The organism is Pinisolibacter sp. (assembly GCF_036782435.1).
In the GTDB taxonomy this organism is placed as follows: domain Bacteria; phylum Pseudomonadota; class Alphaproteobacteria; order Rhizobiales; family Ancalomicrobiaceae; genus CALBKH01.
This window is the reverse complement of sequence record NZ_DAIPZB010000033.1, coordinates 1-56,274: the sequence shown is the minus strand read 5'-3', so window position 1 is coordinate 56,274 and position 56,274 is coordinate 1. Positions and strand designations below refer to the sequence as shown.

Sequence of the window (56,274 nt, the reverse complement as noted above, 5' to 3'; positions counted from 1 at the left end):
GTGAATCACGTCAGTAGACGGTCGTCGAGGGCTATCCGCGCACAGGTCTCATCACCCCGCCCTGCGGCGCTCCAGGCCCGGTCGGCGTCCCGTCGTCACGACGAGCGCATGAACCTGCGGCGGCGCGCGCGCCCCGAGAACGACGAAAGGCCCGGGGATCGCTCCCCGGGCCTTCACGAACCGCTCGTGGTTCGATGCCGATCAGCCGCGCGAACGGGCGCGGATCATGTAGGCGTCGAAGCCGAACTCGGCGATCTGCCACCACAGGTATTCGTCGCCGCGGAAGGCCATCATGTGATCATGGACCTTCTTGAACTCGGCATTCTCCTTCGAGATCTCGGCGTAGAGTTCGACCGAGGCCTTGTAGGCGGCGTCCATGACTTCCGCCGGGAAGGGATGGAGCTGGGCGCCGGCCTGGACCAGACGCTTCAACGCGGCCGGGTTGCGGGCGTCGTACTTGGCCTGCATGTCGCCGTTGGCCATGGCCGCGGCCGACGACAGGATCGCCTGATAGTTCTTCGGCAGCTCGGCCCACTTGGCCTTGTTGATGAAGAAGTGCAGAGAGGCGCCGCCTTCCCACCAGCCCGGATAGTAGTAGTGCGGCGCGACCTTGTAGAAGCCGAGCTTCTCGTCGTCGTAGGGACCGACCCACTCGGCGGCGTCGATGGTGCCCTTTTCGAGCGACGGATAGATGTCACCGCCGGCGATCTGCTGCGGCACCGAACCGAGCTTGGTGAGGACGCGACCGGCGAGACCACCGATACGCATCTTGAGGCCGGCCATGTCGGCGACGGTCTTGATCTCCTTGCGGTACCAGCCACCCATCTGGGTGCCGGTGTTGCCGCCCGGGAGCGAGTAGATGTTGTGCTTGGCGAAGAACTCGTTGAGGAGGTCCAAGCCGCCGCCATGGTAGAACCAGGCGTTCTGCTGGCGGGAGTTCAGGCCGAACGGCACCGCCGTGGCGAAGGCGAAGGTCGGATCCTTGCCGACGTAGTAGTACGGCGCGGTGTGGCACATCTCGAGGGTGCCGTTGGTGACCGCGTCGGCCGCCTGCAGGCCGGGGACCAGTTCGCCGGCGGCGAAGACCTGGATCTGGAAGTTGCCGTCGGTGGCTTCCGACACGGCCTTGGCCATGACGTCCGAAGCACCGAAGATGGTGTCGAGCGACTTGGGGAAGCTCGAGGTGAGGCGCCAGCTGACCTTCGGGGAGCCCTGGGCGATCGCCGGGGCGGCGAGCGCGGTGGTCGCGGCGGCGGCTACGGTACCCGCCGTGGCGGTCTTCAGAAACTTACGACGTTCCATCTTCTCGTTCTCCTCCCAGAGATATGCGGCTCGGCGCGAGCGCCGGATCTTGTCCCTCGCCGGGCGCATCTCCCGAGCGCCCCGAGGTCCGAATCCGCCGGGTTCTTTCGGAAGGCGCGAACCGTTCCGAAGCCGGGGAATGCCGCATCTAAACCGATTTCGCAGCTGCACGCCAGCACCTCGTGCGACGAAAAATCGTTCTCGCACAAGGAGGTCGCGCTCTCGGAGAGGTTCGCGGCGGGGCCGTCGGGTCCCGCCGCGCATCCGCTGTCGAAGTCGTGCCGTCCCGCGTCAACCGCGCGAACGGGCACGAATCATGTAGGCGTCGAAGCCGAATTCGGCGATCTGCCACCACAGATACTCGTCGGAGCGGAAGCTCATGACCGAGTCGTGGATCTTCCTGAACCACTCGTTCTCCTTGGAGATCTCGGCATAGAGTTCGTTCGCCGCCTTGTAGGCCGCATCCATGACTTCGGCCGGGAAGGGATGGAGTTGAGCGCCGTTCTGCACGAGGCGCTTCACGGCGGCCGGGTTGCGGGCGTCGTACTTGGCCTGCATGTCGACGTTCACCATGGCGGCCGCCGAGCTCAGGATCGCCCGATAGTTCTTCGGCAATTCGGCCCACTTGGCCTTGTTGATGAAGAAGTGCAGCGCCGCGCCGCCTTCCCACCAACCCGGATAGTAGTAGTGCGGCGCGACCTTGTAGAAGCCGAGCTTCTCGTCGTCGTAGGGGCCGACCCATTCGGCGGCGTCGATGGTGCCCTTCTCCAGCGACGGGTAGATGTCGCCGCCGGCGACCACCTGCGGCACGACGCCGAGTTTGCTCATCACGCGGCCGGCGAGGCCGGCGATGCGCATCTTGAGGCCGACGAGGTCGGCGACGGTCTTGATCTCCTTGCGGAACCAGCCCCCCATCTGGGTGCCGGTGTTGCCGGCCGGCAAGCCGATGAAATTGTACTTGTCGTAGAACTGGTCGAGCAGCTCGTTACCACCGCCGTGGTAGAACCAAGCGTTGATCTGACGAGCATTGAGGCCGAAGGGCGCGGCGGTGCCGAAGGCGAAGGCGGGATCCTTGCCGACGTAGTAGTACGAGCAGCTGTGGCACATCTCGAGAGTGCCGTTGGTCACCGCGTCGGCCGCCTGAAGGCCGGGAACCAGTTCGCCCGCGGCGAAGACCTGAATCTGGAAATTGCCGTCGGTCGCTTCGGCGACGGCCTTGGACAGCGTATCGGCGCCACCGAAGATCGTGTCGAGCGATTTCGGGAAGCTCGACGTCAGACGCCACGCGAACTTCGGCTGGCTCTGGGCGATCGCGGGGGCGGGAAAGGCGGACGCGGACGCGGCCGCGGCGGTCACCGCGCCCACGGTCGAGGTCTTCAGGAACTGACGACGCTTCATGCGAATTCTCCCTGTCTGGTCGCGCTGGCCGATTCCGGATCTCGGGACTGAAATCTGCGACCGAACGAGGTGTCGCAGCCATACCGAGCGAGGGACAAGCTCACCGATCGCAGAGGAGGCATGCATCGGTCGCGCGGCGGGCTCGCGCGACCGATGCATGCCTCCGATGGCTGGTGGATGCGCCGGCCGATGCCCGGCGCATCGCGAAGGGGTTCAGCGTTCGAGCCGCGCGACGAGGCTCGAGGTGTCCCAGCGGGCGCCGCCCATCTTCTGCACTTCGGAATAGAACTGGTCGACGAGGGCGGTCACCGGCAGGTGGGCGCCGTTGCGGCGGGCCTCGCCGAGGACGATGCCGAGGTCCTTGCGCATCCAGTCGACGGCGAAGCCGAAGTCGAATTTGCCCTCGTCCATGGTCTTCCAGCGATTCTCCATCTGCCAGGACTGGGCGGCGCCTTTGGAGATGGTGGCGATCAGCTTCTCGACGTCGAGGCCGGCCTTGTGGGCGAAATGGATGCCCTCGGAGAGACCCTGGACGAGGCCGGCGATGCAGATCTGGTTGACCATCTTGGCGAGTTGGCCGGAGCCGGCCGGGCCCATCAGATTGCAGGCGCGGGCGAAGCTCGCGATCACCGGCTCGGCGCGGGCGAAAGCCGCCTCGTCGCCGCCGACCATGACGGTGAGGACACCGTTCTCGGCGCCGGCCTGACCGCCGGAGACCGGCGCGTCGAGGAAGGCGAAGCCGCCGGCGGCGGCCGCGGCGGCGAGATCGCGGGCGATGTCGGCGGAAGCCGTGGTGTGGTCGACGAAGATCGAGCCCTGCGCCATCGCGGTGAAGGCGCCTTCGGGACCGATGGTCACCTGACGCAGGTCGTCGTCGTTGCCGACGCAGGCGAAGACGATGTCCTGCCCCTTCGCCGCTTCGGCCGGCGTCGCGGCGGCGCGGCCGCCGTGGGCGGCGACCCAGGCTTCGGCCTTCGCGGCGGTGCGGTTGTAGACGGTCACCTCGTGGCCGCCCCTGACCGCGAGATGGCGGGCCATGGGATAGCCCATCACGCCCAGTCCGATGAATGCGACCTTGGCCATCTGCGTCTCCTGTCGATGTTCGTTTCGTGTCGAGGGGTGCGATCAGCGGATCGCGAAGGGGAACCAGCGTCCGGCGATCCGGCTCAGCGTGCCGTCGCGGTCGAGGTCGGAGAGCGCCTTGTCGACCGCCCGACCGAGGTCGGCGTCTTCGCGGCGAAAGGCGATGCCGGCACCGGCGCCGAAGTGCCGGGGACTGTCGACCGGTCGGCCGACGAAACGCAGACCCTTGTGATCGAACTCCCCATCGAGAAGGTCGTAGAGGGCGAGCGCATCGCCGAAGACGAGATCGAGACGGTCGCCGACGAGTGCGGCGAGCGCCTCCGCCTCGGTCGGATAGGCGACGATCTTCGCCCCGGCGGGAGCGTAGACGGCGCCGAGATGGACCGCGTGGGCGGTGCCGGCGCGGACGCCGATGCGCAGGCCGGCGGCGACGGACGGGCGCGGGTCGACCGGCTTCGGCCGATCGCGTCCGACGAAGCGCGGGGCGATGTGGTGGTAGGCGGCGGTGAACTCGACGATGCGCCGCGCCTCTTCGGTGATCGGCTGGGAGGCGACGAGGAGATCGACGCGGCCGCCGATCAGAGCCGGCACCAGGGCGTCCCATCCGGGCGCGGCGATCTCACACTCGGCGCCGAGCCGGGCGCAGACGGCGCGAGCGACGTCGACGTCGAAGCCGATCGGCCTGCCGGTCTCGTCGAGGCGGCTGAAGGGCGGGTAGTGGCCGTCGGTGGCGATGCGGATGCGCTTCCAATCACGCGCCTCGGCGGGCGCGAGCGCCGCCACGACGAGGGCGAGAAGAGCGAGGGAGACGAAGCGCATGGGACTCCGACCGAGAAGGGTCGAACCGGACCGATCGGCCGGATCGCGAAGGCGTCCTATAGCATGCGACGGCGCGAGCGTCGCCGGTCTCGGCGCCGGCGATCTCATACCGGGTTCACGAAATTCGGACACATCCGAATTTCGTGAGTTTCGGCCCGACCGGCCGACGCCCGTTCGGGCTCGCCTTCGCGGATGAAGTACCGAACAGGTCGGAACTTCATCCGCTCGGTATCACTCGCCGACGAGCGGCCTCACGGTGCCCGAGACGCCGCGGCCGATGGCGCCGGCGCGGTCGCCGAGGCTGTCGCGGGCATCGGAGTCGAAGACGGCGATCGGCGTGGTGACGGCCAGGCTGGCAGCGGAGCCGACGGTGCCGGCGGCCCCCGTGGCCATGGCGCCGAGCCGATCGGCGAGGCCGACGCGGTGGTCCTCCGACACCTTCTGACCGGCGATCAGGCGGCTGCCGAGCAGGCGCACCACCTCGGGGCTGCGGGCGAACTTGCCGTGATTGAGTTCGTCACCGGTCTTCAACGCGGTGAGATCGAGCACGGTGACGCCGGATTTCTCCAGACGGGCGCGGTAGGGCTCCTGCGACGGATCGATGGCGCCGAGCCGATCGACCCCGCCGGCGAGGCGTCGCGACAGGTCGAGCGCGCGGTCGTCGCGGGAGACGAACAGCGTCATGTGCGGATGGGCGCCGATACGTCGGATCTGGTTCTCGAAGACGTCGACGTCGAGATCGGGCGAAGCGAGGATGACGTTGCCGATCTTCTTCGGCACCCCGCCGCGGAGTGCGAGGCCGCGCAACGCTTCCACCGCCAGCCAAGACCCCATCGAATGGGCCATGACCGTCACCTCCTCGACCCCCGGCTCCTCGGCGGCGGAACGCAGCAACTTCTCCAACGTGTCGCGCGACCAGTTGGTGCTCTCGCGATCGTAGACGTAGTCGAAGACCGAGCCGCGCGACGGCCATGTGAACAGGACCGGCGCGAAGTCGGTGCCGCTGTCGTGGACGATCTGGGCGAAGCGGAAGACCGCCTCTTCGTAGCGGGTGTTGAAGCCGTGGACGAAGAGCAGGACGCGGCGCTTGCCGGTGGCGCGGAACCAGGGACGACCGTCGCGGTCGCGGAACTCCTGATCACGAACGACGGCGAAGCTCTTGGCCGGATCGGCCGGCACCGACGTCGGCCATTGGATCTCGCCGACCTGGCGGACGTTCTCCGGCGGGATCGACACCACCACACGGTTCATCGAGGCGTGGTGGCCGCGCTCGCCGTCGAAGGGGCGAGCCGGATCGCCGGTGGGATTGCGGGTGGTGACCACCAGCAGGTCGACCTCGGACGTGCCCTCGGCCGAAAGCGTCGTCGGCGCCATGACGCCGTCGGGACGGCCGCCACAGGCGGCGAGCATCAGCGTCGCGACGAGCGCGACCACTTTCGCCAGCCCCGAGCCACTTCGCGGCGAGGTCGCCATCCTGCCTCTCCTCCGGTGCTCCGCCGGAGGTCTCGCGGCGGATGCTCCGCCGGTGATAGCGCGAGGTCGGCGCGCGCTCAACCGGCGAGGTGGCAGGCGGCGCGCAATTCCGCCGACTGTGCCCGGCCACACACGGCCGGGACCGAGAGAGCGCCCGCCTCAACCGGCGTCCTTGGCCGTCGACTTCTCGACGACGACGTACTGGAGCGGCAGGGCGGTGGTGTACTTGATCTGCTCCATGGCGAAGGAAGTCGACACGTCGGCGATGTCGATCTTGGCGATGAGGCGCTTGTAGAAGCCGTCGTAGGCCTCGATGTCGGGCACGACGACGCGCAGCAGATAGTCCACCTGACCGGCCATGCGGTAGAACTCGACCACCTCCGGCATCGCCGCGACGACCTCGGCGAAGCGCTTCAGCCAGTCGTCGGAATGGGTGTTGGTGGTGATGGCGACGAAAGCGGTGACCTTGGCGTTCACCTTCTTGGGATCGAGCACCGCGACCCGGCGGGTGACGACCCCGTCCTCCTCGAGCTTCTGGATGCGGCGCCAGCACGGCGTCGTCGACAGGCCGACCCGGCGGCCGATCTCGGCGACGGGGACGGTGCTGTCCTCCTGGAGGATCTGGAGGATCTTGCGGTCGATGCGGTCGATCACGGTGTACCCCCGTGGTGCATGAGTAATATATTCTCGATATTTCACCCTAGAGGTGACTTCTTTTCTTATAAACGTCAATTGCTCGACGAAAATAAAAACTCATTCCCAAAATTGCCGCCGATCGCAGCACCTCACAGGCGTTCGGCGACGCGTCGGCGCAATTCGGGCACCACTTCGGCCACGAACCAGGGATGGCGTTTCAGCCAGCCGGTGTTGCGCCAGGAGGGATGCGGCAGCGGCAGGACCTGCGGGAGGCCCGGGCGGTCGAGGATCTCGCGCCAGGCGGCGACGGTTTCGCCGAGGTTCGGGCGGGCGTCGCGTCCGAGATGCCAGAGCTGCGCCGGCCGGCCGACGGCGAGGACGAGGTCGATCGCCGGCATCACCGCCATCACCCGATCGCGCCACGCGGGGGCGCATTCACGGCGCGGCGGCAGATCGCCACCGTGGGCGTCGTGGCCGGGAAAGCAGAAGCCCATGGGAACGATGGCGATGCGGGCGCGATCGTAGAAGATCTCCGTCGTCACCCCCATCCAATCGCGCAGGCGATCGCCGGAGGGATCGCTGAACGGCACGCCGGAGGCGTGGACGCGGGTGCCGGGCGCCTGACCGGCGACGAGGATGCGCGCGGTGGCGGAGAGGCGGGTGACCGGCCGCGGCTCGTGCGGCAGCGCGGTGCCGCGCGGGGTGTCGCGACAGATGCGGCAGCGGGCGATCTCGGTCTCCAGCGCGGCCACGGCGTCTGCGGATGCGTCATGCGACATGTCTCACCTCCCGGCGCCGAACCACTCCTCGAACCAGCCGCGGTCGCGCCGCTCGCGCTTGTCGCGGCGGAAGTCCTGCGGCCAGACGAAATCGCCCGACCACAGACCGCGGCCGTGGGCGCGGGCGTCGGCCTCCTCGCGGGCATAGGCACCATAGGCGACGGCCCAGCCGCTGCGCACCATCTCCGAATTGAGCTCGGTGTCGCCGGCGGTGCAGCGCCCGAGGTGGCGACCGTAACGGTCGAGTTCGGTGGAGAGACAGGTCACCGGCCGACCGGCGATCAGATGCAGGAGATGTTCGCGTGCCTCCCGCCCACAGGGATGCGGGACGCCGGCGAGGGTGCAGGTCTGATCGAGTTCCGGTGCGTCGACGCCGAGAAGTCGGATACGGACACCACCGAGTTCGAGACTGTCGCCGTCGGCGACGCGCAGCCGGCCGAAGTGGCGATCGGCCGGCACGACGAAGGGTCGCAGCACCGGCCACGCCTTCCACGCCGCGGCGGCGGCCACGAGCACCAGAAACAAGCCGAGACGGCCGCGAAACGGCGCGATCGGGCGGCGGGGAAGAAAACGCGATCGATACACGTCCAATGAATTCCCGGATGTCGTGTGAACCGACTCTCGAAGCGGTTCATTAAGCATTCGCCCTTAGCCTTCGTCGCATCGCAACACCCGATTTTGCAGCGGACGAGGAACGGGCGTGAGCACGGCGGGTCCCGCCAGCGACAGCGTCGTCAAGACGGCGATCAATTCCGAGCGCGCCGAGCGTCGTCGGCAGGTGACGCGCGCCGTCAGAGACGTGCGCGAGCGGCTGGATTCGGACACCGACGTCAAGCCCGCCTTCGACTGGGAGCTGATGGTCGAGCACGCGCGGCTGCGCCTCGCCTCGACCGTCTGGGTTTCCGGGCTCGTCGCCTTCATCGCTCTCGTCGGTCACTTCTGGACCGACAAGGTGCTGATCGGCGCCTGGGCCTTCTTCGTCATCGCGGCGCATCTGACGACGCTCTATTTCGCCCGCGATTTCCTCAAGCTCGACCGCAAGGACGTGTCGCTGGCGAGTTGGCGGCGGCGCTTCGCGGCGCTCGACGGCCTGTTCGGGCTCACCTGGGCGATCCTCTTCATTCTGCCGGCGGACGCGACGATCGTCGCCGACGTCTTCCGCTTCTCGGCGATGCTGATCGTCGTCGCGGTCTGCGCCATGCTGGCGTCGAACCTCCAAGCGGCGATGTTCGCGGCGACCTTCCCGATCACCGTCACCACCGCGCTCGGCTTCATGGCCCGTCCCGAGGTGGTGTTCCTGCCGACGCCGTCCTATCAGGTCGTCTTCGCCACCATGGCGCTGACCACCCAGGCCTTCTTCATCGTCCTCGGCTACCGCCTGTTCCGCGCCTCTCTCACCGAGATCGAAGCGCGCGCCGAGAAGGACAGTCTGATCGCCGAACTCGAGCAGGCCAATTCGATCTCCGACGAGAGCCGGCGCAAGGCCGAAGAGGCGAACTACGCCAAGAGCCGGTTCCTGGCGACCATGAGCCACGAGCTCAGGACACCGCTCAACGCCATCCTCGGCTTCTCCGAGGTGATGCAGAACGAGTTGATGGGGCCGCTCGGCAACGACATCTACAAAGGCTACGTCGCCGACATCCACGACAGTGGCCGGCATCTCCTCGAGCTGATCAACGAGATCCTCGACATCAGCCGCATCGAGGCGGGGCGCTACACGCTCAACGAGGAATCGGTGACGCTGCCCTACATCGTCGAGGACTGCGCCCACATGATGGGGCTGCGCGCCCGCAACAAGGGGCTGACCATCGTCGAGCAGTACGAGGACAATCTGCCGAAGATCTGGGCCGACGAGCGCGCCGTGCGGCAAGTGACGCTCAATCTCCTCTCCAACGCGGTGAAGTTCACCCCGACCGGCGGCACCATCACGGTGAAGGTCGGCTGGACCGCCGGCGGCGGCCAGTACGTCTCGGTGCGCGACACCGGCCCCGGCATTCCGGAGGACGAGATCCCGATCGTGCTCTCCCGCTTCGGCCAGGGCTCGATCGCCATCAAGTCGGCCGAACAGGGCACCGGCCTCGGCCTCTCCATCGTCCAGGCGCTGGTGCAGATGCACGGCGGCACCTTCGCTCTCACCTCGAAATTGCGCGAGGGCACCGAGGTGATGTTCACCGTGCCGCAGTCGCGGGTGCTCGAGGTGATGCCGCGGATCGACGAGCGGCCGCGGCGGCGCGGCATCACCGACATCTCCGCCGCCGGCGCCACCGGCTCGGTGCTCGGCACCATGCGGCGGCAGATGGGGAGGGGCTGAAGCTCCGGCCCCATCGCGACTTCGGCGTATTCGACCAATTTCCAGAAATATCTGTATCGTAACCGTTGGCGCCAACGACGCCGATGCTCTATGATGGCGAATAGTTTCAATCGGGAATCGCGTTTCTTCTTGTTCGATCGCATCACATTCGACCGCGATGAAGGCTCGTCACCGCGTCATCATTGCGGTGACACCGCGTCGCTCTCGGCCATGAAAGCGAACAACTCCCGTACACAGCTGTGGCGGAGTGGCCGATGATTCGTCATACGCGACACGAAATGCTCGACCTCCTGTGCCTGATTTTTTCGATCAAGCTCGAGGACGTGCCACACTTCGCCTCACCGGAGGCGCTGGCGGCCAGTTGCCGTGTCGATCTCGATCTGGTGCATCGGATCGAAGACATCGGTCTCCTGCGGTCGGAGCCGAGCCGCCCCGGCCGGAGCTACGATGCCGACGATGCGCGGGTCACGGCGGTGGTCGCCGAGTTGATCGACCTCGGCGCCTCGGACGAGGCCATCGACGCCTATGCTCGCCATCTGCTCCAGCGCTGCGGCAAGTGCGGGCCGACGCCCTGCCCGACCCGCTGCGACGCGATCGACGTGTTGCGGACGCTGCTCCGATCGATCGCCGCGACGCACCGCGACCACGCCGGCCGACCTCCGCTCATCGTCCGCATCGAACGGGCGATCACCTCGATCGACGCGCTCTCCGACCTGATCTGAGACCGAAGGCCGGGGGTACCGACGCGCCCGCCTCCGCCGACATGCGAGCTTTTCCTTCGCCTCGGAGGCACGAGGCATTCGCCTCGAGACCACCATCGGGCATTTTCGATATCCGACGGAATTGGCTCGCTCAGCCGTCCTTGTCGCTCACCCCGGCTTCGGCGAAGGTCGCCATGCCGGCATGGGTGGCGGCGGCGGCGCGGATGATCGAGGCGGCGACCGCGGCCCCCGTGCCCTCGCCGAGACGCATGCCGAGATCGAGGAGCGGCGTCTTGCCCATCGCGGCGAGGGCGCGGCGGTGCGCCGGCTCGGCCGAGACGTGGGCGAAGATGCAGTGGTCGATCGCCGCCGGGTTGAGTGCATGGACCACCGCCGCGGCGGCGGAGGTGACGAAGCCGTCGACCACCACCGGCACCTTCTGATGGCGCGCGCCGAGGATGGCGCCGACCATCGCGGCGATCTCGCGACCGCCGATGCGGCGCAGGATCTGGAAGGGATCGGTCTCACCGGCGATGCGGGCGACCGCCTCGGCCACCACTTTCGCCTTGTTGGCGAGCGCTGCGCCGGCGACGCCGGTGCCGGGGCCGACCCAGTCTTCCGCCGTGCCGCCGAAGAGGGCGAGGTAGAGCGCCGAGGCGACCGCCGTGTTGCCGATGCCCATCTCGCCGAGGCAGAGCAGATCGGTGCCGCCGGCGAGCGCCTCCATGCCGAAGGCCATGGTGGCGGCGCAGCCGGCCTCGTCGAACGCGTCGGTCTCGGAGATGTCCGGGGTGGGGAAGTCGAGGGCGAGTTCGAAGACCTTGAGGCCGATGTCGCTCACCATGCAGATCTGATTGATCGCCGCGCCGCCGACGGCATAGTTGGCCACCATCTGCTTGGTCACCTCGGACGGATAGGCCGAGACGCCCTTGGCGGTGATGCCGTGGTTGGCGGCGAAGACGGCGACCAGCGGCTTCTCGACCTTCGGCGGCGCCTTGCCGGTCACGGCGGCGAGCAGTTCGACGATCTCCTCGAGGCGGCCGAGCGAGCCGGGGATCTTGGTCAGCTGGGCGTCGCGGGCGCGGAAGGCGGCGACCGCCGCTTCGTCCGGACCGGGGACGAGATTGACGAGATCGCGGAAGTCGTCGAAGGGAGTGGCGGACATGTCGAGCCTCGGAGACGTTCGGATCGCCGCCCTCTATACCCCTCGCCGCGGCGCGGCAAGGGAGACGGACGGACGACGCGGTCTCCGCGGATCGCGAGCGAGCCGACGGAGCGGCGGCGCGGTGCACGAGGTGCGGCGCGATCGCCTGAGGAACGGGGCGAGGCGGTGAACGACGACGCGCAGCCGACGGGAGACGCCGCATCGCGGAACGAGCCGCAGAGCCCGGCCCCGCCTTCGCCAGCCGACCCGGCTGCGGGGCTCGCCGGACTCCTCGCCGATTTCGCCGCCATGGTGCGGTTCTATTCGCGTCTGCCGCTGCCGCGCCTCGGCGCCGCCGACGATCCGGCCGCGCCACCGCCGTTCGGACGCGCCATCCGCATGCTGCCCTTCGCCGGCCTCGCCATCGCCGCCGGTCCGGCGGCGTTGCTGGCGGCGTCGGCGCCGAGCGCCCTGCCCTCGCTCGCCGTCGCCGCGCTGACCCTCGCCATCCTCGCCTATCTCACCGGGGCCTTCCACGAAGACGGGTTCGGCGACGTCGCCGACGGCTTCGGCGGGGGTTTCACCGCCGAACGGCGGCTGGAGATCATGAAGGACAGCCGCATCGGCGCCTTCGCCGGCGTGGCGCTCGCCATCCAGTTCGTCCTGCGGGCGAGCCTTCTCGCCGAAGCGATCGACCGGTACGACGGCCTCGGCGCCGGGCTCGTCGTCCTCGGCGTCGCCGTGCTGGCGCGGGTCGCGCCGCTCGGGCTGATGGTGGCGCTCGATCCGGCGCGCACCGACGGGCTCGGCCGCGCCGCCGGCCGACCGGAGCCGACGGCCTTCGGTATCGCGGTGGCCGGTGCCGTGGCGATCGTCGTCCTGACGATGGCACCGGTCGCCGGCGCGAGCATCGTTCCGGCGATCGTGGTCGCGATCGCGGCCGTCGCCGGGCTCGGCCTCTCGGCGCGCGCGCGGATCGGCGGCTTCACCGGCGACGTCGTCGGCGCAGGAACCATCGTCGCCGAGATCGCAGCGATGATCGGGCTCCTGGCATGAGGCGCGACGCCGCTGCGATGTGGCGATCGGCGACCTGGACGGTCGCGCCGGCGCGCACCACTCGTCATACCAAAGGCCGGAGGTGCTGACGCACCCGGCCTTTGGAGGAACGCGAATTTCGCATTCGCATCCGGGGCAGGAGAAATTCGCGTCAGGAATTCCATCGGTCATTTTCAATGGTCGATGGTATCACTCGTTCCCGTCCCGTCCCGAACCCGACGATCCCCGATGACCGATCCCGACGATGCACCGATCCGATCGCCGTGTCTGAAGAAGTGCCAGCTGCACCCGATCGACAAGATCTGCCTCGGCTGCTTCCGCCGCATCGAGGAGATCGCCGACTGGGCGCGTTTCGACAACGCGACGCGAGCGCGGATCATCGACGAATTGCCGGCGCGCAAACGCGCCTGGGAGGCGGGGCACGGCCGGCGGCGGCGGTTCTGAGACGTCGCTGCTCCACGAGCCGACGGCGTCTCAGGCGGCCGGGTGCTGCGCCGTCTCGCGCGGCGGCCGGCTGACGGCGGCCAGCGCTTCGCGCAGCACTTCGAGGCCGGCGCCGGGCTGGACCGAGCGCACCGTCAGGATACGCCGCCAGGCGCGGGCGCCGGGGCGGCCGGCGAAGAGGCCGAGCATGTGGCGGGTGACGTGGGACAGTTTGCCGCCGCCGGCCAGCACCTCGGCGATGTAGGGCTCCATCGCCGCGACCACGGCGAAGGGATCGGCGTCGGGGGCCGTGTCGCCGAAAATGCGGCGATCGACGGCGGCGAGAAGGTCCGGCGTCTCGTAGGCGGCACGGCCGAGCATGACGCCGTCGAGGGTCACGCCGTCGGGTTGCGGCGCGAGCAGGGCCTCGGCCTCGTCGAGGCTGCGGATACCGCCGTTGATCGCCACGTGCAGGTGCGGGTGGGCGCGCTTCACATCGTAGACGAGACCGTAGTCGAGCGGCGGGACGGAGCGGTTCTCCTTCGGCGACAGCCCCTGCAGCCACGCCTTGCGGGCGTGCACCGTCAGGCTGTCGACGTTCGCCCCGACGATCTTCTCGACGAAGGTCGGCAGCATGACGCGCGGATCGGCCTCGTCGATGCCGATGCGGCACTTCACCGAGATCGGGATCGCCACCGCCCGCTTCATCGCCGCAACGCATTCGGCGACGAGGTCCGGCTCGGCCATCAGGCAGGCGCCGAAGCTCCCGGACTGGACGCGGTCGGAGGGACAGCCGCAGTTGAGATCGATGCGGTCGTAGCCGTAACCCTCGACGATGCGGGCGCTTTCGGCGAGCTGCGCCGGATCGGAGCCGCCGAGCTGGCAGACGACCGGGTGTTCGACGTCCGAGAAGCCGAGCAGGCGGTCCCGGTCGCCGTGGATCACCGCCGGGGCGGTGACCATCTCGGTGAACAGCGCGGCGCGCTTGGTCAGATGACGATGGAAGACCCGGCAGTGCCGATCGGTCCAATCCATCATCGGCGCGACGGAGAAGCGGAGGGCGTCGGTCACGGAACAGGACCATTCACGAGATGTCGATGACACGACATTGCGGGTATCGAATCTCGCTTTCGGATTTCATGCCGGCGCCATGTCTCGGCCCAAACCGATTTCTCGGAGAAGTTCGATCGCCTTCTCGAGGCGACCACCTTCGGTCTTGACGCCCTTCCGACGGACGATTTCGGTTCGCCAGTCCGCCTGCCCCTCGTCGTACTTCAACCAGTAAGCCGTAGCAGCCAGTTCGAGAACCGTCGAGCCGGCCTTTTCGATCGCCGAAAGAGCAGACACCGCTGAGGGCGTCTTCAGAAAACCGTCCACACCAATTCGCGGCTTCGAAACCAGTTCGTATCGACTGTACCTCGCACCGTCCGAATCGCGGTGTTCCACAGATTCGGAAACCATGCCGAAAATCGTCGCTACGTCGACCGCTTCTGCCAATTCGGCCGAATAAGGCCCATAATGATGATAGGCATACGGAAAGTAAGGCGTCCCGCGAAGCTTGCCGAGGAGGAATACGGTCTTCTGTAGGCGAACGCGGCCCGACAGAGAGCCCCCGGCTACTTCCAAAATATTACAAACGTTGTACTCGCCCGCCAGATCGTCGTCGCGAAGCTCATAGATGGAGGGGTCGAACAGGTCGGTCATAATTTCCTCTCCCCGAGCTTTCTCGCAGCATCGCGATCACCGGACTCAGCAAAGTAGAATCTGGTTAACGTTCGGTTATGCGTTTCCCTGCCTGGCTCGGTTCCGACGCGGCTGAGATAGCTCGACATGTCGGTTATCTCATGTGCTCTCTTCCCGTCCGCGGCGAGGATGCGGAGCTTCTTGTGTGCGCTCTCCTCTTTCCCGCCGACTTCGTTGTAGATAGTGACGCTCACGTCCGGATCGTGGAAGGCATCGATTCCATTTTCCTTGATCCAATGTTCCACCTTCTTGGCACCCGACCTCTGCCAAGCCGAATCGGAGGCGAAGTCGCGGCTGTCTAGCGCCTTATACAGATTGCGCCGGCGCAGGCGAACGGCGAGTTTCGCGATCCTCTCGCTTCCCGCCCGCTCCATCCGCTCAAGTGCCCCGAAGACGACCATATCGTCCAGTCTGATATATTCCTCGACGGACGGTACCGCCGCGCGGAAGAAGACGATCAACGGATGATCTTCCTCAAGGCCGGTCACGCTTCGAGCGTCGCCCCCGTCAACGGCAGCCTCCGAGACGAGACGCAGCACTTCGGCGATCATCGTCTCCATGCTTCGCGTTGCTTTGTGGAAATAGACCTGTTGGTGCAGCGTGTAACGAGCCATCAGAAACTGCTCGGCGGCCGGCAACGCTTTCAAGGCGATACAGAACGTCGGAACCTTTACCGAATCGGGGTCGCCGATCCCATCGGGCGCTTCGAGATCGATCCTGCGGACTCTCACATGCTCGAGCAACCAGTCGAAATCGATCGCGCCATCGCCCGTCCCGGTCATCTGACGATCCCGGCGCAAATAGTCCAACCGATCCGCATCGAAGGAACTAGAGACGATCGCGTGGTAGATGTCCTTCGGGTTTTCGAGAACCAGAAGGTCGGCGACATCGCCCGCCAACCCCGGATCGTGTGCTTCCAATTCCCGAAAGATGCTCCCTTTCGGATTTCGAATGATCGCTGCGCTCCACTGTTCATGATGCCGATCGGCCCCGCGCCTTCTTTGAACTCTTTCGAACGTATGGCTGAAAGGTCCGTGGCCGATGTCGTGAAGAAGAGCGGCGATCATCGCGACTTTTGCACGTTTTTCGTCAAACTCATCATCGATTTCCTTGATCTCCCGGCGGATGATCTCCGTCAGCCGGCGAGCGACCTCAAAAACTCCGATCGAATGCGAAAATCTAGTATGGGTCGCCCCAGGATAGACGAATTCAGAAACGCCCAATTGCTTGATCCGGCGGAGCCGCTGGAACTCCGGAGTGTCGATCAATCGCCAAGCCAACTGATCCAGCGGTTCGTTGCCTCGAAAGGTGATCAGGCCGTGGACGGGATCTCTTAGGCGTTGAGTCTTCATGCCGAATCAATTCGTAAAGGATCGAATCTTCGCGTGCTGCGCCATTTTGACTCTACCTCCGATCGAATGAAATGCCCTCCCCGACTGCGACGATTGCGTTTTCGAAATGCGCTCGCCCGGGGCCTTTGATCGCGAGTCGCGGAGTCGTCTCCTCAAGATCCACTTTGTTCGTCGTTCCGCTCTTCCCGCTCATCCTCGATCAGGCCTTCTTGAGGAACTCGGTGCGCAGCACCAGGCCCTTCACCTTTTCGGCGTTGCACTCGATCAGGTCGGGGTCGTCGGTGAGGCGGATGTTCTTGAGGGTGGTGCCGCGCTTCAGCGTCACCGAGGTGCCCTTGACCTTGAGGTCCTTGATCACGGTGACGCTGTCGCCGTCGGCGAGGCGGTTGCCGTTGGAGTCCTTGACGACGACGTCGCTCATCGATCGATCCTTCCCGTCCTGTCGTGAAGCGCTCCCGTTCTCCGGCGGAGCAGTTCTTTTCGATCGGCTCGGCGCGACCCGATCGGCACATGCTCTAACGACATCGGCGCAGAAATGGAAATCCCGCGACGCGGAACGGCGACGGCCCGGCGGGATCGCTCCCACCGGGCCGTCGCGTGTCGTACCGGATCGGACGGATCACTTGGTGAGGTCGATCGGGGCGTATTTGCCTTCGTGCCACTTGTTGATGTCGAAGCGCGGCTCGAGGATGTCGCCCTTCTTGTCGAGGGCGATGGCGCCGACGACGGTCTCGAAGGGCTTGCCGTCCTTCAGCGCCGCGGCGACCTTGGCCGGGCTCTCGGAGCCGGCGCGCTCGATGCCGGCGGCGACCGCCTGCACCACGGCATAGGAGAACAGGGTGAAGCCTTCCGGCTCGAACTTCTGCTTCTTGAACTCCTCGACCGCGGCGGCGGCGGTGGGCGAGCGGCGCGGATCGGCCGGGAAGGTGAACCAGGTGTTCTCACCGGCCGGGCCGGCGATGGTCCAGTACTCCGGCGTCGCCAGGCTGTCGCCCATGACGAGATCGAACTTGTAGCCGAGATCGGCGGCCTGACGGCGGATGAGACCGGCCTCGGTGTGGTAGCCGCCGAAATAGACGACGTCGGCGCCGGCGGCCTTCAGCTTGCCGACCACCGCCATGTAGTCCTTCTCGCCCGGGTTCAGGCCCTCGGTGAGAACGGCTTTCAGGCCGTCTTCCGCCGCGGTCTTCTCGGCGATGGTGGCGAGCCCCTTGCCGTAGGCGGACTTGTCGTGGATCACCGCCAGCTTCTTGCCGGCATAGGTCTTGGCGATCCAGTGACCGATGTAGGACCCCTGCGCGTCGTCGCGGACGTAGAGGCGCAGGATGGTCGGATAGCCCTTCTCGGTCAGCGCCGGATTGGACGAGGCCGGGGTCGCCATCAGGATGCCGTTCTCGTTGTAGACGTCCGAGGCGGCGATCGAGGCGCCGGAGCAGGCGTGGCCGGCGACGAAACCGATCTGATTGCCGACGATGCGGTTGGCCACCGTCACCGCCTGTTTCGGGTCGCACTGGTCGTCCTCGACGACGATGCGCACCTTCTTGCCCTTGATGCCGCCGGCGGCGTTGATGACCGCCGCGGCGGCTTCGGCGCCGCGCTTCTGCTGTTCGCCGATCGTGGCGAGCGAGCCGGTCATCGGGCCGACCACGGCGATCTTGACCTCGTCGGCGGCGCGGGCGACGGGAACGGACGGGCCGGCGAAGACGGCGGCGACGGCGAAGGCGGTGCCGGCGAGAGCCAGCGAGCGGAAAGCATGCATCGGTCTACTCCTCGGATCCGTCGCACCATTCGGCCGGCGGACCGGCAGGATGGCGGGACGGCGAACGTCGTGCGGGGCGCCGGGGGTCGCGACGACCGGCTCGGCTGCCCGAAGCGGCGCCAGATGGCCACTTCTCGAGCAATCGAACAAGATGTTCGCCATGCGGAGAGCGCAGATCTCCTCGGCACGATATCGCCGGCTGCGCATGACACTGAAATCTCTGAATGATCCGGATCGACGACGGTTCTCCACGCGTCGACGTCTGGAATCGTACGGAGGCGCGGATCGAAGGAGATATTTCCCGTCGGTGCGGTTTTCGCTGGTGAGGAGGAGAGATTTTCCCGGCGGAGGGGGGATCGCAGCCGCTACGGTGCGGCACCCCTGCGTCCGACGCAGAGCTCTCCGAATCGTCGGGTCGAGAGGCGACGGCGACGTGATCGATGACGGGATGGCGTCAGGCGATACGCGGTCCCGCTCCGCTCTCGCCCACGGCGAACTTCGGCGCCGCCTCCTTCAAACCCACCCCGGTCGACTTCAGCCGCAGCGCCTCGCGGATCAGCCAGGCGAGTTTGTGGCCGGCCTCGTCCGGGCTCATGCCGTGGGCGTGGATGTTGGAGAGGCAATTGCGCTCCGCGTCCTTGCGGCCGGGGACCGGGTGGAAGGTCAGGTAGACGCCGAGACTGTCGGCGGCGGTGAGGCCGGGACGCTCGCCGATCAGCACCGCCACGACCGCCGCGTTCATCGCAGCGCCGACGACGTCACCGAGGGCGACGCGGGCTTCCCGCGCCAGCACCACCGGGCCGATCGAAAGCCCTTCGAGGCGGCGGGCGGTGGCTTCCAGCGTCGCCACCGCGTTGGCGTCGACCGCCGCTGCCGAGAGGCCGTCGGCGATGACGAAGACGACGTCGCACGGGCCGGCGGGGAGTTTCTCCGCTTCGCCGTCGGCGAGACGCCGGCCGAGGTCGGGGCGGCGCAGATAGGTCGGCCGATCGGGGACGGCGGAGGCGAGGCGGATCACCTCGCGGGGGGCGAGATCGACGGCGATCCGATCGAAGTCGGCGGCGCCGTGAACCGCGTCACGCGCCTTCGCATGGGCCATCTGGAAGTCGAGCAACGCCTTGGTCGGCAGCCCGTCGCCGGCGCGGCCGAGGCCGATGCGGGCGCGGGTGAGGCGGCGGAGCTTTTCCCAGGTGTCGGCATCGTGGCTCATGCCGCACCTCCGATCGCCAACAGCCGGCGGGCGGTGGAGGGATCGGGCGCAAGCGCCGGCAGTCGGCCGGCGGCGTCGAGCAGGCCCATGCGCGCCAGCCATGCCTCGAATTCGGGCGCCGGCCTCAGGCCGAGCAGGTGGCGCAGGCGGACGACGTCGTGGTGCGACAGGCTCTGGTAGTTGAGCATGATGTCGTCGGCGCCGGGCACGGCGATGAGGAAGTTCACGCCGGCATTGGCGAGCGTGAGCGCCAGCACGTCCATGTCGTCCTGATCGGCTTCGGCGTGGTTGGTGTAGCAGACGTCGACGCCCATCGGCACGCCGAGGAGCTTGCCGCAGAAGTGGTCTTCCAGGCCGGCGCGGGTGATCTCCTTGGCGTCGTAGAGATATTCGGGACCGATGAAGCCGACCACGGTGTTGACCAGCAGCGGCGAGAAGGCGCGGGCGACCGCATGGGCGCGGGCCTCGATGGTCTGCTGATCGACGCCGTGATGGGCATCGGCGGAGAGCGCCGCGCCCTGCCCCGTCTCGAAATACATGACGTTCGATCCGACCGTGCCGCGCTTCAGCGACAGCGCCGCGTCCTGAGCCTCCTTCAGGATCGACAACGTCACGCCGAAGCCGGCATTCGCGGCCTCCGTCCCGGCGATCGACTGGAAGACCAGATCGAGCGGCGCGCGCTTCTCGATCGCGGCGATCGAGGTGGTGACGTGGGCGAGCACGCAAGACTGGGTCGGGATGTCGAAGCGGGTGCGGATGTCGTCGAGCATCGTGAGCAGCGAGACGCAACTCTCGACATTGTCGGTCGCCGGGTTGATGCCGATGACGGCGTCGCCCATGCCGTAGACGAGGCCGTCGAGGGTGGCGGCGGCGATCGCCGCCGGGTCGTCGGTCGGGTGGTTGGGCTGCAGGCGGGCGGCGAGGCGGCCGGGGAGCCCGATGGTCGAGCGGAAGGCGGTCGTCACCCGCACTTTGGCGGCGATGGCGACGAGATCGCCGTTGCGGCAGAGTTTCGAGACGGCGGCGACCATCTCGGGGGTGAGGCCGGGGGCGAGCTTCGCCAGCGTCGCGCCGTCGGCGGCGTCGGAGAGCAGCCACTCGCGGAACTCGCCGACGGTCATCGTGGCGACGGGTGTGAAGGCCGCTTCGTCGTGGGTGTCGACGATGAGGCGGGTGACCTCGTCGGCGTCGTAGGGGACGACGACGTCTTCCAGGAAGCACTTCAGCGGCAGGTCGGCGAGCGCCATGCGGGCGGCGACGCGGCGGGTGTCGCTGTCTGCGGCGAGGCCGGCGAGTTCGTCGCCGGAACGGCGCGGCGAGGCTTGCGCCAGCAGCGTCGCGAGGCCGGTGAAGACATGGGTCTCGCCGGCGTGGATCGCCTTGAAACGTCGGGATCGCATGCGCCAGTCGCCCTCTCGATCGGTCGTCCGGGGGAGGATGCAACGGGATGGAGGGCGGGGGAAGGGGGGATGCGGGATCGGCGCGAGGTCGCGGGGATCGGCGGATCGACGACGACGGCGCTCGACGTGTCCCTCGCGGTTCCCCTCCCCCGTCATCGCCGGGCTCGACCCGGCGACCCATGGGGCATTCCCGGCCGGCGACGCCGCTGGGTTGCCGGGTCGAGCCCGGCAATGACGAGGAGGAGAGGTCTTCGACGATCTCGGACCTCAACGATCAGGGGCGCCAGATCGGGCCGATGTCGGCCCCTGCACGTCGGGTCGTCTCTCACTCGCCTTCGTAGATGGCCTGGGTCTCGGCGAAGACCTCGCCGAGGGAACGGCCCGGGCGGTAGGCGGCGAGGTCGGCGGGGCGGTCGACGCCGGCGGGGACGTGGGGCGAGACCTCCGCCTCGCCGATCACCGTGTGGAGCGGGATCACCCCGGCCCAGATCGGCAGATCGAGGTCCTCCGGCTCGTCGCCGACGCCCTTGGCTCGGACCTTGGCGGAGGCCTCCTCGATCACCATCGAGATCACCGTCGTCGCCTTGATCTCCTGGGCCGTCGCGGTGCGCAGGGAGGCGGCGCGGCCGGGATAGTAGCGATCGATCATGCGGTCGAGGGCGGTGCGCTTCTCCTCGATATCGTCGACGATCCGCGCCGTACCGAAGCACATGGCGGAGCGATAGTCGACCGAATGGTTGAAACCGCAGCGGGCGAGGATGAGACGGTCGAGATGCGACACCGTCAGGCAGGCGGGCGCGCCCTTCGCCAGATGGCGCAGCATGCGGCTCGCCGAGGAGCCGTGCCAGAACAGCGTGTCGCCGTCGCGCCAGTGGATGGTCGGCGTCGCATAGGGCTGGCCGTCGATCGCATAGGCGACGTGGCAGAGCATCGAAGCGTCGAGCACCGCCCAGACCGAAGCGCGGTCGTAGGTGCCGCGCTCGTGCAGGCGCTTGACCCGGTTGCGCGGGGTGACGGGATAGGCGGCGGTGGGATCGATGTCGGTCATGGCGGATCCATCGGTTGATCTCACCCACCGATAGGCGGCGGAGCGGTCGCAGGAAAGAGCGGATCCGACACGGCAGGAGGTGCGGCGACGCGCGGCACGCCCGCGAGGCGGCCTATGCAACGTCATTGGAGAGGAGGATGATGGCAGCCGAGGAGACACGCCCCATGACCCTGCCCGTCCTCGGGATCGATGCCGACGACACGCTCTGGCACAACGAGACGATCTTCCAACTGACGATCGAGCGCTTCATCGAGCTGCTCGGCAATCACGCGGCGTCGGATCATCTCACCGAGCGGCTGATCGCCACCGAGCGCAAGAACCTCCGGCTCTACGGCTACGGCATCAAGGGCTTCACCCTGTCGATGATCGAGACGGCGGTGGCGGTCACCGACGAGGGCCTGCCGGCGAAGGTGATCCAGGAGATCCTGAGCCTCGGCCACGAGATGCTCGAACATCCGGTCGAGCCGCTGCCCGGCGTCGCCGAGACGCTCGAGGCGCTCCGGGCACGCGGCCATCGGCTGGTGGTGATCACCAAGGGCGACCTGCTCGATCAGGAACAGAAGCTCGCCCGCTCCGGCCTCGGCGACATGTTCCACAGCGTCGAGATCGTCTCGGAGAAGACGCCGGAGACCTACGCCCGCATCTTCGGCCGGCTCGGCGCCGGCGAGGGCGAAGCGGTGATGATCGGCAATTCGGCGAAGTCGGACATCCTGCCGGCACTCGCCGCCGGCTACTGGGGCTTCCACGTGCCCTATCACCTCACCTGGGCGGCGGAGGTGGCGGAAGTGCCGGAGGACGCGCCGCGCTATCGCCGGTTGAACGCGTTCGGCGAGGCGCCGGAGCACCTCGCCGTGATCGGTCGGAGGGGATGAGAGCGTCGACCGGCGCCCCTGGGGCGCCGGTCGGGGATCAGGCGGCGACGGCGCCGAGGAAGCGCTCGACTTCGGCGCCGAGGCCCTTCGACCGGTTGGTCAGATCGGCGGCGAGCGCCGCGACGCGTTCGGCGGCGCGATCGGTGCGCTCGGCGACGGTGTTGACGCCGCTGACGTCCTCGGCGGCGCGCGATGCGCCTTCGGCCGCCGAGCGGGCGGCGTGCGAGATGTCGCCGGTCGCGGTGGTCTGGAGATTGACCGCGGCGGCGATCGCCTCGGTGTAGGACGACGCCTCGCCGATGCGGCCGACGATCGCGGAGATCGCCGAGACGGCGCCTTCGACCTCGGTGCGGATCGAGCCGATCTGTTCGGCGATCTCGTCGGTCGCCTTGGCGGTCTGGCCGGCGAGCGTCTTGACTTCGGAGGCGACGACGGCGAAGCCGCGACCGGCTTCGCCGGCACGCGCCGCCTCGATGGTGGCGTTGAGGGCGAGGAGATTGGTCTGTTCGGCGATGTCGCGGATGAGATCGAGCACCGCGCCGATGCGGCCGGAGGCCTCCGCCAGACTGGCGATGCGGGCGTTCGACTCTTCCGCGGCCCGGCGCGCCGTTTCGACCGCGCCGGTGGCGGCGGTGGCGCGGCGGTCGATCTCGGTGACCGAACCGGCGAGTTCGTCGACGGCGGCTGCGACGGAGGCGGCGCCGGAGGACGCCTCGCCGGTGGCGCGGGCGGCGCTCTCGGCGCGGCCGGTCGCCTCGTCGGCGAGACGGGTCAAGTCGGTGGCGGTCGCCGACATGGTGCCGACATCGGCGTCGAGAGCCTTCAGCGTACCGGCGATGGACGAGCGGAAGGCGGCGATGGCGGCGGCGATGCGACGCTGCTCGGCGGCGCGCTCCCCGTGCTCGCGGTTCTGGGTGGCCGCGAGAGCCTCGCGCTCGCCGGCCGCCCGGCGCAGCGTCTCGGCGGCGCGCGCCACGGCGCCGACCTCGTCGCCACGATCGCGATGGGGCATCTCGGTCCCGAGATCGCCGCGCGACACGCGGTCGAGCGCGCCAGCGAGATCGACCAGCGGACGGGTGATGCGACGTCCGAAGAAGAAGAGCGCGGAGCTCGCCAAGAAGAGGACCAGACCGCCGGTGATGGCGATGGACCGCGTCCACGAGCCGATCACCGCGTCGACCACCGACTTCTTGACGCCGGAATAGACGATGCCGATCACCTTGCCGGCCGGCGAGAACACCGGCGTGTAGGTGGTCACGTAGGGAATGCCGAGGATGTCGACGGTGCCGGTGAAGGTCTCGCCGCGCGACACGATCGGATGGACCTTGCCGTTCTTGCCGAGGACGGTCCCGACGGCACGCGACCCGTCGGCCTTCTTGACGTTGGTGGTGCGGCGAACGAACTCGCCGGTCGCCTCGTCGAAGCCGAAGAGCGTCGTGGTGTCGCCGGTGACGCGGCTCACCGCGTCGATGGTCGAATGATCGGAGATGGCGGCGGGGATATCGCCCATGACGATGCGCGGCCGGCCGTCGGCGTTCCACTCGATCCTGGTGCCGGGATGGTCACGCTCGAGGATGGTGGCGGCGGCGCGGATGTTGGCGTCCTGGCGACGCGCCGCGCCGTCGGCGACATAGTCGACGAGCACCATCCACGAGGCCCCGGCGAGCGCGAGCGTGACGAAGAGCACCGCGACGAAGCCGCTGATGGTCACCGTCGCGGTCATCGAAGAGCCGAAGCGCGGCACGAATTTCGAAAGCATGAGGACTTCCCCCGCATCGCCGGATCGCGAAAGGCGCGGTCACGGCAGGAATCTCGTCGGTTTTACCGATGTTCTGGACCCAGAATCGTATCCAAAGGGTTTCCAAACCGTTTAGGAGGCGATCATGACTTTCATCGCGGTCGATGCGCGCGGCGACGGAACCGCATTAGAGTGCGTCGGCCGCGGAGACCGCCGGGCCGGAGATTTCGGATGATCGACAAGCTCGAATACCTGTTGGCGTTGGCGCGCGAAAAGCATTTCGGCCGGGCGGCACAGGCCTGCGGCATTTCGCAGCCGGCCTTCTCCGCGGCGATCCGCCAGCTCGAGGACATCGTCGGCGCACCGCTGGTCGACCGCGGTTCGCGCTTCATCGGCTTCACCGCCGAAGGCGAGCGCACCCTCGACTGGGCGCGACGGATCGTCGGCGATGCGCGGGCCATGCGGGCGGATCTCGACACGATGAAGAAGGGGCTCACCGGCCATCTCAGGATCGCGGTCATCCCGACGGCGCTACCGATGGTGTCGAGGCTCACCACCGCCTTCTCCGAACGCTGGCCGCAGGTGCAGCTCTCGGTGTTCTCGCGCAACTCGGTCGAGGCACTGCGAGACCTCGAGAACCTCGAGACCGACGCCTGCCTCACCTATCTCGACAACGAACGGCTCGGCCGCGTCACCGCGACGCCGCTCTACCGCGAACGCTATCACCTCGTCACCTCGGCCGACCGGCCGTTCGGGACGCGACGGACGGTGACCTGGAAGGAGCTCGCCTCGATCCCGCTCTGCCTGTTGACGCCCGACATGCAGAATCGGCGGATCATCGATCACGCCTTCGCCGATGCCGGCGTCACGCCGGAAGCCAAACTCGAATCCAACTCGATCATGGTGCTCGCGGCGCACGTGCGGACCGGGCGCTGGTGTTCGGTGATGCCGCGCATCCTCGCCGAGGCGCTCGGCCTCGCCTCGGCCGGTATCGTCGCGATCCCGATCGTCGAGCCGCAGATCACCCACACCATCGGGCTCGTCACCACCGCACGCGACCTCGAGCCGCCGCTGATCCGCGCCCTGATCGCCGAAGCGCGGCGGCTGGCGCCGACACTCACCGACATCGCCTGAGCGGCGGGTAGGCGGGGCGGCGGGAAAGCGGGCTGGCAGATGCCGCGGCGGAAGCACGGAACACGCATGAGATGATTTGAATTTGCGATCGCAACACCGTTTTTCGATATTGATCACCGATCGAACACCGGTCATCTACGAACCGATTGAACGAGCAGGATCCAGGGATGGCGGCGATACCGGGCACGACGAAATGGGACGCGGCGCGGGCGGGCGAGATCATCGACGCCCATCTCGGCCTCGAAGGGCCGGCGCTGCCGATCCTGCACGCGTTGCAGGACGAGTTCGGCTGCGTGCCCGAGGCCGCCGTGCCACTGGTGGCCGAGCGGCTCAACGTCAGCCGCGCCGAGATGCACGGCGTCGTCACCTTCTATCACGACTTCCGCCGCGCCCCCGCCGGGCGGCACGTCATCAAGGTGTGCCGCGCCGAAGCCTGTCAGGCGCGCGGCGGGCGTGACGTCGAGGCGGCGTTCCGCCGGCTGCTCGGCCTCGACTGGCACGGCACCTCGGCCGACGGCCGGGTGACGCTCGAACCGGTCTTCTGCCTCGGGCTCTGCGCCACCGGACCGGCGGCGCTGGTCGACGGCGAGCCGGTCGCTCGGCTCGATACGGATGCGGTCCGCGAGATCGTCGAGGAGGTGGCGCGATGAGCCGGATCTTCGTTCCCAAGGACGTGGCGGCGATCGCCGCCGGCGCGAACCGCGTCGCCGATGCGATCGCTCGGGAAGCGGCGAAGCGCGGTCATTCGATCGAGATCGTGCGGACCGGATCGCGCGGCGCCTTCTTCCTGGAGCCGCTCGTCGAGGTCGAGACGGCCGCCGGGCGCGTCGGCTATCGCGAGATCCGCGCGGCGGACGTCGCGTCGCTGTTCGATGCCGACTTCCTCGCCGGCGCCACACATCCGTCGTCGATCGGCAAGACCGACGAGCACCCGTGGTTCGCCGGCCAGACGCGGCTGACCTTCGCCCGGTGCGGCCTCGTCGATCCCCTGAGCCTCGCCGACTACACGTCGCACGGCGGTTGGAAGGGTCTGGCGCGGGCGATCTCGCTCGGGGCTCCGGCCACCGTCGACGAGATGATCGCCTCGGGCCTGCGCGGCCGCGGCGGCGCGGGTTTCCCGACGGGCGTCAAGTGGAAGACGGTGGCGGCGACGCCGGCGGCGCAGAAATACGTCATCTGCAATGCCGACGAGGGTGACAGCGGCACCTTCGCCGACCGGATGATCATGGAAGGCGACCCCTTCGCCCTGATCGAGGGCATGATCATCGCCGGTTTCGCCGTCGGCGCCACCAAGGGCTACGTCTACTCGCGCTCGGAATACCCCCACGCCAACGCCACCTTCGCCCGGGCGATCGAGATCGCCAAGGCGGCGGGGCATCTCGGCGCGAACGTCGAAGGTTCGGGCTTCGCCTTCGATCTCGAGCTGCGCGTCGGCGCCGGGGCCTATGTCTGCGGCGAAGAGACGGCGCTGATGGAGAGCCTCGAGGGCAAGCGCGGCATCGTCCGGGCCAAGCCGCCGCTGCCGGCGATCGCCGGCCTCTTCGGCAAGCCGACGGTGGTCAACAACCTGCTGTCGCTCGCCACGGTGCCCTTCATCCTCGCCGAAAGCGCGAAGACCTACGCCGATTTCGGCATGGGCCGTTCGCTCGGCACGATGCCGATCCAGATCGCCGGCAACGTGAAATACGGCGGCCTCTACGAGACGGCGTTCGGCATCACGCTCGGCGACATCGTGGAAACCATCGGCGGCGGCACCGCAACCGGCCGGCCGGTCAGGGCGGTGCAGTGCGGCGGGCCGCTCGGGGCCTATTTCCCGCCGTCGCTGTTCGATACGCCCTACGACTACGAGGCCTTCCACGCGGCGGGCGGGCTGATCGGCCACGGCGGCATCACCGTCTTCGACGACAGCGTCGACATGGCCGAGCAGGCGCGCTTCGCCTTCGAGTTCGGTCAGGCCGAGAGCTGCGGCAAGTGCACCCCCTGCCGCATCGGCACGGTGCGCGGGCGCGAGCTGGTCGAGACGATCCTCGCCGGCAAGGCCGACGAGAAGACTTTCGAGACGCTGACGGATCTCTGCGAGACGATGAAGTTCGGCTCGCTGTGCGCGCTCGGCGGCTTCATCCCCTATCCGGTGATGTCGAGCCTCACCCATTTCCCCGACGATTTCCGCCGCGCGGCGCCCCGCGCCGCCGCCGAGTGAGGGCATGCCCATGAGCCTCGTCCACGAGACCGATTACGGCACCCCCGCCTCCAAGTCCGAGAGGTCGGTGACCCTCACCATCGACGGCCGCGCCCTGACGGTGCCGGAGGGCACCTCGATCATGCGTGCCGCGATGGAGATCGGCACCGAGATCCCGAAACTCTGTGCCACCGACATGGTCGACGCCTTCGGTTCCTGCCGGCTGTGCATCGTCGAGATCGAAGGGCGCAACGGCACGCCGTCGTCCTGCACCACGCCGGTCGCCGAGGGGCTCGTCGTCCACACCCAGACGGAGCGGCTGAAGAAGCTCCGGCGCGGGGTGATGGAGCTCTACATCTCCGACCACCCGCTCGACTGCCTGACCTGCGCCGCCAACGGGAACTGCGAATTGCAGACCCAGGCCGGCAAGGTGGGCCTGCGCGACGTGCGTTTCGGCTCGGGTGTAGAGACCCATCTCGATCTGAAGAAGGACACGTCCAACCCCTATTTCACCTACGACGCCTCGAAATGCATCGTCTGCTCGCGTTGCGTCCGGGCCTGTGCCGAGGTGCAGGGGACCTTCGCGCTGACCATCTCGGGCCGCGGCTTCGACAGCCGGGTTTCGCCGGGGATGAACGAACCGTTCCTTCAGTCCGAATGCGTCTCCTGCGGCGCCTGCGTCCAGGCCTGCCCGACGGCGACGCTCTCGGAGAAGACGCTGATCGACATCGGCCAGCCGGAGCGATCGGTCGTCACCACCTGCGCCTACTGCGGGGTGGGGTGCACCTTCAAGGCGGAGATGCGCGGCGAGGAGCTCGTCCGCATGGTGCCCTACAAGGCGGGTGAGGCCAATCGCGGCCACTCCTGCGTCAAGGGCCGTTTCGCCTGGGGCTATGCCCAGCACCAGGACCGCATCACCAAGCCGATGATCCGGTCGCGCATCGACGAGCCGTGGCGCGAGGTCTCGTGGGAGGAGGCGCTCACCCATACGGCGTCGGAGTTCCGCCGCATCCAGGCGACCTACGGCAAGCGCTCGATCGGCGGCATCACCTCGTCGCGTTGCACCAACGAGGAGACCTTCCTCGTCCAGAAGCTGATCCGCGCCGGCTTCGGCAACAACAACGTCGACACCTGCGCCCGCGTCTGCCATTCGCCGACCGGCTACGGCCTCAAGGTCGCCTTCGGCACTTCGGCGGGCACGCAGGACTTCGACTCGGTCGAGGACTCGGACGTCGTCATCGTCATCGGGGCGAACCCGACCGACGGCCATCCGGTGTTCGGCTCCAGGCTCAAGAAGCGGCTGCGCCAGGGGGCGAAGCTGATCGTCATCGATCCGCGCCGCATCGATCTGGTGAAGAGCGCCCACATCGAGGCGGCGCATCATCTGGCACTCAGGCCGGGCACCAACGTCGCGGTGCTGACCTCGCTCGCCCACGTCATCGTCACCGAGGGGCTGGCGAACGAAGCCTTCATCCGCGAGCGCTGCGATCTCGACGCCCATGCCGCCTGGGCGGAGTTCGTCGCCGATCCGCGTCATTCGCCGGAGGAGGTGGAGAAGATCTCGGGCGTCCCGGCCGAGGAGATCCGCGGCGCGGCCCGGCTCTATGCCAAGGGCGGCAACGGCGCCATCTACTACGGCCTCGGCGTCACCGAACATTCCCAGGGCACCACCTCGGTGATGGCGATCGCCAACCTCGCCATGGCCACCGGCAACATCGGCCGCCGCGGCGTCGGCGTGAATCCGCTGCGCGGCCAGAACAACGTGCAAGGGTCCTGCGACATGGGCTCGTTCCCGCACGAGTTCTCGGGCTATCGCCACGTCTCGGACGACGCGGTGCGCGGCCTGTTCGAGGATCTGTGGGGGGTGACGCTCGACGCCGAGCCGGGCCTGCGCATTCCCAACATGTTCGACGCGGCGCTCGAGGGCACCTTCAAGGGCATGTACATCCAGGGCGAGGACCTGTTGCAGTCCGACCCCAACACCGCCCATGTCGCCGCGGCGCTGGCGGCGATGGAGTGCATCGTCGTCCAGGACCTGTTCCTCAACGAGACGGCGAACTATGCCCACGTCTTCCTGCCGGGCGCCACCTTCCTGGAGAAGGACGGCACCTTCACCAACGCCGAACGCCGCATCCAGCGCGTCCGCAAGGTGATGACGCCGAAGTCGGGCAAGGCGGACTGGGAGATCACCCGCGACCTCGCCGCGGCGATGGGGATCGACTGGGGCTACACCCATCCGAGCGAGATCATGGACGAGATCGGCCGCTCGACCCCGTCCTTCGCCGGGGTCACCTACGAGCGGCTGGAGCGCGAGACGCTGCAGTGGCCGGTGACGCCCAAGGCGCCCGACGGCACGCCGATCATGCACATCGACGGCTTCGTGCGCGGGCGCGGCAACTTCATGATCACCGACTACGTGCCGACGACGGAGAAGACGGGACCGCGTTTCCCGCTGCTGCTGACGACCGGCCGCATCCTCTCCCAGTACAACGTCGGGGCCCAGACGCGGCGCACCGCCAACGTCGCCTGGCACGCCGAGGACGTCCTCGAGATGCACCCGGCCGACGCGGAGAACCGTGGTGTTCGTGACGGCGACTGGGTGCGCATCCAGAGCCGGGCGGGCGAGACGACGCTGCGCGTCACCCTCACCGACCGGGTGGCGCCGGGCGTCGTCTACACGACGTTCCACCACCCGATGACCCAGGCCAACGTGATCACCACGGAGAACTCGGACTGGGCCACCAATTGTCCGGAATACAAGGTCACCGCCGTGCAGGTGATGCCCTCCAACGGGCCGACCCGCTGGCAGGAGGACTATGCGGCGCAGGCCGTGAAGTCACGGCGCATCGCGGCGGCGGAGTGAGGGCGAGGCCATGAACGATTTCGCTCCGTCGCTTCGAGTGTCTTCGGCGGCAACGTCACACCTTCCCTCCCCCCTCGAGGGTGAGGGCCAGGGAGGGGGGAAGCGGCCTCGCGCCCGGACCGGCAACGCCGAAGTGATCCACGGCCTCCGGCCCCCCCTCTCCGTCTCTCCCCCTCGAGGGGGGAGAGAGCCGGATGCGGCGCAGCGAAACCATCCGATTTCCGACCGTGAGGCCGGCGCACCTGCATCGCAACGGGCCTGACCGATGGACACCACCAAACTCGTCACCATGGCCAACCAGATCGCCGCGTTCTTCGCCGCCCAGCGCGGCGACGCGGCGGCAGACACCGCCGACCACATCGCCAAGAACTGGGACCCGCGCATGCGCGCCGGTCTCGCCGACCATCTGGCCGCCGGCGGCGCGGGGCTCGACCCCGTCGCCCGCCGCGCGGCGGAGATTCTCGCGGCGTAGACACCGCGGGAACGAGGCGAAGGCGCGCCGGGACCCGCGCGCCTTCGCGAACAGGGTGATCCGCGAGCGGACGGCGTCGTCGCGCGGCGGACGAAAAACGACCACGCCACCACGAACGACGGTCGAGAACGGCCGCGGGGGGTATCCAAATGACGACCATGGAGACGACGGGCGTGAGCCCGGCGAACGGGGGAGGTTGGCTCGACCGCTCCCACACCGTCGCGAAACCCGGGTTCAATCGCTGGCTCGTTCCGCCGGCGGCGCTCGCGATCCATCTGTGCATCGGCATGGCCTACGGCTTCAGCGTGTTCTGGTTGCCGCTGTCGCGCGCCATCGGCGTCACCAAGTCGGTCGCCTGCCCGGCGGACATGAGCCTCCTCGGCGAGTTGGTCACGACCAGCTGCGACTGGAAGATCTCCAGCCTCGGGTGGATGTACACGCTGTTCTTCGTCTTCCTCGGCTCTTCCGCCGCGATCTGGGGCGGCTGGCTCGAGAAGGCGGGCCCGCGCAAGGCCGGCGTCGTGGCGGCGCTGTGCTGGGGCGGCGGCTTCTTCATCTCGGCGATCGGCATCAAGACGCACCAGCTGTGGCTGATGTGGCTCGGCTCGGGCGTCATCGGCGGCATCGGCCTCGGGCTGGGCTACATCTCGCCGGTGTCGACGCTGATCAAGTGGTTCCCCGACCGGCGCGGCATGGCGACCGGCATGGCGATCATGGGCTTCGGCGGTGGCGCGATGATCGGCGCACCGCTCGCCGACATGCTGATGAAGTCCTTCGCCACCCCGACGTCGGTCGGCGTGTGGGAAGCCTTCGTCGTGCTCGGCATCCTCTATTTCGTCTTCATGATGGGCGGCGCGCTCGGCTACCGGGTGCCGGCCGACAGCTGGAAGCCGGCCGGCTGGACGCCGCCGGCGGCATCGCAGAACTCGCTCATCACCTCGAAGAACGTCCATCTCGACGTCGCCTGGAAGACGAAGCAGTTCTGGCTCGTCTGGGCGGTGCTCTGCCTCAACGTGACCGCCGGCATCGGCATCCTGGGCATGGCCTCGCCGCTGCTGCAGGAAGTGTTCGGCGGCAAGCTGATCGGCCTCGACCTCACCTTCGGCCAGCTCGACGCGGCGCAGAAGGGCCAGATCGCGGCGGTCGCCGCCGGCTTCACCGGCTTGTTGTCGCTGTTCAACATCGGCGGGCGCTTCTTCTGGGCGTCGCTCTCCGACAAGATCGGCCGCAAGGCGACCTACTTCACCTTCTTCCTGCTCGGTCTGGCGCTCTATGCCGCGGTGCCGACGGCGGCGAAGGCGGGCGCTCTGCCGCTGTTCGTGCTGATCTTCTGCGTCATCCTGTCGATGTACGGCGGCGGCTTCGCCACCGTCCCGGCCTATCTCGCCGACATGTTCGGCACCAAGATGGTCGGCGCCATCCACGGCCGCCTGCTCACCGCTTGGTCGGCGGCGGGCATCTTCGGCCCGGGCATCGTCAATTACATCCGCGAGTACCAGCTCGCTCACGGTGTGGCGCGCGCCGACGTCTACTCGATCACCATGTACATCCTCGCCGGCCTGCTCGCCGTCGGTGCGATCGCCAACTGGGCGGTGACGCCGGTGGCCGAGAAGCACCACATGGACGAGACCGAGGCGGCGGCGGAGAAGAAGCTCGCCGACGACACCCACCAGCACTTCGTCTCCGACGTCGCGGCGCTGGGCGAGGAGGTGAGCCACTCGTGGAAGGTGACCGCGGCCTGGGCCGTCGTCTGGATCCCGCTCGCCTGGGGCATCTGGATCACGCTGACCAAGGCGCTGGTGCTGTTCCGCTGAACCACACGAACCGCCGTCACGACGAGGACCCGGGGCATCGCTCCGGGTCCTCTCCCTTCGAAGCCGGGTCCCGCCCGACCGCCAATTCGGCAGGCGGCGCATCTCGACAGCCGGGCCGCGGCGGGCTATCGCAGCCTCGACCCTTTTTCGATCCGCCGAGGTCGCGCGTCCGATGTCCGAGAAGTCCTTCGTCCTCGTCCTCTCCTGCGCCAACCGGCCCGGCATCGTCGCGGCGGTGTCGACGCATCTCTTCGAGATGGGCGCCAACATCTCCGACGCCGAGCAGTACGACGACACGCTGGCCGACCTGTTCTTCATGCGGGTGGTGTTCGAGGTCGGCGGTCGCGACGAGGCGGCGCTGAAGGCCGGCTTCGCGCCGATCGCCGAGCGCTTCGGCATGGATTGGCGCATCCGCGACCGGTCGAACCCGCGCAAGGTGATGATCCTGGTTTCGAAGTTCGACCACTGTCTGGTCGATCTGCTCTATCGCCGGCGCATCGGCGAATTGTCGATGGACGTCACCGCCGTCGTCGCCAACCATCCGCGCCAGACCTATGCGCACGTCGAGTTCACCGACACGACGTTCCATTGCATGCCGGCCGACAAGTCGAACAAGGCGGAGCAGGAGGCGAAGATCCTGCAGCTGATCGAGACGACCGGCACCGAGATCGTCGTCCTCGCCCGCTACATGCAGATCCTGTCGAACGAGATGTCGACGGCGCTGGCCGGGCGCTGCATCAACATCCACCACTCGTTTCTGCCCGGCTTCAAGGGCGCCAAGCCCTACCATCAGGCGCACGAGCGCGGCGTGAAGATGATCGGCGCCACCGCCCATTTCGTCACGCCGGACCTCGACGAGGGGCCGATCATCGCCCAGGACGTCGAGCACATCACCCATCGCGACACGCCCGACACGATGGTGCGCAAGGGCCGCGACATCGAACGCCGCGTGCTGTCGCGGGCGCTCGCCCATCTCCTCGACGACCGGGTGATCCTCAACGGTCACCGCACGGTGGTGTTCCAGGACTGAGGGCGCGCGCCTCGACGACGGGCGGGTGTCGATGTCGATGTCGGTGCAGGTTCTCCCGTTCGCCGAGCAAGGTGCGCGATGCTTCGAGACGCGTTCGTTGCGAACGCGCCTCGGCATGAGGCGTTTGTTTTCATTCGACGGCCCCCGAGCGCCTCATGCCGAGGAGCGGCCGTGAGGCCGCGTCTCGAAGCATCGCGCGCCGATCCTCCGGCAGGGACGTCCGCCCCCCTCAACTCCTGTTGTAGGCGTCCTCGTAGCGGACGATATCGTCCTCGCCGAGATAGGAGCCGGACTGGACCTCGATGAGGTCGAGCGGGATCTTGCCGGGGTTCTCCAGCCGATGCGTGGCGCCGAGCGGGATGTAGACCGACTGGTTCTCCGAGGCGATGGTCACCGTGTCGTTCACCGTGATGCGCGCCGTGCCCGACACCACCACCCAGTGCTCGGCGCGATGGAAATGGCTCTGCAGCGACAGTTTGCAGCCGGGATCGACGGAGATCCGCTTCACCTGATGGCGCGGGCCGTGATCGATACTGTCGTAGGAGCCCCAGGGGCGGAAGACCTTGAGGTTCTCGGTCGCCTCCTTGCGGCCGGCGGCGGTGAGGCGGGCGACCAGCCCCTTGACCTTCTCCGCCTGATCGCGCGCCACCACCAGCACCGCGTCGCGGGTCGTCACCACCACCACGTCGTCGAGGCCGACCACCGTCGTCAGCCGGTCGGGCGAATGGACGTAGCAGTTCGCGGCGTCGAGGAAGGCGGCGTCGCCCTTGGCGGCGTTGCCGTAGGCGTCCTTGGCGGCGAGATCCCAGATGGCGCCCCAGGCGCCGACGTCGGACCAGGCGAAATCGGAGGGGACGACGGCGGCGAGCGCGGTCTTCTCCATCACCGCGTAGTCGACCGACTTCGGCACGGCGATCGAGAAGGCCTCCTCCTCGAGCCGCAGGAAATCGAGATCACGGGCGGCATGGGTGACGGCTTCCGCCACCGGGCGGCCGATCTCCGGCGCCAGACGATCGAGCTCTTCGAGGAAGACCCGGGCGCGGAACAGGAAGTTGCCGGAGTTCCAGAGATAGCCCTCGGCGACGTAACGCTCGGCGGTGGCCTCGTCCGGCTTCTCGACGAAGGCGGCGATGGTCGACACCCCCTCCTCGGCCAGCGGCTCGCCGGGGCGGATGTAGCCGTAGCCGGTGGCGGCGCGGGTCGGGTGGATGCCGAAGGTGACGATGCGGCCGGCGCGGGCGGCGGCGGCGGCGCGGCGGACGTGGACGAGGAAACCCTCGAGGTCGGGCATGGCGTGGTCGGCGGCGAGCACCAGCACCAGCGCTTCCGGATCACGGGCGAGCGCCAGACGGGCGGCGGCGGCGATGGCGGCGCAGCTGTCGCGGCGCATCGGCTCCAGCACGATGTCGCCCTTCACGCCGACGGCGCGCATCTGCTCGGCGACGAGGAAGCGATAGTCGGAACCGGTGACGACGATCGGTGCGTCGAAGCCGGGTCCGACGACCCGCTTCAGCGTGTCCTGGAACAGCGAGATCTCGCCGGTCAGGGCCAGGAACTGCTTGGGAAAGCTCTCCCGCGACGCCGGCCACAGGCGCGAGCCGGAACCACCACACAGCACGACGGGAACGATCTGCGACATCGACACACTCCGAATCGCGGCCGCGCGAGTCGTCACCCGCCGACACCGCCTCGAAAGACCGGAACCTAGCCGAATTTCGCCAAGAAAGTGAGTATTCGATGGACGCGCCGCGGTTTCGCGCGCTCCGGTTGGGGACATGGTGAACGGATGGGCGGACGCGCGCCCGTCGGCCGGGCCGGCGGGCGTGCCTTCCCCCTCGCCGACGCGGTCGACGCCGCGGAGACGACGCATCCGCCGGCACGAAACGCGAACATCGCCCTTTTCGCCGCCCCGGACTCGCGCCATATTGGACCCATGACCCGACCGCCGAAATCCCGCTCCGCCGCCCCGTCCGCCGCCTCCGGGGCGAAGAAACGCCGCGGCCCGCTCACCGAACATCTCGATGCGTCGGAAGCCCTCGGGCTGCCGTGGGAGAACGAGGGCGAAGCACCCGGTCCTTCGGGGTTCGGCGAGATGCCTGGTCCTTCGGGGTTCGGCGAGATGCCTGGTTCTTCGGGGTTCGGCGAGATGCCTCAGGCCTCCTTCGACGTCGGCGCGACGCCGCTCTCCGGCTCGATCGCCGATTGGGCCGACGAGATCGCCAAGGCCGCCACCGCCCCGGCCCCTGCCGCCCGCAAGAAGCCCGGACGCCCGAAGAAGGACGACGGCGCGGCCACCGCGACGGAGCGCGTGGCGAGCGGGCTCAATGCCGTCTCCGGTCTGGAGATCGGGCTCGAGGAGGCGGCGAGCGCGCCGAAGGGCGGGGCGACGGCCACCGTCGAGGCGCTGTCGGCGCTGATCGCCTCGGGCAATCCGCTGTTCAAGGACGGCAAGCTGTGGACGCCGCATCGCCCCGAGCGGCCGCCGAAGTCCGAAGGCGGCATTAGTTTCGACCTCGTCTCGCCGTTCGAGCCGCAGGGCGACCAGCCGCAGGCGATCGAAGAACTGGTGGCCGGCGTCGACAACGGCGAGCGCACCCAGGTGCTGCTCGGTGTCACCGGCTCGGGCAAGACCTTCACCATGGCCCAGGTCATCGCCCGCACCCAGCGCCCGGCGCTGATCCTGGCGCCGAACAAGACGCTCGCCGCCCAGCTCTACGGCGAGTTCAAGTCGTTCTTCCCCAACAACGCGGTGGAGTATTTCGTCTCCTACTACGACTACTACCAACCCGAGGCCTACGTTCCGCGCACCGACACCTACATCGAGAAGGAATCGTCGATCAACGAACAGATCGACCGGATGCGCCACGCCGCCACCCGCTCGCTGCTGGAGCGCGACGACGTCATCATCGTCGCCTCGGTCTCGTGCATCTACGGTATCGGCTCGGTCGAGACCTACACGGCGATGACCTTCTCGGTGGAGGTCGGCGAACGGCTCGACCAGCGCCAGCTCCTCGCCGATCTCGTCGCCGTCCACTACCGCCGCAACGACGCCGCCTTCCAGCGCGGCGTCTTCCGGGTGCGGGGCGACACCGTCGAGGTCTTCCCCGCCCACTTGGAAGACCGGGCGTGGCGAATCTCGTTCTTCGGCGACGAGATCGAAGCGATCGACGAGTTCGATCCGCTGACCGGTCAGAAGACCCAGGCGCTCAAGTTCGTGAAAGTCTACGCCAATTCGCACTACGTGACGCCGAAGCCGACGCTGCAGCAGGCGATCCAGTCGATCAAGGCCGAGCTGAAGAGCCGGATCGCCGAGCTGGAGGCGGCGGGGCGTCTGCTCGAGATGCAGCGCATCGACCAGCGCACCACCTTCGACCTGGAGATGCTGGAGGCGACCGGCTCCTGCGCCGGCATCGAGAACTACTCGCGCTATCTCACCGGCCGCCGCCCCGGCGAGCCGCCGCCGACGCTGTTCGAATATCTGCCCGACGAGGCGCTGGTCTTCGCCGACGAGAGCCACGTCACCATTCCGCAGATCGGCGGCATGTATCGCGGCGACTTCCGCCGCAAGGCGACGCTGGCCGAATACGGCTTCCGTCTGCCCTCCTGCATGGACAACCGGCCACTGCGCTTCGAGGAATGGAACGCCATGCGGCCGCAGACCGTGGCGGTGTCGGCGACGCCCGGCGGCTGGGAGATGGAGGAGGCCGGCGGCGTCTTCGTCGAGCAGGTCATCCGCCCGACCGGGCTGATCGACCCGGAGGTCGAGATCCGCCCGGCGACCAAGCAGGTCGAGGACCTGCTCGGCGAGGTGCGCGAGGTGGCCAAACGCGGCAATCGCGTGCTGGTCACGACGCTGACCAAGCGCATGGCCGAGGATCTCACCGAATATTTCCACGAGAACGGCGTCCGGGTGCGCTACATGCACTCCGACGTCGAGACGCTGGAGCGCATCGAGATCATCCGCGACCTGCGGCTCGGCGCCTTCGACGTGTTGGTCGGCATCAACCTGCTGCGCGAGGGCCTCGACATCCCCGAGTGTTCGCTGGTGGCGATCCTCGACGCCGACAAGGAGGGCTTCCTGCGCTCCGAGACGTCGCTGATCCAGACCATCGGGCGCGCCGCCCGCAACGTCGACGGCCGCGTCATCCTCTACGCCGACGGCATGACCGGCTCGATGGAGCGCGCCATCGCCGAGACCAACCGCCGCCGCGAGAAGCAACAGGCCTACAATCTCGAGCACGGCATCACGCCGGAATCGATCAAGCGCAACATCTCCGACGTGCTGTCCTCGGTCTACGAGCAGGACCACGTCACGGTCGAGGCCGGCTTCGCCGAGGACGGCCACCTCGTCGGCCACAACCTCGCCGCCCATCTCGACGACCTGCGCCGCCGCATGAAGGAAGCCGCCACCAACCTCGAGTTCGAGGAGGCGGCCCGCCTGCGCGACGAGATCAAGCGGCTGGAGGCGACGGAGCTGGTGCTCGCCGACGACCCGCTGGCGCGCCAGACGGCGGTCGACGACGCCACCGGCGGCTACGCCGGCGAGAAGAAATACGGCCGGGCGGCGAACCTGCCGCCGACCAAGGTGCGGAAGAACTCGCTCGACGAGATGACGGTGGGGCGGACCGAAGTGCCGATGGGTGGGCCGATGCCGAAGCGGCCGGGGCCGAGCACGGCGGCCGGGACGGTAGGGGCGAAGGGGAAGGGACGGTGGAAGGGGAAGCGGTGAGGCGGGCTCCTACACTTCATTCCTCCTTCATTGCCGAGAAACAAAAATACCAATTCTGGGTTGCATAACGATGTATAAATCGCGCGATCGCTCCGAGTTGGAACGTGACTTTATAGAGGCATTCCATAGGCTGCGCCGGGCCGGAGAAGCGTTTGATAACGGAGACGGCTTCGAAGCTGCAAGTATTGCTTCGAGCGTTTATGTATTCGTTCACGACGCCAGTAGAAAACAACCATCATTAATGACAATGCTCGGAATAAAGGAGGGAACCAGATTTTTTGACTCTGCGAGAGCTATAAATCCAGACAATCTCCTGAGCGAGCACCCATTGGTCATAATTCAGCTCGGCGGCGGCCACTCTGGGTATGCCGCAAGGAAGGATACAGGGAATGAGGGACCACTTCCGCCGCTCGCTTTCTCTCGGTGGTGGGAAAAGGCCGTCCTTCGCGATTCCAAGCGACGTCTCTTTTCTCGCAAGAATCTGATTACTCTGTTCAGGAACGATCGCGGAGGAGGACACGTCTCGAAACAATACCAACCTCGCGACGGTGTTCCGGCAGAAGCGTTAGCCGAATTGGCAAATGGAGACTCCGACGGCTGGTTATTCAACGACAAAGGCGGAACTTACCGCCCTCTATATCATTTGGCCTACGCATCAGTTCGACAGATTGGCTGGGAATTGGAGCAGACGCTTACATATAACTATAACTACTTGATTAAAACTCCGATTAATAGACGAATTACTTATAAATAAATCTTGGCAGAACATGTCCAGAAGAGCACGGCGAACGGTGCTGCGAGACTGCATTTTCGGAAACAGGACGTTTTCTCATCGAGCCTACAATAGGTATCGAACTTGCCCCCTGGCAATTCACACCGCATTCGACCCGTCATCCCCGGCCGGAGCGGTGGGGAAGGGGATCCAATAGCTTATCAACGGGTCGAGAGGCCAATGGATCCCCTTCCCTCGCCTTCGGCCCGCCGGAGGCGTGACGCCAGAGGTCGAGGCGAGGTCGGTGGCGGATCATGGCCATGACAGCCCGCGCAATCGTCTCCACCATGAGGCGTTCAGGAAAAAGCAACACGATTAGAAGCGCCTCGGGGTGAGGAAGCGGCGCAGGCGCCGTTTCGGACCATCGCGCGTCGACGCCCCGTGCTCGACTGCAACCCCGCGACGAGGCGAGGAGAGCGCACGCACGCCGCCTCGCCCACCCCTCGCCTCTCCGCAAGATCCGTCACCGCCCCGGCTGGACCGGCGCTCGCCCCGGCCGCATCATCGGGGGAACCGGAGGTTCGCCGATGACCGCTCGTGTCCCGCTGCTCGCCGCCCGCCGCTTGGCCGCCACGCTCCGCGCCCTCCCTTTCGCCGCCGGCCTCGTCGCCCTCCCCCTCACGGCCGGTCTCCTCGCGACGCCCCTCCCGGCTCTCGCCGGGCCGCCGTCGTTCGATTGTCTGGTCGCGAAACTCCCGGTGGAGAAGGCGATCTGCCGGTCGCCGATCCTGTCGGCCTTCGATGTCGAGATCGCCGAGGCCTACGGGCGGGCGATGAGCGGGCTCACCAACGGCATGCGCACCACGTTGCGCAAGGCGCAGCGCAGCTTCCTCGCGGCGCGCAACGAGGCCTTCGGGTTGCCGGACGAGGATCTCGAGGAACGCATGGCCGATCAGGTCGCCTTCCTCAAGGCGATCGAGACGCGCGGACGGTTCTCCCTCGAAGGCTCCTGGCGCAACGGCATCGGCGGCGTCGACGTGACGATGCGGCCGGACGGTGTGGCGGAGGTGTCGATCGGCACCAACGAGCAGATCCGCGCCGTCTGGGTGTGTGAGCTCCGGGGCGAGGCGCGGCAGGGGCCGGACGGGTGGGTGCTCGCGGCCGAACCCGGCGTCGCCGACGGCTGGATCGTCACCCTCACTCCGCGCGGCGGACAGCTCGGCGTGACGACGCGGCCGGTCCCCGGACCGGACGGCCCGGCCCCCGGTGAACCCCTGCCCTTCTGCGGCCTCGGCGGGACGATCGACGGCGATTACCTGCCGGTACGGCCGCAGATCGATTGGGGTCCGTGATCGAGAACGGCTACCGCTCTCTCAAATCAATCGATATCCGGTTTATTTCGCCTGAAGCGGCCGATTCAACTCGATTCCGGTTCTTCGTCTATGCGATCACAGCCGGCATAGACGGTGAAGCGGCCGTCGCGGGCATAGGCGACGAGACAGACGCCGACCTTCTGGGCGAGATCCACCGCCAGACCGGTCGGTGCGGAGATCGAGGCGACGAGGGGGATGCCGGCCGTCGCGGTCTTGTGGACCATCTCGTAGGAACAACGGCTCGACACCACGACGAAGCCGGACGCCGGATCGATACCGGCCGCGGCCATGGCGCCGATCAGTTTGTCGAGGGCGTTGTGGCGGCCGACGTCCTCGCGGGTCAGGCGGATCGTGCCGGCGAGATCGGCGAAGGCGGCGGCGTGGGTGGCGCCGGTCAGGCGGCCCAACGGTTGATCGGCGGGAAAGGCGGCGACGGCGCGATCGATCGCGCCCGCGGCGATGCGGGTCGCCGTGCCGAGGCGGGGGATCGGGCGCAGGGCTTCGGCGATGCTGTCGACGCCGCAGAGGCCGCAGCCGGTGCGGCCGGCGAGTGCCCGGTGGCGGGCGCGCAGCGCCAGGGCGCGGCTCTCGGTGACGGTCACCGACAGTTCGATGCCGCGGGCGAGCGGCACGATGGTGACGGCGAGGAACTCGTCGGCTCGTTCGATCACGCCCTCGCCGAGCGAGAAGCCGAGGGCGAAGTCGGTGAGATCGGCGGGGCTCGCCATCATCACCGCGAAGGATCGGCCGTTGTAGGTGAGCGCCACCGGCGTCTCTTCGGCCACCGTCTCGCGATGGCCGGAGGCGGCCGATGCCGCGTCGTCCCCCGGGCAGGGTGGGCCGCCCGGGCCGTGACGATGGGCGGCGACGCGGCGGGTCGCAGGATGAGGGGGCGCCGCGTCGTCGTGGGGCATGGTTCGGCCTATTCGATGACGATCTTCGGCATGGCGAAGCCGGTGCCGCCGCCGCCGAGCGCCGAATGGACCTTGGCGGCGATGTCGCGATAGACCGCGGCATGCGGGCCGTCCGGCTGGGACACGACGATCGGCTTGCCGCCGTCGGAACCCTCGCGGATCGCCATGGTCAACGGCACTTCGCCGAGGAAGGGCACGCCGAGCTTCTCGGCCTCGGCGCGGGCGCCGCCGTGGGCGAAGATGTCGTGACGGGTGCCGCAGCTCGGGCAGACGAAGTAGCTCATGTTCTCGATGACGCCGAGGATCGGCACGTCGACCTTCTCGAACATGGCGACGCCGCGGCGGGCGTCGATCAGCGCCAGGTCCTGCGGGGTCGAGACGATCACCGCGCCGGCGAGCGGCACCTGCTGGGCCAGCGTCAGCTGCGTGTCGCCGGTGCCGGGCGGCATGTCGACGACGAGGACGTCGAGGCCGCCCCAGTTCACGTCGCGCAGGAGCTGGGTGACGGCGCTCATGACCATCGGACCGCGCCAGATCATCGGCGCGTCCTCGTCGACCAGGAAGCCGATCGACATGACGCGGATGCCGCAGGTCTCGATCGGGATCAGCATCTGGTCGCGCACCTCCGGCTGGATGCCGGTGAGGCCGAAGAGCTTGGGCACCGACGGGCCGTAGATGTCGGCGTCGAGCAGGCCGACCTTGAGGCCGAGCGAGGCGAGGCCGAGGGCGAAGTTGGCGGCCGTCGTCGACTTGCCGACGCCGCCCTTGCCGGAGGCGACCGCGACGATGTGGCGCACGCCGGGAAGCGCGCCTTCGTTGGTGTTGGTCTTCGCCGCGGGGCCCTTGGGCGAGGGAACCGCGGTCGGCTGGTTGGGCAGAGTCGGCGCCGACGGGCGGTCGTCGGTGAGCGCCACCATGACGCTCTCGACGCCGGGCAGCGCCTTCACGGCGGCCTCGGCGGCGGCGCGCAGGCCCTCCAGCTCACCGGCGCGCGCGGCCGGCACACCGATCGAGAAGAAGACCTTGGCGTCCTTGACGACGATCTGGGAGAGGGCCGAAGACGCGGCGAGCGAGCCGCGGCCGTCGGGCGCGGCGAGGCGGGAGAGGGCTTCCAGGACTTGCTCGCGAGTGACGGCCATCGATGTTCTCCGGATGATCGGCGCGGTGGATCGGCGGGCCGGGGACCGGCCGACCTCACGTGGGGGATAGACAACGTCGCCGGTGCGGCGTCAACCGGCGAGGGTCCGTCTTCGTGATGGACGAAATGACGAACCCGAGCCCTAGATAGGTCGCGACGGCGGCGAGGCAACCGGCGCCGGCACGCGGGAAACGGCGGGACGTGGCGCCGGACACTCCGGTCGGGACCGACGAACGAACGCCATCAGCGCGAATACGACGTGGACGCGGGCCGGACGTGGCGCCGATGTCTCGAAGGCCGAACGGTCGGCGAGGCATCGGATCGCAGAGCCGGGACGACGAGACGTCGGACGCATGATCGGCGCCAGCGAAAACCTGCCAGAACGACATGTGACATCGGGTCACCCTCCCTTAGGAGATACCACTTTCGCCGGATACACCGAGTTCTTGTCGCCCGCCTCATATCGCCCTAGATTTGTTCAAATGTAGACTATTCCATGCGATTTCCGGCCGTGCCGACAAATGACGGTACGATGCTTCGAGGACGTGGGGCTCGACAGGGATCGGCCGTACCGAGATCGCAGTGCCAGTAAGCCGCAGTCGAATGACGAGGCTCGGCGCGCGACACCTTTTCGCCGATCGCAACGTGGTCTATCATCTACTCGTCGGAACAAATGAAAAAAACGGAATATCAGAATGCGGATGGCGTGAGTCTATGTCCGACTGAAATCGAGCTTCGCATGTCTCTGAGGTATATCGCCGCTTCTCTCGGCCTGAGCGTCACGACGGTATCGCGCGCGCTGGCGGGCTACTCCGACGTCGCCGAGGAAACACGGCGGCGGGTCAAAGCCGAGGCGGAGCGGATCGGATACGTCCCCAACGCCATCGCACGCCGTCTGCAGAAGGGCCGGACGGACGCCATCGGCGTCGTGGCGCCGGCGGGTCCCGACGCCATCTCCGACACCAATCTCTACACCGCGGTCATCAGCGCCTGGGCGAAGCTCTCGGAATTCGACCGCGACATGGTGATGCTGCCGACGACCGCGGAAGGTGACGCCCGCAGTCCGGAGTCGCGCATCATGCGTCGCGCCGTCGAAGAGCGCCGGATCGACGGCCTGTTGTTGCTCAGGACACGGAACGACGACTGGCGCATTCCCTATCTGCGTGCCGCGCGCATCCCCTTCGCCGTCTTCGGCGCCAGCCACCCCGACATGCCGGAGATCACGGCGATCGGCGTCGACGACGAGAGAGGTGCCGAGGAGGTCCTGGCGCGCCTCACCGACTTCGGCCATCGGCGCATCGGTCTGGTGATCCCGGAGGGAGACTACGCCTTCGCCGCCTCCCGCGTCGCCACCTTCGTCGAGCGAGCCGGTGATTTCTGCGTCGACCTCGGAATCGTGTCGGCCCCCTTCGACGAAGACGGCGGACGAAGCGCCACCGCGAGGCTCCTCGGCATGGAGGATCATCCCACCGCGATCATCTATTGCGCCGGCCGCATGGCGCTCGGCGGATTGCGCGCGATCTCCGATTCCGTCCTGGTGCCGGGGCGCCACGTCTCGGTGATCAGCTACGGCGACAGTTCCGGCCTGCTCTACGCTTCGCCGCCGGTCACCGCGATGCGGGCGCCGGTCGAGCAGATGGTGCGCCACGCGATCGACGTGCTCGTCGGAGAGATCGACGGCAAGCCGATCGAGCCGATCCGTGGTTGGCCGCTCACGCTCGTCCGCCGCCAGTCCGACGGACCGCTGGTGCCGCACGCGCGCGACGAGCAGCGCTTCGGCAACTCGAGCTCGCTGGAGACGCCGGTCGAAGGCGCCTGAACGGCGCCCTCCCCTTCTCCGACCATGCTCAGGGGCCGACCGTCTCGAGTTCCATTTCGACGGATGTCCCGCTCTCGGCGCGCTCCTGGGGCGTCGGCGTCTCCGGCATCTCGACTCGGAACGCCAGTCCATAGGCCGCCGGCAGGACGACGATGGTGAGCACCGTCGCCGCCATGATGCCGCCCATCATGGCGTAGGCCATCGGACCCCAGAACACCGACTGGGCGATCGGGATCAGCGCCAGCACCGCCGCCGCGGCCGTCAACATGATCGGGCGGAAACGCCGAACCGCGGCCTCGATGGTGGCGTTCCACGGATGGAGACCGGCCTCGATGTCCTGATCGATCTGATCGATGAGGATCACCGAATTGCGCATGATGATACCGGCCAGCGCGATGACGCCGAGGATGGCGACGAAGCCGAAGGCGGAGTTGGTCAGGAGCAACGCGGCGGAGGCGCCGATGAGGCCGAGCGGTGCGGTCATGAACACCAGCATGGTCTTGCCGAAGTGCTGCAACTGCAGCATCAGCAGCACCAGCATGACGACGATCATGAGCGGCCCCTTGGCGTTGATCGACGCCTGGCTCTTGGCCGACTCCTCGACCGCACCCTGCATCTCGATCTCGTAGCCGGGAGAGAGCGCGTCGCGCACCGGCTTCAGGCTCGCGTAGATGCGGGCGGTGATGTCGTTGGACTGGACGCCGTCGGGGATGATGCCGCGCACGGTGATCGACGGCAGGCGGTTGCGCCGCCATTCGATACCCGGCTCCAGCACCGGCACGACATGGGCGATCTGCGACATCGGGATCGAGCGGCCGGTCACCGTCGGGACGTAGGTCTCTTCGACCGCGGTCAACAGGTTCCGCCCGCCGACCGCTTCGCGCAGGACGATCGACACGGTCTCCTCGCCGTCGCGGAACTCGCCGATCGGCGCACCGGAGAGCGCCGCCTGCAACGTCTGGCGGATCATCTGCGAGGTGACGCCGAGAGCGCGGGCACGGTCCTGGTCGACGACGAGCCGCAGCGCCGGCACCGGCTCGAGCCAGTCGTCGTGGACGGTCGAGAGCATCGGATCGGCGCGGAAGGCCTTCTTCACCTCGTCGGCGACGCGGCGCACCTCACCGCGTTCCGGGCCGGTCACCCGCATCTGCACCGCCCAGCCGACCGGCGGGCCGTTGAAGAGCCGATCGACCTTGAAGCGGATCCCCGGGAAATCGGCGGCGAGCATCGTTCGGATCTTGGCCAGCAGGCGCTGGCGCGCCGCCGCGTCGCGCGAATAGACGAGGAGCTGGGCGAAGTTCGGGTTCCTGAGCTGCTGGTCGAGCGGCAGGTAGAAGCGCGGCGCGCCTTCGCCGACGAAACTCGCGACGAAGGTCTGGTCGGCGTCGACGAGGATGCGCTTCTCGATCTCGCGGGTCTTCTCGTCCGTCTCGGCGATCGAAGTGCCCTCCGGGAACCACAGGTCGACGAGCAGCTCGAGACGGGTCGACTCGGGGAAGAAGCTCTTGGGCACGTGTTTGAAGCCGTAGACGCCGCCGGCGAAGGCGATCACGGTGACGACGAGCACCAGCACGCGATGGCGCACGCCCCAGGTGATGGTGGCGCGCAAGCCCCGATAGAAGCGGGTGTCGTAGGCGTCGCGGTGCTCGCCGGTATGGGGGCGCGACTTCAGGATCAGGTTGCCGATCCATGGCGTGAAGTAGACGGCGGCGATCCACGACAGGACGAGCGAGATGCCGACCACCCAGAACAACGAGTTGACGTACTCGCCGGCGGCCGACTTGGCGAAGCCGACCGGGATGAAGCCGGCGGTGGTCACCAGCGTGCCGGTGAGCATCGGGAAGGCGGTGGAGGTGTAGGCGAAGGAGGCGGCGGAGATCTTGTCGAGACCCTCGTCGAGTTTGCGCTCCATCATCTCCACCGCGATCATGGCGTCGTCGACCAGGAGGCCGAGGGAGATGATCAGCGCGCCGAGCGAGATGCGCTGCAGGTCGATGCCCATCACCTCCATCACCGCGAAGGTGGCGCAGAGAACCAGCGGAATGGTGATGGCGACGACCGTGCCGGCGCGCCAGCCGATCGACAGGAAGGAGACGGCGAGCACGATCACCAGTGCTTCGACCAGCGCCTTGAAGAACTCGTCGATCGAGTGGGTGACGACGTCGGGCTGATCGGAGATGCGGGCGAGTTCGACGCCGACCGGCAGGTTCGCCTCGAGGCCCTTCATCGCCGTGCCGAGGTCCTTGCCGATGTTCACGACGTTGCCGCCCTTGGCCATGACGACGCCGAGCACCACCGCCTCCTTGCCGTCGTAGCGGAACAGGCGATCGGGCGGGTCGGCGAGGCCGGAGGAGACGGTGGCGATGTCGCCGAGGCGGATGACCTCGGCGCCGGCGCGGATGCGCAGTTCGCGCAACTCGTCGACGGTGTGCAGCATGCCGTCGACGGCGACGCGCACCGAACGGCCGGCGGTCTCGACCCGTCCGGCCGGGTCCATGGAGTTCTGCTGGGCGAGGGCGTCGGCGATCGACCTGACGGTGATGCCGCGTTCGGCGAGCGTCTTCGAGGAGATGTCGATGAAGATCTTCTCGGCCTGATCGCCGAGGATCGGCGCCTTCTCGACGCCCGGCACCCGCAGCGCCACGTCGCGGGCGCGCTTGGCGAAGTCCTTCAGCTCCGGCGCGGAGAAGCCGGGACCGGTGAAGGCGTAGAGCGCGATGAAGGTGTCGCCGAACTCGTCGTTGAAATAGGGACCGAGGACGCCGGCCGGCAACGTGTGCTCGATGTCCTTCACCTTCTTGCGCACCTGATAGAAGGAGTCGGCGACGTCGCGGCCGTGGACGTCGCCGCGGATCGTCACCATCACCACCGCCGAGCCGGCGCGGGTGTAGGACTTCACGTATTCGAGGCCGGGCGTCTCCTGGAGCTTGCGCTCGATCTTGTCGACGACCTGATCCTGCATCTCCTCGAGACCGGCGCCGGGCCACACGACCTGGACGATCATCACCCGGAAGGTGAAGTCGGGATCCTCCTTCTGGCCGAGGTTCATCAGCGACAGGATGCCGGCGAGCACCGTCAGCACGAAGAAGAAGCGCGTCAGATGGCCGTGGCGAATGGCCCAGCGCGAGAGATTGAAGCCGGACGCGGCCGGAGAGACGTGGAGCATCGGAGCCTCCTCGGTACGACCGGATCAGTGCGTCGGGGCGGCTGCGGCGGTATCCGCCGGCAGCGCCACCTTCTTGCCGGGGGTGAGGAACTGCACCCCTGCGGTGACGATCCGATCGCCGGGCTTCAGGCCGTCGAGGATGCGCACGCCCTGCGGCGCCACACGGCCGAGAGTGACGGCGCGCGGTGCGACCGAGGCGGTGGCGGTGTCGACGATCCAGACCCGTGGCTTGCCGGCGTCTTCGCCGAGCGCCGAGAGCGGCACCACGACGCTGCCGACGGCGACCGGCACCTTCGCCTCCACCGTCGCGGTCATGCCGAGGCGGACGGGGGCTTCGGTGGGAAGGGTGACACGCACCGCATAGGTGCGGGAGGCGGGATCGGCGGCACCGGCGATCTCACGGACACGACCGGGCAAGCGCAGATCGGCGTCGGCCCAGAAGCGCACGTCGACGGTCTGATCCTTGGTGAAGTGGACGACGTCCTGTTCGGGCACGGCGATCGCCACCTCCTTCTCGCCGTCGCGCGCCAGCACGGCGACAGGGGTGCCGGCGGCGACCACCTGCCCGACGTCGGCGCGGATGTCGGTGACGATGCCGGGGGCGTCGGCGAGGAGATCGGCGTAGGCCATCTGGTTCGCCGCCTGATCGCGCGCCGAGAGCGCCGCATCGAGCGACGCCGCGGCCTGATCGGCCTCGAGCTTGGCGCGGTCGAGGTTGGCGTCGGCGACGAAGCCCTTGGTGTTGAGCGAACGGGCGCGAGCGAGGCCATCTTCGGCCACCTTCTCGCGCGAGCGGGCCGCCGCGACATTGGCCTCGGCCGCCTTCAGGGCGAGTTCGAGGTCGGTCGGATCGAGGCGGGCGAGGATCCGGCCGGTCTCGACCCGGGTGCCGACGTCGACGCGACGCTCGACGAGCTTGCCGGGGACACGAAAGCCGAGTGCGGTCTCGACCCGGGCGCGGACCGAACCGGAGTAGCGGATGAGGCGCGTCTCGTCGCCGGCCGTGATGGTCATGGTCTTGACCGGACGGACGTGGTCGACGGTCTCCTCGGCTTTTTCCTCACGGCAGCCGGCGAGGGTCGCGGCGGCGGCGAGGGCGCCGGCGAGGGCGAGCGTCGAGCGGAAGTTCGGGCGGGTCATGTCGGAGTGCTCCTGAGAATTCCGCTGCGGCGGTTCGCCGGGTGATCGCGACGCCTTCAGGGGCAACGCAGGGCTCGAATGACGAATTCCGCCAACTCCTCCGGTCCGGCCCGTTCGGGAACTTCGGCGCACTGGAGGATGAGGGTCGGGTGGAAGAGCGAGACGAAAGCCTGATTGGTCATGGCGGCCGACCGGCGCAAGTCCGCTCGGGAGGGGAATTCACCGGAGGCGACGCCCTCGCGGATCAGCGCCTCGATGACGTCGGTCATCTGGACGAGATGTCTGGAGATGGTCGGCCACTGCTCGGCCATCGCCACTTCGACGATCTCGTAGGCCTTGGGATCGACGGCGAAGGCTTCGACGTTCAAGCGATAATTGTCGACGAAGAAACGGACGAGCCGCTCCGTGGCGGACCCGGCGGAAGCGACGATGGCGAGGTTGTGGACGTGGCGCTGGTCGAGCATGCGCGCGGCGATGCCTTCGACGATCTCGAGTTTGGAGGCGAAGAAGCGGTAGACGTTGGCCGGCGACATGCCGAGTTCGCGCGCCAGATCGGCGACGGTCGTCTTGGCGTAGCCGTAATGACGGAAGAGCCGATCCGCCGCGTCGAGGATCCGCGTTCGCGTGTCGTGCCTGTCGTCGGCTTCGGTCGGTGTCATCGCCAGTCTCCCGACCACCGGTCGAAACCCCCGCCGTTCGGCTCGGACTGTCGACTGATGATTTTCGTAATTCGTCAGTCGATAGTCGACAATCGTTCGCAAGTCAAGCCGGCGCGAACCGCCGCCGGCGCGGGGGCGCCGGGGACGCGACCGTTCGAGGCGGTTCGACGAAGTGCGGGATTCATTGCACCGCCGCGGTGAATATGATCGAAATCAACGACATGGCGGCGTGGCCGGATCAAATGGAACGAACGGTCGACCGGCGCAGGGGCCGAAGGACCGGCGTCGACAGAGTTCCCTTTCACGTTGGGCCTCCCCGTCGTCTCCGAGGAGCGGACGAGACCCCATGGGCGCGGGAGCGGAACCAGGAGGAACATCGATGGAAGTCGCCGTCGCGGGCGCCGACAACGGACCGGTCCGCCTCGCGGACTATCGCCCCACACCCTACGGGGTCACCGGGGTCCGCCTCGATTTTCATCTCGATCCGTCGGAGACCGTCGTCACCGCCGTCACCGGCTTTTCTCGACGCGCCGAGACGCCCGCCGGCACGCCGCTCGTCCTCGACGCCGACGAGATCGACGTCGTCTCCGTGGCGCTCGACGGGGTTCCTCTCGCCGCCGATGCCTGGCGTCTCGGAACTCGGTCATTCGAGCTTCTCGCGCCGCCGGCCGAGGATTTCCACCTGACCGTCGTCACCCGGCTCGATCCGGCCGCCAACACCAAGTTGATGGGGCTCTACCGATCCTCCGACAACTGGTGCACCCAGTGCGAGGCGGAGGGCTTCCGCCGCATCACGCCCGCCTTCGACCGGCCCGACGTGCTCGCCGTCTACACCACGCGGATCGAGGGAAGCCGGAAGGATGCGCCGTTCCTGCTGTCCAACGGCAATCCGGTCGACGCCGGCGACATCCCCGGAACCGATCGCCACTACGCCGTCTGGCACGATCCGCACCCCAAGCCCGCTTATCTCTACGCCATGGTCGCCGGCGACTTCGGCCGCATCGAAGACCGCTTCACCACCATATCGGGCCGCGAGGTGAAGCTCGAGATCTTCGTCGAGCACGGCCGCGAAGATCGCGCCGACTATGCCATGGATGCGCTGAAGCGCTCGATGCGGTGGGACGAGGAGGTCTACGGACGCGAGTACGATCTCGACGTCTTCATGATCGTCGCCGTCGGCGACTTCAACATGGGGGCGATGGAGAACAAGGGGCTCAACGTCTTCAACGACAAATACGTTCTGGCGAGCCCGCGGACGGCGACCGACGCCGATTACGCCCATGTCGAAGGCGTCATCGCCCACGAGTACTTCCACAATTGGACCGGCAACCGCATCACCTGCCGGGACTGGTTCCAGCTGTGCCTGAAGGAAGGGCTGACGGTCTATCGCGATCAGGAGTTCTCGGCGGACCAGCGCTCGCGGGCGGTCAAGCGCATCGCCGACGTGCGCCTCCTCAAGAGCCACCAGTTCCCGGAGGACGCGGGTCCGCTCGCCCATCCGGTGCGCCCGGACGTCTATCGCGAGATCAACAACTTCTACACGGCGACCGTCTACGAGAAGGGCGCCGAGGTGGTCCGCATGCTCGCCACGCTGCTCGGAGCGGAGGATTTCCGGCGCGGCATGGATCTCTATTTCGCCCGCCACGACGGCTCGGCGGCGACGGTGGAGGACTTCCTCGCCTGTTTCGCGGACGCGACGCAGCGCGATCTCGACCGTTTCCGGCTGTGGTACACCCAGGCCGGCACGCCGGAACTGGTGGTCTCCATCGCCTGGGACGGGGCGACGGGCCGATTGCGGCTCGGTTTCGACCAGTCGACGGCGTCGACGCCGGGCCAGCCGATCAAGAAGCCGCTGACCATCCCGGTGCGTTTCGGGCTCGTCGGCCCCGACGGCGCCGACCTCGGCTGGACCTCGGTCGAGGGCGCCGAGATCCGCGGCGACGTCCTGGTGCTCACCGAGACCCACCACGACGTGGTCTTCGAGGGGGTTCCGGCACGGCCGGTGCCATCGCTGCTGCGCGGCTTCTCGGCGCCGGTGAAGCTCACCAGCGGGCTCGACACCGAGGACATCACGTTCCTGATGGCCCACGACGGCGATCCGTTCAATCGCTGGCAGGCCGGCCAGACGATGGCGATGCGGACGCTGGTGGAGGCGACGCGGGCGATCCGCGACGGACGGACGCCGTCGATCGACCAGCGCATCGTCGACGCCTTCCGACGCGTGGCGATCGATCCGTCGCTCGATCCGGATTTCCGGGCGCTCGCCGTCGGGCTGCCGACGGAAGCCGACATCTCCCGCGAGATCGCCGTCGACGTCGATCCGGATGCGATCTTCGCGGCACGCCACATGCTGCGCGGCGCCATCGCCGAGGGTTGCCGCGACGTCTTCCGAACCATCCACGACGCTTTCGCAGGCACCGGTTCCTGGTCGCCGGATGCGGCGTCCGCCGGACGGCGCGCACTGCGCAACGCGGCGCTCGACCATCTCGTCAGAGCCGGCGACGGCGATCTGGCGATCGCCCGCTACGAGAGCGCCGACAACATGACCGATCGGCTGGCGGCGCTGTCGGCGATCGTCGGCGCCGACCTGCCGGCGAGCCCCACGGTGCTCGCCGACTTCCACGATCGCTTCGCCGGAGACGCCCTGGTGATCGACAAGTGGCTGATGGTCCAGGCCACGGCACCGGTTCCCGGAACGCTCGAGCGAGTCTCGGCGCTGACGCTGCATCCCGCCTTCTCGATCACCAATCCGAACCGGGTCAGGGCGCTGATCACCACCTTCGCCACCGGCAACCAGACGCAGTTCAATCGGGCCGACGGCGCCGGCTTCGCCTTCGTCGCCGAAAAGGTCCTCACGCTCGACCGGATCAATCCGCAGGTCGCGGCGAGACTGCTGTCGGCGTTCCGATCGTGGCGGTCGCTGGAGCCGCGCCGGCGCGCCTATGCGGAGGCCGAACTGAAACGCGTCGCCGCCACGCCCGGCCTGTCGCGCGACGTCGCCGACATCGCCGCGCGCTCGCTCGACTGAGCCGCCGACATCGCCGAATCACCCGCGAATCCGGGCGGATTCGCGGGTGATTCGTAGGAACACGAATCGCTCGTTTAGGCATCCGAAACCCTATGGACAAGGCGAGTCGCCTCGATTCAAATGAGGGTGATTCGCAGGGCTGTGGGGTGTCTACCCGGTCGAATCTCTCATGAAACGACCGGGGGGTCACACCGTGGCGCAGGCTGGTTCTGCCCATGATTCGTCATGGATTCCTGGAAGGCTGGCGGAGATCGTCGCCAAGCCGAGACTGAGCGGGCACGCCCGCCTGCTGTCGACGCCGGCCTACCGTCACATTCTCGAAGCCGAGCCGCTGCTGCGCCGGTCGATCCCGATCCTGATCGTCACCTTCATCGTCGTCCTGGCGCTGACCCGCATCGTCGGCGTGATGGAGACGCGGCAGGCGCTCGACGACGCCGCCCGCGACGAGGCGACCCTGATCGCCGCCACCCTCTCGGCCCGTTTCGCCGATCCGGCGGCCGACGTCGAGAAGACCGGCTGGGCCGTGGCGCTGAAGAGCGCGCTCGGCGAGACGCTGCCGCCGCGCGCCACCGCGCCGGGCCGCCAGATCCTGGTCGCCGACGGCGACGGGCGGATCGTCGCCGCCGCGCCGGCCACGACGGAGCTCGACAAGCGGACGCTCGCCGACCTGCTCGGACCGGCGCAACCGCTGACCGTCTTCGGCGCCCGCGCCGGCGTCATGGACCTGTCGTTGCCGGACGGCCGCCAAGTCTACGCCACGGTGCATCACGTCGGCAGCGGGCTCGGGGCGGTCGCCGTGCTGGTCGATCAGTCGGCCATCTTCGGCGAGTGGCGCAAGAGCCTGCGCTCCAACGTCACGCTCTTCGTCTTCACCGCCGTCATCCTCCTGGTTCTGACCTACGCCTATTTCGTCCAGGCGCTGCGCGCCAACGCTGCCGACGAGCTCTATGCCGCGACGACGGCGAGGACCGAGACCGCCTTCAAACGCGGACGCTGCGGCTTCTGGGACTGGGATCTCGCCCGCGGGCGCTTCTACTGGTCGGCCTCGATGTTCGAGATGCTCGGCCTCGAGGGCACCGACAGCCTGATCGGCTTCGGCGAGGTTCGCCGTCTCGTCCATCACGACGACATCGACTTCGAGATCCTCGCCAACCAGCTTCTCACCGGCGAAGTCGACACGCTCGACCGGGCCTTCCGCCTCAAGCGCGCCGACGGCGGCTGGCTGTGGTTCCGCGTCCGCGCCGAGGTGGTCGATCGCGCCGAGACCGGCTCGCGTCATCTCATCGGCATCGCCGCCGACATCACCGAGCATCGCCGTCTGGTCGAGACGACGCTCGCCGCCGACCTGCGCCTCAACGATGCGATCGAGACGATTTCCGAGGCCTTCGTCCTGTGGGACGCCGACAACCGGCTGGTGATGTGCAATTCGAAGTATCGCCAACTGCACGGCCTCGCCGACGCGGCGGCCCGGCCGGGAACGCCCTATGCGACGGTGATGCGCGACGCGCGCCAGCCGCTGGTGCGCACGCCGATGCAGACCGAAGGCGAGAGCGACGAAGGCGCGCGCTCGTTCGAGGCGCAGATCGAAGACGGGCGCTGGCTGCAGATCTCCGAACGACGCACCAAGGACGGCGGCTTCGTCTCGGTCGGCACCGACATCACCCAGTTGAAGCGCCACGAGGAGCGGTTGATCGAGAGCGAGAAGCGGCTGATGGGCACCGTCCTCGACCTGCGTTCGTCGCGCCGCAAGCTGGAGATCCAGGCGCAACAGCTCGTCGAACTGGCCGAGAAGTACTCGGAAGAGAAGGTCCGCGCCGAAGAGGCCAACAAGATCAAGTCGGACTTCCTCGCCAACATCTCGCACGAGCTGCGCACACCGCTCAACGCCATCATCGGCTTCTCGGAGATCATGACCGGCACGGTGATGGGCGCCTTCGGGCCGGAGAAGTACGTCGAATACGCCCGCGACATCCACGATTCCGGCATGTTCCTGCTCAACGTCATCAACGACATCCTCGACATGTCGAAGATCGAGGCGGGGCGGATGGAACTCGCCCGCGAACCGGTGGTGCTCGACGACATCCTGGCCGAGGCGAGCAAGATCATCGCGCATGCGGCCGATGAGAAGTCGCTGACCATGACCACCGAGGTCGAGCCCGGCCTGCACTTCTTCGGAGACCGGCGGGCGGTGAAGCAGGTGGTGCTGAACCTGATGTCCAACGCGGTGAAGTTCACGCCGCCGGGCGGGCGAGTGTCGCTGAAGGCGGAGACGCGGAACGACACCATCGCCGTCTCCATCGCCGATACCGGCATCGGCATCCCCGCCGATCACCTCGACGCGATCGGTCGGCCCTTCGTCCAGGTGGAGAACCAGTTCACCAAGAGCCACAAGGGCTCGGGCCTGGGGCTCGCCATCGCCCGCTCGCTGGTGGAACTGCACGGCGGCAAGATGACCATCGCCTCGACCCCGAACGTCGGCACCACGGTCGACATCACCTTCCCGACGGGAGGCGCCGACACTCCGGCGACCACCGCCGCGGCCTGAGAGCGACGGGACGAAGACGAAACGAAGAGGCGCGCGTCCATCACGGACGCGCGCCTCATGTCATTCGGGGCACATGAAATTCGGTAAGTCCGACTTTCATGTGCGTCACGGCCCGACCGGCCGGCACCGGTTCGGGCTCGCCTTCGCCGACGAGTTTTCGAACGGGTCGAAACATCGTCGGCTCGGTCTCATTCGCGAGAACGGCGTGCGATCAGCGCATCGGACCCTGCGGCATGTACATGGGATTGGATCCGCCCTGGAACATCTGCCGGCCCGACGGATTCCAGCTCTGCCCACCGGGTCCGTAGACGCCGGGCGCCGGGCCGAGCGATTGCGGCATCTGCTGCTGCATCATCGGCGGCATCGCCTGCTGGGGATAGGACTGCGGCGCCGGAGCGGGCGGATACTGCGGCATCGGCTGCGACGGCCTCAGCGGCATCTTCGCAGCCGGAGCCTGGGGTGCCTGGGGGGCCTGCGGGCCTGCCGACACCATCGGCGGGACCAGCAGGCTGGTCGGCCCGCCGGACATCAGCATCCGGGCGAAGCGCAGTTCGTCGGGCGTGACCTTGCCGTCGTCGTTGCGATCGAAGAGGGCGAAGCGCTTCTTCACCGGGTTCTCGAACTCGGCCCTGGTGACCTTGCCGTCGCCGTCGATGTCGTAGAGCGACAGGAAGAACTGTGCCGCCTCGGGGTTGGCGCGACCGAACCAGCTCTCGAATTCGCCGGCGTCGAGGGTGCCGTCCTTGTTCTGATCGACCATGTCGAAGTGCTGGCCGATGCCCTTCAGCGCCTCGGCGAGGGTGACGACGCCGTCGTGATCGCCATCGAGCATCTCGAAGACCTGCTCGATCGTCGGCGGATAGGGCATGCCCTGCATCATCGACGCGGAAGCGTCACCGGCCGCGGGGGCGGCGGGCGCCGGAGAAGCGGCGAGCGCCGCGGTTCCACCGGTGCCGAGTGCCAGGCCGAGGAGGCCGGTCGCCAGAATAGTCGAGATGTGCTTCGCCATCGTCGGTCTCCTCCTGCGCGTCCCTGATCGAGCGCAACGGATGTTCGAAACCCGTCGTCCTCCACGGGCCGCGGGAGACTAGCACGATCGACGAAGAGCGGTACCGGATCTGGGAGGCGGGGCCGGGGTGCTGCGAAACGCCGCGCCGCCGCGGACGGCAACACGTGCGTCCGCGGCGGCGCGAGGCCCCTCCCTCACGGGGCGGCGAGAGAGGGGGAGGCGAACCGGTCGAGCCGGTTCGAGCGCGGATCATACCGAGTTCACGAAATTCGGACTCGTCCGAATTTCGTGAGTTGCGGCCTG

Annotated in this window: 42 protein-coding genes; 17 read left to right on the top strand and 25 right to left on the bottom strand. The window is 67.9% G+C overall.

The window, feature by feature from the left end; translation table 11 throughout:
• Positions 1–201: 201 nt before the first annotated feature.
• The 8 genes from V7Q42_RS14805 to V7Q42_RS14770 all read right to left on the bottom strand — a co-directional run bounded on the left by V7Q42_RS14805 (position 202) and on the right by V7Q42_RS14770 (position 8,006).
• The gene (locus V7Q42_RS14805) at positions 202–1,302 is read right to left on the bottom strand and encodes a TRAP transporter substrate-binding protein (RefSeq protein ID WP_333824863.1); all 1,101 of its coding nucleotides are present in this window, start codon (positions 1,300–1,302) and stop codon (positions 202–204) included.
• 291 nt (positions 1,303–1,593) lie between these two features.
• Positions 1,594–2,700: a TRAP transporter substrate-binding protein gene (locus V7Q42_RS14800; protein WP_333824862.1), complete on the bottom strand. Its 1,107-nt coding sequence runs from the start codon at positions 2,698–2,700 to the stop codon at positions 1,594–1,596.
• 213 nt (positions 2,701–2,913) lie between these two features.
• Positions 2,914–3,783, bottom strand: coding sequence for an NAD(P)-dependent oxidoreductase (locus tag V7Q42_RS14795; RefSeq protein ID WP_333824861.1), 870 nt, complete (start codon positions 3,781–3,783; stop codon positions 2,914–2,916).
• 42 nt (positions 3,784–3,825) lie between these two features.
• The gene (locus tag V7Q42_RS14790) at positions 3,826–4,602 is read right to left on the bottom strand and encodes a transporter substrate-binding domain-containing protein (RefSeq protein WP_333824860.1); all 777 of its coding nucleotides are present in this window, start codon (positions 4,600–4,602) and stop codon (positions 3,826–3,828) included.
• A 231-nt stretch (positions 4,603–4,833) separates the two neighbouring features.
• The gene (locus V7Q42_RS14785; protein WP_333824859.1) at positions 4,834–6,075 is read right to left on the bottom strand and encodes an alpha/beta hydrolase; all 1,242 of its coding nucleotides are present in this window, start codon (positions 6,073–6,075) and stop codon (positions 4,834–4,836) included.
• Positions 6,076–6,234: 159 nt separating this feature from the next.
• On the bottom strand, positions 6,235–6,729 hold the full coding sequence (locus tag V7Q42_RS14780) for an Lrp/AsnC family transcriptional regulator (protein ID WP_333824858.1): 495 nt from the start codon (positions 6,727–6,729) through the stop codon (positions 6,235–6,237).
• 131 nt (positions 6,730–6,860) lie between these two features.
• Positions 6,861–7,490, bottom strand: a complete 630-nt coding sequence (locus V7Q42_RS14775; protein ID WP_333824857.1) for a uracil-DNA glycosylase family protein — start codon at positions 7,488–7,490, stop codon at positions 6,861–6,863.
• A gap of 3 nt (positions 7,491–7,493) precedes the next feature.
• A complete protein-coding gene (locus V7Q42_RS14770; RefSeq protein WP_333824865.1) occupies positions 7,494–8,006 on the bottom strand; it encodes a thermonuclease family protein in 513 nt (170 codons plus the stop codon).
• Positions 8,007–8,190: 184 nt separating this feature from the next.
• On the opposite strand from V7Q42_RS14770, the gene V7Q42_RS14765 reads away from it, so the two are divergent.
• Together V7Q42_RS14765 and V7Q42_RS14760 are read left to right on the top strand one after the other, a co-directional pair.
• Positions 8,191–9,801 (top strand): HAMP domain-containing sensor histidine kinase, encoded by a 1,611-nt coding sequence (locus V7Q42_RS14765; protein ID WP_333824856.1) that lies wholly within the window; start codon positions 8,191–8,193, stop codon positions 9,799–9,801.
• Positions 9,802–10,079: 278 nt separating this feature from the next.
• Positions 10,080–10,523, top strand: coding sequence for a hypothetical protein (locus V7Q42_RS14760; protein WP_333824855.1), 444 nt, complete (start codon positions 10,080–10,082; stop codon positions 10,521–10,523).
• Between the two features lie 130 nt (positions 10,524–10,653).
• Here the strand turns inward: V7Q42_RS14760 and cobT are convergent, their stop codons facing one another.
• The gene (gene cobT, locus V7Q42_RS14755) at positions 10,654–11,667 is read right to left on the bottom strand and encodes a nicotinate-nucleotide--dimethylbenzimidazole phosphoribosyltransferase (RefSeq protein WP_333824854.1); all 1,014 of its coding nucleotides are present in this window, start codon (positions 11,665–11,667) and stop codon (positions 10,654–10,656) included.
• A 288-nt stretch (positions 11,668–11,955) separates the two neighbouring features.
• On the opposite strand from cobT, the gene V7Q42_RS14750 reads away from it, so the two are divergent.
• Both V7Q42_RS14750 and V7Q42_RS14745 read left to right on the top strand, forming a co-directional pair.
• Positions 11,956–12,702, top strand: coding sequence for an adenosylcobinamide-GDP ribazoletransferase (locus tag V7Q42_RS14750; RefSeq protein WP_333824853.1), 747 nt, complete (start codon positions 11,956–11,958; stop codon positions 12,700–12,702).
• Positions 12,703–12,930: 228 nt separating this feature from the next.
• Positions 12,931–13,146, top strand: a complete 216-nt coding sequence (locus tag V7Q42_RS14745; RefSeq protein WP_333824852.1) for a DUF1289 domain-containing protein — start codon at positions 12,931–12,933, stop codon at positions 13,144–13,146.
• A gap of 30 nt (positions 13,147–13,176) precedes the next feature.
• Here V7Q42_RS14745 and dusA read toward each other — a convergent pair whose 3' ends face one another.
• From dusA to V7Q42_RS14705, 8 genes are all read right to left on the bottom strand, one after another.
• Positions 13,177–14,196 carry a tRNA dihydrouridine(20/20a) synthase DusA gene (gene dusA / locus V7Q42_RS14740; protein ID WP_333824851.1) on the bottom strand — a complete coding sequence of 340 codons (1,020 nt, stop codon included), beginning with the start codon at positions 14,194–14,196 and terminating at the stop codon, positions 13,177–13,179.
• A 66-nt stretch (positions 14,197–14,262) separates the two neighbouring features.
• Positions 14,263–14,829: a hypothetical protein gene (locus V7Q42_RS14735; protein WP_333824850.1), complete on the bottom strand. Its 567-nt coding sequence runs from the start codon at positions 14,827–14,829 to the stop codon at positions 14,263–14,265.
• Complete coding sequence (locus tag V7Q42_RS14730) at positions 14,826–16,220, bottom strand: HD domain-containing protein (protein ID WP_333824849.1); 1,395 nt, start codon at positions 16,218–16,220, stop codon at positions 14,826–14,828. Before V7Q42_RS14730 ends, V7Q42_RS14735 begins: the two co-directional genes overlap by 4 nt.
• A 199-nt stretch (positions 16,221–16,419) precedes the next feature.
• Positions 16,420–16,641: an alkylphosphonate utilization protein gene (locus V7Q42_RS14725; RefSeq protein WP_333824848.1), complete on the bottom strand. Its 222-nt coding sequence runs from the start codon at positions 16,639–16,641 to the stop codon at positions 16,420–16,422.
• 198 nt (positions 16,642–16,839) lie between these two features.
• The gene (locus V7Q42_RS14720; RefSeq protein ID WP_333824847.1) at positions 16,840–17,979 is read right to left on the bottom strand and encodes a branched-chain amino acid ABC transporter substrate-binding protein; all 1,140 of its coding nucleotides are present in this window, start codon (positions 17,977–17,979) and stop codon (positions 16,840–16,842) included.
• Positions 17,980–18,433: 454 nt separating this feature from the next.
• Positions 18,434–19,189, bottom strand: coding sequence for an ethanolamine ammonia-lyase subunit EutC (gene eutC, locus V7Q42_RS14715; protein ID WP_333824846.1), 756 nt, complete (start codon positions 19,187–19,189; stop codon positions 18,434–18,436).
• Positions 19,186–20,589, bottom strand: coding sequence for an ethanolamine ammonia-lyase subunit EutB (locus V7Q42_RS14710; RefSeq protein WP_333824845.1), 1,404 nt, complete (start codon positions 20,587–20,589; stop codon positions 19,186–19,188). The genes eutC and V7Q42_RS14710 overlap by 4 nt, the downstream gene beginning before the upstream one ends.
• A gap of 325 nt (positions 20,590–20,914) precedes the next feature.
• The gene (locus V7Q42_RS14705; RefSeq protein ID WP_333824844.1) at positions 20,915–21,637 is read right to left on the bottom strand and encodes a pyridoxamine 5'-phosphate oxidase family protein; all 723 of its coding nucleotides are present in this window, start codon (positions 21,635–21,637) and stop codon (positions 20,915–20,917) included.
• Between the two features lie 164 nt (positions 21,638–21,801).
• Between V7Q42_RS14705 and V7Q42_RS14700 the strand changes: the two genes are divergently transcribed.
• Positions 21,802–22,509, top strand: a complete 708-nt coding sequence (locus V7Q42_RS14700; protein WP_333824843.1) for an HAD family hydrolase — start codon at positions 21,802–21,804, stop codon at positions 22,507–22,509.
• 37 nt (positions 22,510–22,546) lie between these two features.
• On the opposite strand, the gene V7Q42_RS14695 is transcribed toward V7Q42_RS14700, so the two are convergent.
• Entirely contained in the window at positions 22,547–24,268 is a 1,722-nt protein-coding gene (locus V7Q42_RS14695; protein ID WP_333824842.1) for a methyl-accepting chemotaxis protein, read from the bottom strand.
• Between the two features lie 210 nt (positions 24,269–24,478).
• On the opposite strand from V7Q42_RS14695, the gene V7Q42_RS14690 reads away from it, so the two are divergent.
• The 7 genes from V7Q42_RS14690 (at position 24,479) to purU (ending at position 33,739) form a co-directional block, all read left to right on the top strand.
• Complete coding sequence (locus tag V7Q42_RS14690; protein ID WP_333824841.1) at positions 24,479–25,381, top strand: LysR family transcriptional regulator; 903 nt, start codon at positions 24,479–24,481, stop codon at positions 25,379–25,381.
• Positions 25,382–25,548: 167 nt separating this feature from the next.
• Positions 25,549–26,031, top strand: a complete 483-nt coding sequence (locus V7Q42_RS14685; RefSeq protein ID WP_333824840.1) for a formate dehydrogenase subunit gamma — start codon at positions 25,549–25,551, stop codon at positions 26,029–26,031.
• Positions 26,028–27,581 carry a formate dehydrogenase beta subunit gene (locus V7Q42_RS14680; protein ID WP_333824839.1) on the top strand — a complete coding sequence of 518 codons (1,554 nt, stop codon included), beginning with the start codon at positions 26,028–26,030 and terminating at the stop codon, positions 27,579–27,581. The genes V7Q42_RS14685 and V7Q42_RS14680 overlap by 4 nt, the downstream gene beginning before the upstream one ends.
• A gap of 10 nt (positions 27,582–27,591) precedes the next feature.
• Positions 27,592–30,423 carry a formate dehydrogenase subunit alpha gene (fdhF, locus tag V7Q42_RS14675; protein WP_333824864.1) on the top strand — a complete coding sequence of 944 codons (2,832 nt, stop codon included), beginning with the start codon at positions 27,592–27,594 and terminating at the stop codon, positions 30,421–30,423.
• A 265-nt stretch (positions 30,424–30,688) separates the two neighbouring features.
• Positions 30,689–30,895 carry a formate dehydrogenase subunit delta gene (locus tag V7Q42_RS14670; protein WP_333824838.1) on the top strand — a complete coding sequence of 69 codons (207 nt, stop codon included), beginning with the start codon at positions 30,689–30,691 and terminating at the stop codon, positions 30,893–30,895.
• Positions 30,896–31,044: 149 nt separating this feature from the next.
• Complete coding sequence (locus V7Q42_RS14665) at positions 31,045–32,709, top strand: OFA family MFS transporter (RefSeq protein ID WP_333824837.1); 1,665 nt, start codon at positions 31,045–31,047, stop codon at positions 32,707–32,709.
• A gap of 172 nt (positions 32,710–32,881) precedes the next feature.
• On the top strand, positions 32,882–33,739 hold the full coding sequence (gene purU / locus V7Q42_RS14660; protein WP_333824836.1) for a formyltetrahydrofolate deformylase: 858 nt from the start codon (positions 32,882–32,884) through the stop codon (positions 33,737–33,739).
• Positions 33,740–33,968: 229 nt separating this feature from the next.
• On the opposite strand, the gene V7Q42_RS14655 is transcribed toward purU, so the two are convergent.
• Positions 33,969–35,378, bottom strand: coding sequence for a mannose-1-phosphate guanylyltransferase/mannose-6-phosphate isomerase (locus V7Q42_RS14655; RefSeq protein ID WP_333824835.1), 1,410 nt, complete (start codon positions 35,376–35,378; stop codon positions 33,969–33,971).
• A gap of 453 nt (positions 35,379–35,831) precedes the next feature.
• On the opposite strand from V7Q42_RS14655, the gene uvrB reads away from it, so the two are divergent.
• Entirely contained in the window at positions 35,832–38,468 is a 2,637-nt protein-coding gene (uvrB, locus tag V7Q42_RS14650; RefSeq protein WP_442958207.1) for an excinuclease ABC subunit UvrB, read from the top strand.
• Positions 38,469–39,767: 1,299 nt separating this feature from the next.
• Positions 39,768–40,532 (top strand): lysozyme inhibitor LprI family protein, encoded by a 765-nt coding sequence (locus tag V7Q42_RS14645; protein ID WP_333824834.1) that lies wholly within the window; start codon positions 39,768–39,770, stop codon positions 40,530–40,532.
• Between the two features lie 65 nt (positions 40,533–40,597).
• On the opposite strand, the gene fdhD is transcribed toward V7Q42_RS14645, so the two are convergent.
• Both fdhD and V7Q42_RS14635 read right to left on the bottom strand, forming a co-directional pair.
• On the bottom strand, positions 40,598–41,467 hold the full coding sequence (fdhD, locus tag V7Q42_RS14640; protein ID WP_333824833.1) for a formate dehydrogenase accessory sulfurtransferase FdhD: 870 nt from the start codon (positions 41,465–41,467) through the stop codon (positions 40,598–40,600).
• A gap of 8 nt (positions 41,468–41,475) precedes the next feature.
• Positions 41,476–42,606 (bottom strand): Mrp/NBP35 family ATP-binding protein, encoded by a 1,131-nt coding sequence (locus V7Q42_RS14635; RefSeq protein WP_333824832.1) that lies wholly within the window; start codon positions 42,604–42,606, stop codon positions 41,476–41,478.
• A 738-nt stretch (positions 42,607–43,344) separates the two neighbouring features.
• Between V7Q42_RS14635 and V7Q42_RS14630 the strand changes: the two genes are divergently transcribed.
• The gene (locus tag V7Q42_RS14630; protein WP_333824831.1) at positions 43,345–44,424 is read left to right on the top strand and encodes a LacI family DNA-binding transcriptional regulator; all 1,080 of its coding nucleotides are present in this window, start codon (positions 43,345–43,347) and stop codon (positions 44,422–44,424) included.
• A gap of 28 nt (positions 44,425–44,452) precedes the next feature.
• Here V7Q42_RS14630 and V7Q42_RS14625 read toward each other — a convergent pair whose 3' ends face one another.
• Genes V7Q42_RS14625 through V7Q42_RS14615 form a run of 3 tightly spaced genes read right to left on the bottom strand, consistent with a single transcriptional unit; the run spans position 44,453 to position 49,389 of the window.
• Complete coding sequence (locus tag V7Q42_RS14625) at positions 44,453–47,590, bottom strand: efflux RND transporter permease subunit (RefSeq protein WP_333824830.1); 3,138 nt, start codon at positions 47,588–47,590, stop codon at positions 44,453–44,455.
• Positions 47,591–47,614: 24 nt separating this feature from the next.
• On the bottom strand, positions 47,615–48,730 hold the full coding sequence (locus tag V7Q42_RS14620; protein WP_333824829.1) for an efflux RND transporter periplasmic adaptor subunit: 1,116 nt from the start codon (positions 48,728–48,730) through the stop codon (positions 47,615–47,617).
• Positions 48,731–48,786: 56 nt separating this feature from the next.
• A complete protein-coding gene (locus tag V7Q42_RS14615; RefSeq protein ID WP_333824828.1) occupies positions 48,787–49,389 on the bottom strand; it encodes a TetR/AcrR family transcriptional regulator in 603 nt (200 codons plus the stop codon).
• Positions 49,390–49,768: 379 nt separating this feature from the next.
• Here V7Q42_RS14615 and pepN point away from each other — a divergent pair, with 379 nt between their 5' ends.
• Both pepN and V7Q42_RS14605 read left to right on the top strand, forming a co-directional pair.
• Positions 49,769–52,417, top strand: a complete 2,649-nt coding sequence (pepN, locus tag V7Q42_RS14610) for an aminopeptidase N (protein ID WP_333824827.1) — start codon at positions 49,769–49,771, stop codon at positions 52,415–52,417.
• Positions 52,418–52,586: 169 nt separating this feature from the next.
• On the top strand, positions 52,587–54,962 hold the full coding sequence (locus V7Q42_RS14605; protein ID WP_333824826.1) for a sensor histidine kinase: 2,376 nt from the start codon (positions 52,587–52,589) through the stop codon (positions 54,960–54,962).
• Between the two features lie 211 nt (positions 54,963–55,173).
• Here the strand turns inward: V7Q42_RS14605 and V7Q42_RS14600 are convergent, their stop codons facing one another.
• Positions 55,174–55,971, bottom strand: coding sequence for an EF-hand domain-containing protein (locus V7Q42_RS14600; protein WP_333824825.1), 798 nt, complete (start codon positions 55,969–55,971; stop codon positions 55,174–55,176).
• Positions 55,972–56,274: the final 303 nt, after the last annotated feature.

What these genes read in the sequence shown, in the direction of transcription:
- V7Q42_RS14805 (WP_333824863.1), bottom strand. Translation starts at nt 1,302, where the DNA reads ATGGAACGTCGTAAGTTTCTGAAGACCGCCACGGCGGGTACCGTAGCC.
- V7Q42_RS14800 (WP_333824862.1), bottom strand. Translation starts at nt 2,700, where the DNA reads ATGAAGCGTCGTCAGTTCCTGAAGACCTCGACCGTGGGCGCGGTGACC.
- V7Q42_RS14795 (WP_333824861.1), bottom strand. Translation starts at nt 3,783, where the DNA reads ATGGCCAAGGTCGCATTCATCGGACTGGGCGTGATGGGCTATCCCATG.
- V7Q42_RS14790 (WP_333824860.1), bottom strand. Translation starts at nt 4,602, where the DNA reads ATGCGCTTCGTCTCCCTCGCTCTTCTCGCCCTCGTCGTGGCGGCGCTC.
- V7Q42_RS14785 (WP_333824859.1), bottom strand. Translation starts at nt 6,075, where the DNA reads ATGGCGACCTCGCCGCGAAGTGGCTCGGGGCTGGCGAAAGTGGTCGCG.
- V7Q42_RS14775 (WP_333824857.1), bottom strand. Translation starts at nt 7,490, where the DNA reads ATGTCGCATGACGCATCCGCAGACGCCGTGGCCGCGCTGGAGACCGAG.
- V7Q42_RS14760 (WP_333824855.1), top strand. Translation starts at nt 10,080, where the DNA reads ATGCTCGACCTCCTGTGCCTGATTTTTTCGATCAAGCTCGAGGACGTG.
- cobT (WP_333824854.1), bottom strand. Translation starts at nt 11,667, where the DNA reads ATGTCCGCCACTCCCTTCGACGACTTCCGCGATCTCGTCAATCTCGTC.
- V7Q42_RS14750 (WP_333824853.1), top strand. Translation starts at nt 11,956, where the DNA reads ATGGTGCGGTTCTATTCGCGTCTGCCGCTGCCGCGCCTCGGCGCCGCC.
- V7Q42_RS14745 (WP_333824852.1), top strand. Translation starts at nt 12,931, where the DNA reads ATGACCGATCCCGACGATGCACCGATCCGATCGCCGTGTCTGAAGAAG.
- V7Q42_RS14735 (WP_333824850.1), bottom strand. Translation starts at nt 14,829, where the DNA reads ATGACCGACCTGTTCGACCCCTCCATCTATGAGCTTCGCGACGACGAT.
- V7Q42_RS14730 (WP_333824849.1), bottom strand. Translation starts at nt 16,220, where the DNA reads ATGAAGACTCAACGCCTAAGAGATCCCGTCCACGGCCTGATCACCTTT.
- V7Q42_RS14725 (WP_333824848.1), bottom strand. Translation starts at nt 16,641, where the DNA reads ATGAGCGACGTCGTCGTCAAGGACTCCAACGGCAACCGCCTCGCCGAC.
- V7Q42_RS14720 (WP_333824847.1), bottom strand. Translation starts at nt 17,979, where the DNA reads ATGCATGCTTTCCGCTCGCTGGCTCTCGCCGGCACCGCCTTCGCCGTC.
- eutC (WP_333824846.1), bottom strand. Translation starts at nt 19,189, where the DNA reads ATGAGCCACGATGCCGACACCTGGGAAAAGCTCCGCCGCCTCACCCGC.
- V7Q42_RS14710 (WP_333824845.1), bottom strand. Translation starts at nt 20,589, where the DNA reads ATGCGATCCCGACGTTTCAAGGCGATCCACGCCGGCGAGACCCATGTC.
- V7Q42_RS14705 (WP_333824844.1), bottom strand. Translation starts at nt 21,637, where the DNA reads ATGACCGACATCGATCCCACCGCCGCCTATCCCGTCACCCCGCGCAAC.
- V7Q42_RS14700 (WP_333824843.1), top strand. Translation starts at nt 21,802, where the DNA reads ATGACCCTGCCCGTCCTCGGGATCGATGCCGACGACACGCTCTGGCAC.
- V7Q42_RS14695 (WP_333824842.1), bottom strand. Translation starts at nt 24,268, where the DNA reads ATGCTTTCGAAATTCGTGCCGCGCTTCGGCTCTTCGATGACCGCGACG.
- V7Q42_RS14690 (WP_333824841.1), top strand. Translation starts at nt 24,479, where the DNA reads ATGATCGACAAGCTCGAATACCTGTTGGCGTTGGCGCGCGAAAAGCAT.
- V7Q42_RS14685 (WP_333824840.1), top strand. Translation starts at nt 25,549, where the DNA reads ATGGCGGCGATACCGGGCACGACGAAATGGGACGCGGCGCGGGCGGGC.
- V7Q42_RS14680 (WP_333824839.1), top strand. Translation starts at nt 26,028, where the DNA reads ATGAGCCGGATCTTCGTTCCCAAGGACGTGGCGGCGATCGCCGCCGGC.
- fdhF (WP_333824864.1), top strand. Translation starts at nt 27,592, where the DNA reads ATGAGCCTCGTCCACGAGACCGATTACGGCACCCCCGCCTCCAAGTCC.
- V7Q42_RS14670 (WP_333824838.1), top strand. Translation starts at nt 30,689, where the DNA reads ATGGACACCACCAAACTCGTCACCATGGCCAACCAGATCGCCGCGTTC.
- V7Q42_RS14665 (WP_333824837.1), top strand. Translation starts at nt 31,045, where the DNA reads ATGACGACCATGGAGACGACGGGCGTGAGCCCGGCGAACGGGGGAGGT.
- purU (WP_333824836.1), top strand. Translation starts at nt 32,882, where the DNA reads ATGTCCGAGAAGTCCTTCGTCCTCGTCCTCTCCTGCGCCAACCGGCCC.
- V7Q42_RS14655 (WP_333824835.1), bottom strand. Translation starts at nt 35,378, where the DNA reads ATGTCGCAGATCGTTCCCGTCGTGCTGTGTGGTGGTTCCGGCTCGCGC.
- uvrB (WP_442958207.1), top strand. Translation starts at nt 35,832, where the DNA reads ATGCCTGGTCCTTCGGGGTTCGGCGAGATGCCTGGTTCTTCGGGGTTC.
- V7Q42_RS14645 (WP_333824834.1), top strand. Translation starts at nt 39,768, where the DNA reads ATGACCGCTCGTGTCCCGCTGCTCGCCGCCCGCCGCTTGGCCGCCACG.
- fdhD (WP_333824833.1), bottom strand. Translation starts at nt 41,467, where the DNA reads ATGCCCCACGACGACGCGGCGCCCCCTCATCCTGCGACCCGCCGCGTC.
- V7Q42_RS14635 (WP_333824832.1), bottom strand. Translation starts at nt 42,606, where the DNA reads ATGGCCGTCACTCGCGAGCAAGTCCTGGAAGCCCTCTCCCGCCTCGCC.
- V7Q42_RS14630 (WP_333824831.1), top strand. Translation starts at nt 43,345, where the DNA reads ATGTCTCTGAGGTATATCGCCGCTTCTCTCGGCCTGAGCGTCACGACG.
- V7Q42_RS14625 (WP_333824830.1), bottom strand. Translation starts at nt 47,590, where the DNA reads ATGCTCCACGTCTCTCCGGCCGCGTCCGGCTTCAATCTCTCGCGCTGG.
- V7Q42_RS14620 (WP_333824829.1), bottom strand. Translation starts at nt 48,730, where the DNA reads ATGACCCGCCCGAACTTCCGCTCGACGCTCGCCCTCGCCGGCGCCCTC.
- V7Q42_RS14615 (WP_333824828.1), bottom strand. Translation starts at nt 49,389, where the DNA reads ATGACACCGACCGAAGCCGACGACAGGCACGACACGCGAACGCGGATC.
- pepN (WP_333824827.1), top strand. Translation starts at nt 49,769, where the DNA reads ATGGAAGTCGCCGTCGCGGGCGCCGACAACGGACCGGTCCGCCTCGCG.
- V7Q42_RS14605 (WP_333824826.1), top strand. Translation starts at nt 52,587, where the DNA reads ATGAAACGACCGGGGGGTCACACCGTGGCGCAGGCTGGTTCTGCCCAT.
- V7Q42_RS14600 (WP_333824825.1), bottom strand. Translation starts at nt 55,971, where the DNA reads ATGGCGAAGCACATCTCGACTATTCTGGCGACCGGCCTCCTCGGCCTG.